Annotated in this window: 50 protein-coding genes and 1 pseudogene (2 of these 51 running past the window's edge); 28 read left to right on the forward strand and 23 right to left on the reverse strand. The window is 66.1% G+C overall.

The genetic code is table 11. The features are described from left to right. The 6 genes from AC1DW9_RS09200 to AC1DW9_RS09225 all read right to left on the reverse strand — a co-directional run. On the reverse strand, positions 1–722 hold the 5' portion of the coding sequence (locus tag AC1DW9_RS09200; RefSeq protein ID WP_441488577.1) for a branched-chain amino acid ABC transporter permease. The gene continues 244 nt to the left of window position 1, outside the view; the window shows 722 of its 966 coding nt (coding positions 1–722); its start codon is at positions 720–722; the stop codon falls past the left edge of the window. After that, positions 691–1,437, reverse strand: a complete 747-nt coding sequence (locus AC1DW9_RS09205) for an ABC transporter ATP-binding protein (RefSeq protein ID WP_441488576.1) — start codon at positions 1,435–1,437, stop codon at positions 691–693. Before AC1DW9_RS09205 ends, AC1DW9_RS09200 begins: the two co-directional genes overlap by 32 nt. Then, on the reverse strand, positions 1,434–2,573 hold the full coding sequence (locus AC1DW9_RS09210; protein WP_476775773.1) for an ABC transporter substrate-binding protein: 1,140 nt from the start codon (positions 2,571–2,573) through the stop codon (positions 1,434–1,436). The genes AC1DW9_RS09205 and AC1DW9_RS09210 overlap by 4 nt, the downstream gene beginning before the upstream one ends. A 107-nt stretch (positions 2,574–2,680) precedes the next feature. Then, positions 2,681–4,231: a hydantoinase B/oxoprolinase family protein gene (locus AC1DW9_RS09215; RefSeq protein ID WP_441488574.1), complete on the reverse strand. Its 1,551-nt coding sequence runs from the start codon at positions 4,229–4,231 to the stop codon at positions 2,681–2,683. A gap of 6 nt (positions 4,232–4,237) precedes the next feature. After that, a complete protein-coding gene (locus AC1DW9_RS09220) occupies positions 4,238–6,301 on the reverse strand; it encodes a hydantoinase/oxoprolinase family protein (RefSeq protein WP_476855075.1) in 2,064 nt (687 codons plus the stop codon). A 4-nt stretch (positions 6,302–6,305) separates the two neighbouring features. Continuing rightward, on the reverse strand, positions 6,306–7,100 hold the full coding sequence (locus AC1DW9_RS09225; RefSeq protein ID WP_441488572.1) for an IclR family transcriptional regulator: 795 nt from the start codon (positions 7,098–7,100) through the stop codon (positions 6,306–6,308). Between the two features lie 491 nt (positions 7,101–7,591). Here AC1DW9_RS09225 and AC1DW9_RS09230 point away from each other — a divergent pair, with 491 nt between their 5' ends. The 9 genes from AC1DW9_RS09230 (at position 7,592) to hpaR (ending at position 16,056) form a co-directional block, all read left to right on the forward strand. Continuing rightward, positions 7,592–8,461: a fumarylacetoacetate hydrolase family protein gene (locus tag AC1DW9_RS09230; protein WP_441504666.1), complete on the forward strand. Its 870-nt coding sequence runs from the start codon at positions 7,592–7,594 to the stop codon at positions 8,459–8,461. Positions 8,462–8,464: 3 nt separating this feature from the next. Further along, positions 8,465–9,268, forward strand: a complete 804-nt coding sequence (hpaH, locus tag AC1DW9_RS09235) for a 2-oxo-hept-4-ene-1,7-dioate hydratase (RefSeq protein ID WP_441488570.1) — start codon at positions 8,465–8,467, stop codon at positions 9,266–9,268. Positions 9,269–9,654: 386 nt separating this feature from the next. After that, positions 9,655–10,692 (forward strand): amino acid ABC transporter substrate-binding protein, encoded by a 1,038-nt coding sequence (locus AC1DW9_RS09240; protein ID WP_441488569.1) that lies wholly within the window; start codon positions 9,655–9,657, stop codon positions 10,690–10,692. Between the two features lie 65 nt (positions 10,693–10,757). Further along, complete coding sequence (locus tag AC1DW9_RS09245; RefSeq protein ID WP_441488568.1) at positions 10,758–11,942, forward strand: amino acid ABC transporter permease; 1,185 nt, start codon at positions 10,758–10,760, stop codon at positions 11,940–11,942. Then, positions 11,939–13,051: an amino acid ABC transporter permease gene (locus AC1DW9_RS09250; RefSeq protein WP_476775775.1), complete on the forward strand. Its 1,113-nt coding sequence runs from the start codon at positions 11,939–11,941 to the stop codon at positions 13,049–13,051. The genes AC1DW9_RS09245 and AC1DW9_RS09250 overlap by 4 nt, the downstream gene beginning before the upstream one ends. 20 nt (positions 13,052–13,071) lie before the next feature. Further along, positions 13,072–13,809 carry an amino acid ABC transporter ATP-binding protein gene (locus tag AC1DW9_RS09255; RefSeq protein ID WP_441488566.1) on the forward strand — a complete coding sequence of 246 codons (738 nt, stop codon included), beginning with the start codon at positions 13,072–13,074 and terminating at the stop codon, positions 13,807–13,809. A 48-nt stretch (positions 13,810–13,857) separates the two neighbouring features. Further along, positions 13,858–15,018, forward strand: a complete 1,161-nt coding sequence (locus AC1DW9_RS09260; protein WP_441488565.1) for a pyridoxal-phosphate-dependent aminotransferase family protein — start codon at positions 13,858–13,860, stop codon at positions 15,016–15,018. 20 nt (positions 15,019–15,038) lie between these two features. Then, the gene (locus AC1DW9_RS09265; RefSeq protein WP_441488564.1) at positions 15,039–15,452 is read left to right on the forward strand and encodes a 5-carboxymethyl-2-hydroxymuconate Delta-isomerase; all 414 of its coding nucleotides are present in this window, start codon (positions 15,039–15,041) and stop codon (positions 15,450–15,452) included. Positions 15,453–15,516: 64 nt separating this feature from the next. Further along, the gene (gene hpaR / locus AC1DW9_RS09270; protein ID WP_441488563.1) at positions 15,517–16,056 is read left to right on the forward strand and encodes a homoprotocatechuate degradation operon regulator HpaR; all 540 of its coding nucleotides are present in this window, start codon (positions 15,517–15,519) and stop codon (positions 16,054–16,056) included. A gap of 41 nt (positions 16,057–16,097) precedes the next feature. Here the strand turns inward: hpaR and AC1DW9_RS09275 are convergent, their stop codons facing one another. From AC1DW9_RS09275 to pdxR, 3 genes are all read right to left on the reverse strand, one after another. Then, positions 16,098–17,009 (reverse strand): aminoglycoside phosphotransferase family protein, encoded by a 912-nt coding sequence (locus AC1DW9_RS09275; protein ID WP_441504665.1) that lies wholly within the window; start codon positions 17,007–17,009, stop codon positions 16,098–16,100. A 90-nt stretch (positions 17,010–17,099) separates the two neighbouring features. Further along, the gene (locus AC1DW9_RS09280) at positions 17,100–17,894 is read right to left on the reverse strand and encodes a 2-keto-4-pentenoate hydratase (RefSeq protein WP_441504664.1); all 795 of its coding nucleotides are present in this window, start codon (positions 17,892–17,894) and stop codon (positions 17,100–17,102) included. A 70-nt stretch (positions 17,895–17,964) separates the two neighbouring features. Beyond that, a complete protein-coding gene (pdxR, locus tag AC1DW9_RS09285; protein ID WP_476775776.1) occupies positions 17,965–19,446 on the reverse strand; it encodes a MocR-like pyridoxine biosynthesis transcription factor PdxR in 1,482 nt (493 codons plus the stop codon). A 222-nt stretch (positions 19,447–19,668) separates the two neighbouring features. Between pdxR and AC1DW9_RS09290 the strand changes: the two genes are divergently transcribed. The 6 genes from AC1DW9_RS09290 (at position 19,669) to AC1DW9_RS09315 (ending at position 24,507) form a co-directional block, all read left to right on the forward strand. Beyond that, a complete protein-coding gene (locus tag AC1DW9_RS09290) occupies positions 19,669–20,445 on the forward strand; it encodes an ABC transporter ATP-binding protein (RefSeq protein ID WP_441504662.1) in 777 nt (258 codons plus the stop codon). An 11-nt stretch (positions 20,446–20,456) separates the two neighbouring features. Then, positions 20,457–21,254 (forward strand): transporter substrate-binding domain-containing protein, encoded by a 798-nt coding sequence (locus tag AC1DW9_RS09295; RefSeq protein WP_441504661.1) that lies wholly within the window; start codon positions 20,457–20,459, stop codon positions 21,252–21,254. A gap of 88 nt (positions 21,255–21,342) precedes the next feature. After that, positions 21,343–22,041 carry an ABC transporter permease gene (locus AC1DW9_RS09300; protein WP_441504660.1) on the forward strand — a complete coding sequence of 233 codons (699 nt, stop codon included), beginning with the start codon at positions 21,343–21,345 and terminating at the stop codon, positions 22,039–22,041. 2 nt (positions 22,042–22,043) lie between these two features. Then, on the forward strand, positions 22,044–22,772 hold the full coding sequence (locus tag AC1DW9_RS09305; protein WP_441504659.1) for an ABC transporter permease: 729 nt from the start codon (positions 22,044–22,046) through the stop codon (positions 22,770–22,772). Further along, positions 22,762–23,565 carry an inositol monophosphatase family protein gene (locus tag AC1DW9_RS09310; RefSeq protein WP_441504658.1) on the forward strand — a complete coding sequence of 268 codons (804 nt, stop codon included), beginning with the start codon at positions 22,762–22,764 and terminating at the stop codon, positions 23,563–23,565. The genes AC1DW9_RS09305 and AC1DW9_RS09310 overlap by 11 nt, the downstream gene beginning before the upstream one ends. A 96-nt stretch (positions 23,566–23,661) precedes the next feature. Then, positions 23,662–24,507 carry an inositol monophosphatase family protein gene (locus AC1DW9_RS09315; protein WP_441504657.1) on the forward strand — a complete coding sequence of 282 codons (846 nt, stop codon included), beginning with the start codon at positions 23,662–23,664 and terminating at the stop codon, positions 24,505–24,507. A 23-nt stretch (positions 24,508–24,530) separates the two neighbouring features. Here the strand turns inward: AC1DW9_RS09315 and AC1DW9_RS09320 are convergent, their stop codons facing one another. The 3 genes from AC1DW9_RS09320 to AC1DW9_RS09330 form a co-directional block, all read right to left on the reverse strand. After that, positions 24,531–25,319 carry a hypothetical protein gene (locus AC1DW9_RS09320; protein WP_476775778.1) on the reverse strand — a complete coding sequence of 263 codons (789 nt, stop codon included), beginning with the start codon at positions 25,317–25,319 and terminating at the stop codon, positions 24,531–24,533. Positions 25,320–25,486: 167 nt separating this feature from the next. Next, positions 25,487–26,617, reverse strand: coding sequence for a linear amide C-N hydrolase (locus AC1DW9_RS09325; RefSeq protein WP_476775779.1), 1,131 nt, complete (start codon positions 26,615–26,617; stop codon positions 25,487–25,489). Positions 26,618–26,655: 38 nt separating this feature from the next. Next, positions 26,656–29,385 (reverse strand): autotransporter family protein, encoded by a 2,730-nt coding sequence (locus AC1DW9_RS09330; RefSeq protein WP_476775780.1) that lies wholly within the window; start codon positions 29,383–29,385, stop codon positions 26,656–26,658. A gap of 373 nt (positions 29,386–29,758) precedes the next feature. Here AC1DW9_RS09330 and AC1DW9_RS09335 point away from each other — a divergent pair, with 373 nt between their 5' ends. Continuing rightward, entirely contained in the window at positions 29,759–30,799 is a 1,041-nt protein-coding gene (locus AC1DW9_RS09335; RefSeq protein WP_476775781.1) for a helix-turn-helix domain-containing protein, read from the forward strand. Between the two features lie 4 nt (positions 30,800–30,803). On the opposite strand, the gene AC1DW9_RS09340 is transcribed toward AC1DW9_RS09335, so the two are convergent. Next, positions 30,804–33,155, reverse strand: coding sequence for a xanthine dehydrogenase family protein molybdopterin-binding subunit (locus tag AC1DW9_RS09340; protein ID WP_476775782.1), 2,352 nt, complete (start codon positions 33,153–33,155; stop codon positions 30,804–30,806). A 318-nt stretch (positions 33,156–33,473) separates the two neighbouring features. Next, a pseudogene (locus tag AC1DW9_RS09345) lies at positions 33,474–35,060 on the reverse strand (ABC transporter substrate-binding protein). Between the two features lie 169 nt (positions 35,061–35,229). Between AC1DW9_RS09345 and AC1DW9_RS09350 the strand changes: the two are divergent. The 3 genes from AC1DW9_RS09350 to AC1DW9_RS09360 are packed head-to-tail and all read left to right on the forward strand — an operon-like array spanning position 35,230 to position 37,554. Then, positions 35,230–35,397, forward strand: coding sequence for a hypothetical protein (locus AC1DW9_RS09350; RefSeq protein WP_441504650.1), 168 nt, complete (start codon positions 35,230–35,232; stop codon positions 35,395–35,397). Beyond that, entirely contained in the window at positions 35,394–36,320 is a 927-nt protein-coding gene (locus AC1DW9_RS09355; RefSeq protein ID WP_476775783.1) for a DUF1989 domain-containing protein, read from the forward strand. The genes AC1DW9_RS09350 and AC1DW9_RS09355 overlap by 4 nt, the downstream gene beginning before the upstream one ends. 1 nt (position 36,321) lies before the next feature. Beyond that, on the forward strand, positions 36,322–37,554 hold the full coding sequence (locus tag AC1DW9_RS09360; protein WP_476775784.1) for an amidohydrolase family protein: 1,233 nt from the start codon (positions 36,322–36,324) through the stop codon (positions 37,552–37,554). An 89-nt stretch (positions 37,555–37,643) separates the two neighbouring features. Here the strand turns inward: AC1DW9_RS09360 and AC1DW9_RS09365 are convergent, their stop codons facing one another. The 7 genes from AC1DW9_RS09365 to AC1DW9_RS09395 are packed head-to-tail and all read right to left on the reverse strand — an operon-like array spanning position 37,644 to position 46,054. Continuing rightward, positions 37,644–39,209, reverse strand: coding sequence for an amidohydrolase family protein (locus AC1DW9_RS09365; protein ID WP_441504647.1), 1,566 nt, complete (start codon positions 39,207–39,209; stop codon positions 37,644–37,646). 5 nt (positions 39,210–39,214) lie between these two features. After that, a complete protein-coding gene (locus tag AC1DW9_RS09370; protein WP_441504646.1) occupies positions 39,215–40,330 on the reverse strand; it encodes an ABC transporter ATP-binding protein in 1,116 nt (371 codons plus the stop codon). Between the two features lie 3 nt (positions 40,331–40,333). Continuing rightward, positions 40,334–41,803, reverse strand: coding sequence for an amidohydrolase family protein (locus tag AC1DW9_RS09375; RefSeq protein WP_476775785.1), 1,470 nt, complete (start codon positions 41,801–41,803; stop codon positions 40,334–40,336). Further along, a complete protein-coding gene (locus tag AC1DW9_RS09380) occupies positions 41,803–42,636 on the reverse strand; it encodes an ABC transporter permease (protein WP_441504644.1) in 834 nt (277 codons plus the stop codon). Before AC1DW9_RS09380 ends, AC1DW9_RS09375 begins: the two co-directional genes overlap by 1 nt. Position 42,637: 1 nt before the next feature. Beyond that, positions 42,638–43,894 (reverse strand): ABC transporter permease, encoded by a 1,257-nt coding sequence (locus AC1DW9_RS09385; RefSeq protein ID WP_441504643.1) that lies wholly within the window; start codon positions 43,892–43,894, stop codon positions 42,638–42,640. A 5-nt stretch (positions 43,895–43,899) separates the two neighbouring features. Beyond that, complete coding sequence (locus AC1DW9_RS09390; protein WP_476775786.1) at positions 43,900–44,961, reverse strand: ABC transporter substrate-binding protein; 1,062 nt, start codon at positions 44,959–44,961, stop codon at positions 43,900–43,902. A gap of 31 nt (positions 44,962–44,992) precedes the next feature. Then, entirely contained in the window at positions 44,993–46,054 is a 1,062-nt protein-coding gene (locus AC1DW9_RS09395) for an ABC transporter substrate-binding protein (RefSeq protein ID WP_441504642.1), read from the reverse strand. 205 nt (positions 46,055–46,259) lie between these two features. Here AC1DW9_RS09395 and AC1DW9_RS09400 point away from each other — a divergent pair, with 205 nt between their 5' ends. After that, positions 46,260–46,952 (forward strand): FadR/GntR family transcriptional regulator, encoded by a 693-nt coding sequence (locus AC1DW9_RS09400; protein WP_441504641.1) that lies wholly within the window; start codon positions 46,260–46,262, stop codon positions 46,950–46,952. Positions 46,953–46,972: 20 nt separating this feature from the next. Continuing rightward, the gene (locus tag AC1DW9_RS09405; RefSeq protein WP_476775787.1) at positions 46,973–48,382 is read left to right on the forward strand and encodes an amidohydrolase family protein; all 1,410 of its coding nucleotides are present in this window, start codon (positions 46,973–46,975) and stop codon (positions 48,380–48,382) included. Positions 48,383–48,658: 276 nt separating this feature from the next. On the opposite strand, the gene AC1DW9_RS09410 is transcribed toward AC1DW9_RS09405, so the two are convergent. Beyond that, positions 48,659–48,847: a hypothetical protein gene (locus AC1DW9_RS09410; RefSeq protein ID WP_441504639.1), complete on the reverse strand. Its 189-nt coding sequence runs from the start codon at positions 48,845–48,847 to the stop codon at positions 48,659–48,661. Between the two features lie 126 nt (positions 48,848–48,973). Between AC1DW9_RS09410 and AC1DW9_RS09415 the strand changes: the two genes are divergently transcribed. From AC1DW9_RS09415 to AC1DW9_RS09440, 6 genes are all read left to right on the forward strand, one after another. Then, a complete protein-coding gene (locus AC1DW9_RS09415; RefSeq protein ID WP_441504638.1) occupies positions 48,974–49,315 on the forward strand; it encodes a hypothetical protein in 342 nt (113 codons plus the stop codon). 243 nt (positions 49,316–49,558) lie between these two features. Further along, positions 49,559–51,064 (forward strand): phosphorylase family protein, encoded by a 1,506-nt coding sequence (locus AC1DW9_RS09420; protein WP_441504637.1) that lies wholly within the window; start codon positions 49,559–49,561, stop codon positions 51,062–51,064. Positions 51,065–51,513: 449 nt separating this feature from the next. Continuing rightward, entirely contained in the window at positions 51,514–52,161 is a 648-nt protein-coding gene (locus tag AC1DW9_RS09425; protein WP_441504636.1) for a BON domain-containing protein, read from the forward strand. A gap of 444 nt (positions 52,162–52,605) precedes the next feature. Beyond that, the gene (locus tag AC1DW9_RS09430) at positions 52,606–53,142 is read left to right on the forward strand and encodes an Hsp20/alpha crystallin family protein (protein ID WP_476775788.1); all 537 of its coding nucleotides are present in this window, start codon (positions 52,606–52,608) and stop codon (positions 53,140–53,142) included. A 247-nt stretch (positions 53,143–53,389) separates the two neighbouring features. Further along, positions 53,390–53,827 carry a universal stress protein gene (locus AC1DW9_RS09435; RefSeq protein WP_476775789.1) on the forward strand — a complete coding sequence of 146 codons (438 nt, stop codon included), beginning with the start codon at positions 53,390–53,392 and terminating at the stop codon, positions 53,825–53,827. A 177-nt stretch (positions 53,828–54,004) separates the two neighbouring features. Next, positions 54,005–54,667 carry a phosphoribosyltransferase gene (locus tag AC1DW9_RS09440; RefSeq protein ID WP_476775790.1) on the forward strand — a complete coding sequence of 221 codons (663 nt, stop codon included), beginning with the start codon at positions 54,005–54,007 and terminating at the stop codon, positions 54,665–54,667. A 246-nt stretch (positions 54,668–54,913) separates the two neighbouring features. Here the strand turns inward: AC1DW9_RS09440 and AC1DW9_RS09445 are convergent, their stop codons facing one another. Beyond that, complete coding sequence (locus AC1DW9_RS09445) at positions 54,914–55,240, reverse strand: hypothetical protein (protein WP_441504632.1); 327 nt, start codon at positions 55,238–55,240, stop codon at positions 54,914–54,916. 168 nt (positions 55,241–55,408) lie between these two features. Here AC1DW9_RS09445 and AC1DW9_RS09450 point away from each other — a divergent pair, with 168 nt between their 5' ends. After that, positions 55,409–56,937 carry the 5' portion of a heavy metal translocating P-type ATPase gene (locus AC1DW9_RS09450; RefSeq protein ID WP_476775791.1) on the forward strand. It continues 487 nt past the right edge of the window, so only the first 1,529 of its 2,016 coding nucleotides appear in the window; it begins with the start codon at positions 55,409–55,411; its stop codon lies beyond the right edge, outside the window.

Below are 56,937 nucleotides of genomic sequence, written 5' to 3' on the forward strand. Positions count from 1 at the left end.
CCGACGACATGCACGAAGAGCGAGCCCGCGAGCGCGGCAAAACCGGCCGAGAGCAGGAAGGCCGCGAGTTTGTAGCGCGCGACGTCGATGCCGAGCGCCGTCGCCGCCTCCTCGCTGCCGGCGACAGCCGAGAGCGCTCGGCCGAAACGCGAGCGGCGGATGCGCGCTGCCGCAAAGGCGCAAGCCGCGACAACCAGCGAGAGCAGGATGAGCTGGCCGCGGTCGGAGGTGATCTCATAGGGACCGATCCCGAAGGGCGGGATGCCGGAGATGCCCATATAGCCCTGCGTCACTGACTGCCATTCGACGGTGATCTCGTAGGTGATCAGGCCGATGGCCAGCGTACCCATCGCGAGGTAATGGCCCTTCAGCCTGAGCGCGGGATAGCCGACGATCGCGGCGGCAATCACGGCCGCGACGATGCCGAGCACCATGGCGGGCAGGGGGCTCCAGCCATGGGTGGCGGTCAGCACGGCGGAGATATAGCCGCCGATCGCGGCGAAGGCGTTCTGCCCGAAGGAAACCTGCGCGGCGAAGCCCATGAACAGGTTCAGCCCGGTCACGAAGACCGCGTAGATCAGCGCAAAGGCGACGACCGTTGCGGCATAGCCGCCCACGATCATGGCATAGCCGACGACGAGCCCGGCGAAGAGCCAGGGCAGCAGGCCCACCAGCCTGAGCGGGCGCCGTTCAGGCGAAGTAATGCTGAGCGAGTTCGTCATGGGAGGTGATGTCACGCGGATCGAGTTCGGCGACGATGCGCCCGAGCGAAAGCAGGTAGACGCGGTTGGCAAGTTCGAGCGCGAGCGGCGCCTTCTGCTCGACCAGCACGATCGCCAGGCCTTCGCGGTTCAGGAGGCCGAGCGTCTCCAGGATTTCCTCGGTGACGCGCGGCGCGAGGCCGAGCGAGGGCTCGTCGAGCAGCAGCAGCTTCGGCCCGGCCATCAGCGCACGGCCAAGGGCGAGCATCTGCTGCTCGCCGCCGGACATGGAGCCTGCGGCCTGTCCGAGCCGTTCCTTCAGGCGCGGGAACAGGGTCAGCACGCGCTCGCGCCGGCGGTTGAATTCGGCCTTGTCCCGCAAGCGATAGGCGCCGAGTTCGAGATTGTCGGCAACGGACATCGGGGCGAAGAGACCGCGCCCCTCCGGCACCAGCACGATGCCGCGCGAAGCGACCGCGACTGCATCGTGCCGCGACAGCGCCTGGCCCCGGAAACGGACCTCGCCGCTATTGGCGGAGAGCCCCATGATCGCGCGCAGCAGCGTCGACTTGCCGGCCCCGTTGGGGCCGAGCACGGCGACGAGTTCGCCCTCGCCGATGTGCAGATCGACCCCGTGCAGCGCCTCGACATGGCCATAGCGCGCCGAGAGGCCGGTCGCGGCCAGGATCGGCGGAGCAGCGCTCGCTTCTATCTTGGTCGCGACCGCGAGGCTCATTGCACCACCTTGACCTTGCCGGCTTCGATGGTGGCCAGCACAAAGGGGTTCTCGGTGATGCCCTGATGCAGGTCCGGCCGGAAATTGTAGATGCCGGTCGTGCCCTGGAAGCCGGTCAACTCCTCATAGGCGGCGCGAACCTTCTCGCCCTCGAAGGACTTCGCCTTCTCGATCGCGGCGACCGTCAGCATGACGCCGTCCCAGCCGCGCGAGGCCCAGTTCGGGTCGCGATCCCTGTATTTTTCGCGCCAGGGCTCGAGGAAGGTCTTGATGCCGGTCTTGAGGGTGCCCTCGGGCAGCGCCTCATAGACCTGCGACGGCGAGGCGACGAAGAAGAACTTGTCGCCCAGCACCTCGGAGACCGGACCGAACACGGCCAGGTCCTCGAGGCTCGTCAGCAGCAGCATGTCGGCGCCGAGCTGCTTGATGTTCTTGGCCGCGGTCAGCGTCGTGCCGCCGAGCCCGATCTTCAGGATCGCGCCGGCGCCCGCCGAACGCGCCTTGCTGATCTGGACGCTGAGATCAGGGTCGTCCTGCTTGTACTGATCGACAGAGACGACCTCGAGGCCGTACTTGGCCGCGTTGCGCTCGGCCACGCCCTTCTGGAGATTGGCGTAGGGGGTCGGGTCATGCAGCACCGCGATCTTTCGGATCTGCGTCTTTTCCTTGAGGTATTCCAGGCGCTTGTCGACCTCGAAGCCGGCCGGCGGCAGGGTGGTGAAGGCCCAGGGCAGGTGCTCGGCCTGCTGCGGCAGGATCGAGCACAGCATCATCGGCACCTTGGCGCGCAAGAGCAGGCCGGCGGCGGCGAAATTGCCGGCCGAGACGCAGCCACTGACGAAGACGTCGACCTTGTCCGAGCTCAGCATCTTCCGATAGACGGTCACCGCCTCCTGCGGCTCGGATCGGTTGTCCTCGACGACAACCTGGATCTTGCGGCCCATGACGCCGCCCTTGGCGTTCACCGCCGCGACTGCCAGTTCGACGCCGTCGCGCCAGGCGCGATCGACCGTCGCAGCATAGCCGGTCAGACCTGCCGAGACGCCGATCTTGTAGGGCTCCTGCGCGCGGGCGGGCGCCGCGCCGACCATCGCGACGCTTGCGGCGATGCCGGCCGCAAATAGGGTCTGCTTCATCAACTGTCCTCCCGGTTTCCCTTGGCTTCGACTGGTCACCCCGGTGCGGGGCTCCGCCTTTTTCTTGGTCTTGTGCAACGATTTGGTCTTGCGCCCGATGGCAGTTCTCAGGCCGCCGGCTTGCCGTAGCCGCCGCCGCCGGGCGTCTCCAGCAGCACGACGTCGCCGGCCTTCATCGTCAGCTTCTTCGCCTCGCTGACGGATGTGCCGTTGACGAGGAAGCGCCCGGGCGCCCCCGGGAGGCCGCCATCGATCCCGTCAGGCCCGCGTTCGAGCCGGCTCGGCACCGCGTTGAGCAGCCAGGCATGGTCGGTACGCATGTGAAACTGGATGATCTGGCCGTCCCCGCCCTGCATCCGGCCCTTGCCGCCGGACCCCGGCCGCAGTTCCTTGCGGTCGAAGACGATCGGCATCGCTGCTTCCAGGATCTCGATCGGCACAGCCGCGACCCCTGTCGGATAGCAGGTGGCGCTCGGCCCCGGCTTGCCGGCGCGCGCGCCCATGCCGCCGGAATAGTTGAACATCGACGAGGTGAAGGGTTCGCCGCTCGGACGCCGGCCCTGGATCTGAATAGTCCAGACCGCGCCTGATCCTTCCGCCAGGACCCGTTCCGGCATGACCTGATGCAGCGCCTTCAGGATCGGCATCGGGACGTACATGCCGACCACATGGCGCGCATTCACCGGCGCCGGATAGGCGCAGTTGATGATCGAGCCCACGGGAGCGCGGACTTCGATCGGCGCGAGCGAGCCGGTGTTGTTCGGCAGGTCCGGATTGAGGCAGGAGCGGATCGCGAAGGTCGAATAGGCGTGGGTGTAGTTCAGCACCACGTTGATGCCGGTCGTCGTCTGCGGTGAGGAGCCGTCGAAGTCGACGATGATCGAACCACTTTCGGCATCGACGGTCACAGCCGTCTTCAGGGTGATGATTTCGCCGCCGGGAACGTCGAAGACGGCCTCGCCATGATAGGTGCCGGGCCTCAGCTTGCGGATGGCGTTGCGCGTCGCCTCCTCGGAGCGATCGATGATCTCGTCGGACAGGGCTTCGATGTCCTCGATGCCGTAGCGCTCGCACAGCGTGATCAGGTGCTCGGCGGCGGCCTCGCCGGAAGAGACCTGCGCCGACAGGTCGCCGAAGACGGCGTCGGGCGTGCGCACATTGCGGCGGATGATGTCGTGCAGCATCTCGCTCGGCTTGCCGCGCTCGTAGAGCTTGAGCGGCGGGATCCAGAGGCCTTCCTCATGCACGTCGCGGGCGCCGGCGCCGATGCCGTAGCCCCCGATATCGGTGTGGTGGATGGTCGAGCCGATATAGGCGAGCAGTTTCGTGCCGTTGAAGATCGGCGTCAGGATCGTGATGTCGAAGAAGTGCCCGGCCGAGAGCCAGGGGTCGTTGGTGATCAGCACGTCGCCGGGTTCGCAGCGCCCTTCGAACAGGCGCACGAGATGGGCTCCCGCGATGGCGAGCGAGTTGATATGGCCGGGCGTGCCGGTATTGGCCTGCGCCACCATGCGTCCGCGCTGGTCGAAGAGCGCGCAGGCGAGGTCGCCGGCTTCGCGCACGATCGGGCTGAAGGCGATGCGCTGCAGCGCCTTGGCGCGTTCGTTGACGATACCGATCAGGTTCGACCAGAGGATTTCGAGTTCGACTCCGTCCATCGGATTTCAGCCTTTCGTGGCGACGATGCAGCCGAGCGCGTCGATCGTCGCGCTCCAGCCGGGAGGCAGCGCGGTCGTGGTCTCGCGCTCCTCGATGATGGCGGGGCCGGCGATGGTCTGGCCGGTGGCGAGGGCGGAGCGCTCGTAGACCGGCACCGACTGACCGTCTTCCCAGGCATGGACCGGACGATGACGCTTGGGTGCACCGGCTGTGTTCTGGGGCCTGGCCTGGCCGTCGAAATGCGGCAGGGGACCGCGTGCCACGACGCGCCAGGTCACGAGTTCGATCGGGACATGCGAGGGGTTGACGCCGTAGAGGGTGCGATAGGCAGCCTCGAACTGTGCCGTCAGCGCTGCGCTGTCACGGCTCTTGCGCGGGTCGGTCTCGAAGATGATCGTGACCTCGTGCTGCTGGCCGACATAGCGCATGTCCGCGCCGATGAGGATCGTGACGTCGGACGCCGCGCAACCGGATACGCCGAGCGCCGTCAGCCCCTCGCTCTCGAGCTCGCCGAGCACACGGTCGACGCGGCCCCAGTCGAGATGATCGACCCGCGTCAGGTCGCTGCGCACCAGATCGAGCCGGACCGGCGTGACGAGCGTGCCGAAGGCCGACAGCACGCTCGACTGCGGCGGTACGATCACGCTGGTGCTCTGCAGCAGGTCCGCGACGCCGCAGGCGTGCAACGGACCGGCACCCCCGAAGGCGAAGAGCGGCAGGCCGCGATAATCGACGCCGCGATCGGTGGCGTGGGTCCGCGCCGCCGAGGCCATGGCCTCCGTGACGATGCGGTAGATGCCGCGCGCCGCCTGGACGGTGTTGAGGCCGAGCGCATCGCCGAGCCGCGCCATCGCGGCGTCGCAGGCTGCCTTGTCGAGCGACATGTCGCCGCCGAGGAAGTTCTCGGCATCGATAAGGCCGAGCACGAGATCTGCATCGGTGACGGTCGCGTTCTTGCCACCGCGGCCGTAGCAGGCAGGTCCCGGATTGGAGCCGGCGCTTTCGGGCCCGACCTTGAGCAGGCCGAGATCGTCGACATGGGCGATGCTGCCGCCGCCGGCCCCGATCTCGATCAAGTCGATCGAAGGCACCGTGACGGGCAGGCCACTGCCTTCCCGGAAGCGGTAGCGCCGGTCGACCTCGAACAGCCCGGTGATCAGCGGCGTGCGGTTCTCGATCAGGCAGGCCTTGGCCGTGGTGCCGCCCATATCGAAGGACATCAGTCGATCGATACCGAGCAGCTCCGCATAGTGGCAGGCAGCAAGGGCGCCGGCTGCCGGACCGCTCTCGATCATGCGCACGGGATTTTTGCCCGCCGTCTCGGCGCCGACGACGCCGCCCGAGGACAGCATGATCAGCGGCGTGTTGGCGAAGCCCTCGACGCGCAGCCGGTCGCTCAGCCGCTTGAGATAGGGCTGCGAGATCGGCATGGCGTAGGCATTCACCGTCGCCGTCGAGGCGCGCTGGTATTCGCGGATCTGCGGAGCGACCTCGGCCGAGGTGCAGATGAACACGTCATTGAGTTCGCGAGAGAGGGCAGCCGCGACCGCGACCTCGTTTCCAGGATTGGCGAAGCTGTTGAGGAAGCAGATCGCGATGGCGCGTGCACCGGAGGCGCGGATCTCGGCTGCGAGTTCGGCAATGTCCTCGGCTGTCGGAGCAAGTGCGAGGGTGCCGTCTGCCAGGACCCGCTCCTTGATGCCGAAGGTCAGTTCGCGCGTCACCAGCGGCTCGGGGAATTCGATCTGCGGATCGTACATGTCATAGCGGTGCTCGTTGCGGATCGAGAGCACGTCGCGGAAGCCCTCCGTTACGACGAGCGCCGTTGGCAGCCCCTTGCGCTCGATCAGCGCGTTGGTGACGACCGTTGTGGCGTGGACCACGACACCATCGATCGCGCCGGCCGCGATGCCGGCCTTGCCCAGCACGGAATCGACACCGCGGAAGAAGCCCTCCAGCAGGTCGTGGTGGGTGGTCAGTGTCTTGTCGACGCTGAGGCTGCCGCGGGAGTCGCGCAGGACGATGTCCGTGAAGGTGCCGCCGATATCGACGGCCAAGGAATAGGTCATGATCTCAGTCTTTCCAGGTCAATCCGCGCGAGATGCGTGCGGCTGCGCCGACGACTTCGCGGATCTGTTCGGGATCGGGTTCTGGCGCGATGAATTGCGTGGAGCCGACGATGGCGATCGAGCCGACCAGCGCCTTGCGGTGGTCGAAGACCGGGGCGGCCAGCGTGTTGACGCCGGTGATCACCTGGTCGGGCGCAGTGGCCCAGCCGCACTCGCGGACGCGTGCGATTTCCGCCAGAAGCGCCTCTCCGGAGACGATCGTGCTCGGCGTCCACGCCTTCAACTCGCCGGCTGCAACGGTGCGACTGCGTTCCGGCGAGCCGAAGGCGAGCCAGATCTTGCCATGCGCGCTGGCGTGGAAGGCGAGCCGCGTGCCCGGCCGCATCGCGAATTCGATCATCGTGCGGCCCTGGATCAGCTCGAGGACGATCAATTCCTCATCGATCACGTCGCAAAGCGTCACAGCCTGGCCGGAGCGGTCGCGGAGCGTCATCAACTCCTCGCGCGCTGCCGAGACGATATCGAAGCGCTGTCGCAGCGCCTCGCCGAGGACCATCAGCTTGATGCCGGCATCGTAGCGGCCGGTATTCGGATCCTGACGGACGAAGCCGTGGCGCTGAAGCGTCACCAGATGCCGGTAGATGGTGGCCTTGGAGGAGGAGAGCGCCTCGGCAATCTGCGCCAGCGCGACGGGGCGGCTCTGCCGGACCAGATACTCGACTGCCTGCAGGGCGAGGTCGAGCGTGCTTGTGCCGGCAGGCACAGCTTTGGCGGAGGCTTTGTCGGTATCGAGCGTCAAGGAGCGTCCCTCTGTGTCTCATTTCATATAATGAAACATCATTTTGTTATTTGATATGCTATGGTTTGATCGAGCGGGCTGTCAAGCGTCAGTCGGGCGTCGAGATGGCTGGAATGCTGACGGGACGTCGGCATGGGCGCCAACGGTCAGGGCGGCCTTCCCCAGATGTGAAGGCGGGCGCCGGTGGCCCCACTGCTCGTCTATCGATCACGTAGCGATGGCGCGCCGATGCGGAACCGCAGGTTTCGCTGCGCGGTTTCCCGACATGTCCGCCGCGACCTCAGGACGTCAGGGCAGGGTAGGGGATAAGGCCGGATCGCCTCTTGATCGGGTCATGCTATCTAATTAACATGATAATCATAAATCCTGCGTGGCGGTGTGGTCCTGCGCCGTTGCTGAAGCCAGCCCGCCGCGTCGCCATCCCCCTGGCAATCAACTCTCGAAGACGTCGATCTCGGCCAAAGGCACGAGGCGACAGAAGGACCGGATTCATGCTTGCCCCCAGATTCGTCAGCTTCTCCGCTGAAAACCGCGCCGGATACGGCCTGGCCGTGGAAGGGGGCGTCATTGACCTGTCCAGCCGCTTCTCGGCTCGGTGGCCGAGCCTGAAGGAGGTGGTAGCCGAGGGCGCCTTTGCGAAGCTTGCCGACGCGGCGGCGGGGCTGTCTCCGGATCTGCCGTTCCAGGCGATCCGCTACGAGCTTCCGATTGCCGCGCCCGAAAAGATCATCTGCGTGGGCGTCAATTTTCCCGACCGCAACGCCGAATACAAGGATGGCCAGGCCGCCCCGGCCAATCCCTCCCTGTTCCCGCGCTTTCCCCGCTCCTTCACCGGTCATGACCAGCCGCTGATCCGCCCGCCCGAGAGCGTGCAGCTCGATTATGAGGGCGAGATCGTCATCGTCATCGGCAAAGCGGGGCGCCGCATCGCCGAGCGCGACGCGCTGAACCATGTCGCGGCCCTGTCGCTTTGCAATGAGGGGACGATCCGGGACTGGGTTCGGCACGCCAAGTTCAACGTCACGCAGGGCAAGAATTTCGACCGCTCGGGCTCCATCGGGCCATGGCTCGTTCCCTTCAGCGATGAGGCGCAGATCGCCGATATCGCGCTGACGACCCGCGTCAACGGCGAGCTGCGCCAGGAGGACCGGACCAGCCGGATGGTCTTCTCCTTCCGCCGGATCATCAGCTACATCTCGACCTTCACCACGCTCGTGCCGGGCGACATCCTCGTCACCGGCACGCCGACCGGGGCAGGGGCTCGCCTGGAGCCGCCGGTCTGGCTGAAGCCCGGTGACGTCGTCGAGGTCGAGGCCGAGGGGATCGGCCTTCTCCGCAACACCATTGCCGACGAGGCCTGATCGATGCTGAACGCCAATGAAATCGCCGCCGCGGCGCTGAGCCTCGACGAGGCCGAACGGACGCGCCGCCAGACGGGGCTGATGTCGCTCAGGCATCCTCAGATGACGATGGATGACGCTTATTCCATCCAGGGCGCCTGGGTGAAGCACAAGATCGCCGCCGGTCGAAAGGTGATCGGCTGGAAGATCGGCCTGACCTCCAAGGCGATGCAATACGCGCTGAATATCGACATCCCGGATTCAGGCGTGCTGTTCGACGACATGATGTTCGCCGATGGCGACAGCGTGCCGAAGGACCGCTTCATCCAGCCGCGGATCGAGGCCGAGATCGCCTTCGTGATGAAGGCGCCGCTGAAGGGCCCCAATATCGGGATCTTCGACGTGCTCAATGCCACCGACTACATCACTCCGGCGCTCGAGATCCTCGATACCCGCATTCTGCGCGTCGATCCGCAGAGCGGGAAGGCCCGCACTATCGTCGACACGATCGCCGACAATGCCGCCAATGCCGGCATCGTCGTCGGGGGCCGTGCCATGCGGCCGGACCAAGTCGATCTTCGCTGGGTCGGCGCCATCGTCTCGCGCAACGGCCAGGTCGAGGAGACAGGGCTCGGAGCTGGCGTGCTGAACCATCCCGCCCGTGGCGTCGCCTGGCTTGCGAACCGGCTCGCCGCCTATGGCGACCATATCGAGGCCGGCCAGATCGTCCTGGCGGGCTCCTTCATTCGCCCGGTGGAAGCGCGGCATGGCGACACCATCACCGGCGATTACGGCCCGCTGGGCAGCGTCAGCTGCTTCTTCGAATAGGCAGACGCCTGTCGCTCCCTCTGCCCTAAGGGCAAGGGGCGGCGTCCCCGGAGGGCGGCCACGGCCCCCGCGGCGCCGTGTCGCGCCGGCGCCGGCTTGCGGCGTTCGGCTCCAGTGGTGGAGTGCTGGCGGGGGCGCCGCACCGCATGCGTTCGGCAGGGGAGCCGTCGGCTCTCCATGCAGCCCCGGTCATGGCGACGGCAGCCCCGGCGCGTAGTCAAGCATCTGACAAACCAGATCAAATCGGAATGGGAATGCAATCTCTTCGGCTCCCTGCTCCGATATAATTAACTTGATAATTAACTTGTTATGTGAGATCGGGGTCCGGTTTTCGGAGCGGCCCCGATCGCGATGACCGCTCCGTAGGAATTGCTGGGAGAATTGGAATGCTCGGATATCTGCGCAACAAATGGACCCTCGCTGCCGGCTGCATGCTGGCTGCCGTGACAGTGGCTTCGGCCCAGAGCGGCGACACGCAGAAGACGATCAAGGCGCGCGGGCTGCTCAATTGCGGCGTGTCCAGCGGCGTGCAGACCGGCATGAGCACGCTCGACAGCGCAGCGAAATGGAATGGCTTCGAGGTCGATTTCTGCCGTGCCGTCGCCGCCGCCGTGCTGGGCGATGCCGAGAAGATCAAGTTCGTGCCGCTCGAGATCAAGACGGCGTTCGCCACGCTCCAGTCGGGCGGCATCGATCTGCTGGCGCGCACCGCCACGCATACCTTTGTTCGCGATATCGAGCTGAACGTCGCCTGGCCCGGCGCCTATCTCTATGACAGCCAGGGCTTCCTGGCGAAGAAGTCGCTCGGCGTCAAAAGCGCCAAGGAGCTCGATGGCGCGTCGATCTGCGTCTCCGCTGGTTCCAATTACGAGCTGAACCTCGCCGACTATTTCCGCAAGAACGGCCTGAAGTTCACCCCGGTCGCCGCCAATTCGCGCGACCAGAACGAGAAGAACCTCGAAACCGGGCGTTGCGACGTCTATGCGAATGTTCTGAGCGCCCTGGCCGGAGCCGTGTCGAAGCTCGGCAAGCCGGATGACTGGGTCGTGCTGCCCGAGTTGATCTCGATGGAGCCGATCGGCCCGGTCGTGCGCAAGGACGATAGCCGCTTCCGGGATATCGTCGGCTGGACGCTCAATGCGCTGATCGCCGCCGAGGAGCTGGAGATCACCCAGGCCAATGTCGAGAAGCTGAAGGCGAGTTCGACCTCGCCGGAGGTCCAGCGCCTGCTCGGCGTGACCGGTGATTTCGGCGTCAAGCTCGGGCTCGGCAATGACTGGGCGCTCAACGCGATCAAGGCCGTCGGCAATTACGGCGAGATGTTCGAGCGCAATCTCGGCAACAAGAGCCCGATCAAGCTCGAGCGCGGCCTCAACAACCTTTGGAACAACAAGGGCCTGATGTCGTCGCCGCTGCTCCGCTGAGCGAAAGGCGCGAGGCCGGCGCCAGCCGCCGGCCTCGATCTCCCCACACGCAGACAAGCCGGACAATGACCACCACACCTGCCGTTCGATCATCTCAGCGTACTGCGCTGCCGGGACGCCGCCGCGTCATGGGCTGGGTCTTCCAGGCGCTGCTCGTGGTCGCGCTGGCCTGGGTGGCCCATGTCGCCATCGGCAACCTCTACGACAATCTCGCGGCCCGCGGCCTCAAGCTCGGGTTCGACTTCCTGTGGCAGGAGGCGGGCTTCGAGATCGCGTTCCACCTGATCCCGTATACGTCGAGCGACAATTACTGGCGGGTCTTCCTCGTTGGCATCACCAACACGCTGCTGGTGACGGCGATCGCCATCGTGCTCTCGACGATCCTGGGCTTCGCCATCGGCATCGCGCAGCTCTCCGGCAACTGGGCCGTGTCGCGCGCCGCTCGCATCTATGTCGAGCTCGTCCGCAACCTGCCGCAGCTCCTCCATATCCTGATCTGGTACAATGTCGCGCTCCGGGCCTTCCCCGCTCCGCGCGTCGCCGTCGGTATCGGCGACATGGTCTATCTCTCGAACCGCGGCGTCTTCCTGCCGGCGCTGACAAGCGATCGCCCGGGGCTCCTGGTCATCGCCATCCTCATTGCAGTCGTTGCGGCGCTCGCCCTGTTCCGCAGCCTGACCTCCTATGCCGAGCGCACGGGGCGTTCGGTGAACGCCTGGTTGCCGTCGCTGGCGGTGCTCGTGCTCCTGCCGGTCCTCACTGTCGCGCTGACAGGCACGCAGGTCTCGGTCTCCGTGCCGCAGCTCAAAGGGTTCAATTTCATCGGCGGCTGGGCCCTGGTGCCGGAGCTGACGGCACTCGTCTTCGCCATGGCGATCTACAACGCTGCCTTCATCGGCGAGCTGGTACGCGCCAGCATCGAGTCCGTGAGCAAGGGCCAGCGCGAAGCCGCGGCCGCGCTCGGCTTCGGCTGGTGGTGGACCTTGCGCTTCATCGTGATCCCGCAGGCGGTGCGCGTCCTGCTGCCGCCCCTGTCGAACCAGTATCTCAATATCCTCAAGGGCTCCTCGCTCGCGGTGGCGATCGGCTATCCCGATCTCGTCGGCGTCTTCACCGGCATCAGCATCAACCAGACCGGCCGCGCCATCGAGATCGTCGGCATGACCATGGCCGTCTATCTCGCGATCAGCCTGCTGATCGGCGCGCTGATCAACCTGTTCAACCACATGACCAGGATCGTCGAACGGTGACCGAAGCCGCCCTCATCTCCGATACGCCGCGCCGCCCGGCCGCCCATGCCGGTGCGCCGGCCCGGATCGCGCTCTGGCTGCGCCGGCGCATCTTCGCCTCCTGGCGCGACGCGTTGCTGTCGCTCGCGGTCGCCCTCATCCTCGGGGCGATCGCCTGGACCATCCTGCCCTGGGCGCTGTTCAAGGCGACCTGGACCGCTGCAAGCCGGGCCGATTGCGTGCCGGGCGGTGCCTGCTGGGGCTTCGTTGCAGCCAAGGCCTCGCAGTTCATCTACGGCTTCTACCCTCCGCTGGAACGTTGGCGCCCGGATACCGTCTTTGCCCTGCTGATCGCCGGGCTGACCTGGCTGATGGTGCCCCGCATTCCGGGGAAGGGCTATGCCGGCCTGTTCATGATGGTGGTCCTGCCGGTCGTCACCTTCGTCCTGCTGCATGGCGGGGTCGCCGGGTTGCCGGTGGTGCCCAGCGACAAATGGGGCGGGCTCCTGCTCACGCTGATCCTTGCCGTCTCCGGCATCAGCTTCTCCTTGCCCTTCGGCGCGCTCTTCGCGCTCGGGCGGCGCAGCCAGATGCCGCTGGTCCGCTGGTTCTGCATCGGCTTCATCGAATTCTGCCGCGGCGTGCCCTTCATCACGGTGCTGTTCATGGCCATCGTGATGCTGCCCTTCTTCCTGCCTTCCGGCATGAAGCCTGATCCGCTCGCGCTCGCCGTGGTCGGCATCATCTTCTACGAGGCTGCCTACATGGCCGAGGTGGTGCGCGGAGGCCTGCAGGCGCTGCCGAAGGGGCAGTACGAGGCGGCCATGGCGCTCGGCTTCGGCTACTGGCGCACGATGCTCTACATCATCCTGCCCCAGGCGATCCGGAAGGTCGTGCCCGGCATCGTCAACACCACCATCTCGCTGCTCAAGAACACGACGCTGGTGATGGTCGTCGGATTGTTCGACCTGCTCAACATCGTCTCCGCCGGCGTCGCGGACCCGCTCTGGGTCGGCTCGCAGGCCGAGGGTTACTTCGTCGTCGGGCTGGTCTTCTGGCTCATGAGCTTTGGGCTGTCCTGCTACAGCCGCGCCATCGAGGGCGGCTTCGCACGGGCCGACCGGACCTGACCGCATCGGGTATTGCAATCATGGAAAATCCCATCATCCGGCTCGAGAACGTCGATAAATGGTTCTCGCAGTTCCACGTCCTGCGCGGCATCGACCTTGCGGTGAAGCAGGGCGAACGCATCGTGGTCTGCGGCCCGTCGGGCTCGGGCAAGTCGACGATGATCCGCTGCATCAACGGCCTCGAGCACTATGAGGGTGGCAGGATCACGGTCGGCGGCGAGACCGTGTCTCAGGGCGACGACAATATCGAGAAGATCCGGCAGCGCGTCGGCATGGTCTTCCAGTCGTTCAACCTGTTCCCGCATCTGTCGATCCTCGACAACCTGACGCTCGGCCCGATCAAGCTCAGGCGCCTGCCGCGCGCCGCGGCGGAAGCCCAGGCCATGGAGCTGCTCGAACGCGTCCATATCGGCCAGCAGGCCCGCAAGTTCCCGAACCAGCTCTCGGGCGGCCAGCAGCAGCGCGTCGCTATCGCCCGGGCGCTCGCCATGGAACCGGACGTCATGCTCTTCGACGAGCCGACCTCGGCGCTCGATCCCGAGATGGTCAAGGAGGTCCTGGACGTGATGATCGAGCTCGCCGGCACCGGCATGACGATGATCTGCGTCACCCATGAAATGGGTTTTGCGCGCGCCGTGGCTGACCGGGTCGTCTTCATGGATAACGGCGCCATCGCCGAAGTCGGGACGCCGGACGCCTTCTTCTCTGCGCCGCGAACAGAGCGCGCCCGCCAGTTCATCCAGCAGGTCATTCACTAACCGGCCGGCCCAGCCGCAGCCATCATTCCAGTCCGGAGCCTGAACCCCGTGAGCACGACGCCTTCCGCCGCTTATCCCTATCGCCTGCGCATCCCCGGGCCGATCTCGATCCCCGAGCGCGTGCGCAGTGCCACCGCGCTGCCGATCGTCAACCATCGCGGCGCGCAGATGCGTGTCGTGCTGGGCGAGATCCAGCGCCTGATCAAGCCGCTCTTCGGCACGCAGGCGCCGGTGCTGGTCTTCGGCAGCTCCGGAACCGGCGTGATGGAGGCGAGCCTCGTCAATATTCTCGCTCCCGGCGAGAAAGTGCTGGCGCTGGTCCACGGCCAGTTCAGCGAGCGCTATGCCCAGATCGCGCGGGCACTGGGCGCGCAGGTCGACGTCATCGAGAGCGAATGGGGGCATGCGCCGACCCCGGCGCGGGTCGCCGCCGAGCTCGACAAGGCCGAGTACCGCGCCGTGATCGCTGTCCATAACGAGAGCTCGACCGGTGCGGTGACCGATCTTGCCGGCATCGGCGCGCTCCTGCGCGAGCGCGAGACGCTGTTCCTCGTCGACTCGATCAGCGGGCTCGGCGGCATGGAGCTGCGCCAGGACGAGTGGGGCGTCGACATCGTCGTCACCGGCTCGCAGAAGGCGCTGATGTGCCCGCCCGGCCTCGGCCTCGCCAGCGTCAGCGACAAGGCCCGCAAGGTCATCGAGCGCACCGACCGCTGCCCGCGCTTCTACTGGGACATGCGCAAGGCGCTGGCCGTCGTCGACAACCAGGAGACCGCCTTCACCTGCCCGGTCTCGTTGCTCTTTGGCCTGCACGAGGCGCTGAAGATGATTCACGAGGAGGGGCTGCCGCAGGTCTTCGCGCGGCACGAGCGGCTCTCGGGCGCGCTCCGCGCCGGCTGTGTCGCGCTTGGCCTGCCGGCTTTCGGTGATCCTGCCGTGGCCTCCCAGACCGTTGTCGTCGCGTCGGTGCCCGAGCCCCTGACGGGCGGGGCGATCGTCAAGCACCTCAACGAGACCTACAACACGATGATCGCCGGTGCGCGCAACCGGCTGAGCGGCAGGGTCATCCGCATCGGCACGATGGGCCAGATCAGCGAAGCCGATATCCTGACCGACCTGCATTTTCTCGAACGCACGCTTGTTGCGCTCGGTCACCCCGTCCCCTCAGTCGGTGCCGGCATCACTGCCGCCGCTGCCGCCCTCCGCTAATCCAGCAACGGATCGTATCCATGCCTCATATCTGGGTCGAGTATTCGACCAATCTCGAAGCCAGCGTCGACGTGCCCGCGCTGCTGAAGACCGTGCAGGATGCCCTGATCGGCGACGGCAGCATCTTCCCCTTCGCCGGGGCGCGCACGCGCGGCGTGCCCGTCGCGAACTATCTCATCGTCGACGGTCACCCCGATAACGCGTTCGTGCATGTCCTGCTGCGGATCGCGGCCGGGCGCTCCGAGGCCGACCGCAAGACGGCGGGCAGCCGGGTGTTCGAGGCGGTGAAGGCGCTGCTCGCCCCGGTCAGCGCGTCGCGGCCCCTCGGCATTTCCGTGCAGATGGAAGAGGCCGATGAGACGGTCAATTTCAAGACGAGCAATTACCGCGAGTATTTGAAGCAGCGCGGTATTCCAGAGAAGATGTCGGCCTGAAAAGGGCGACTCGGCAGGCCGGAAAATGGGGCTGGCCAGGCCATTCCTGGCAGCGGGGGGATTGATGAGCGACCGGACGCCAGCCGAGGGCCTGGACCTGCCTGCCGAAACCGGGCAGCCGGCAGCGCGCGTGCGCCTGCGCCATTTCTCCAAATCCCTGCCGATGTCCCTGCTGCGGGCCCGGGAAGCGGTGATGCGCCATTTCCGTGCCAGCCTTCGGCATTTCGGCATGACGGAGCAGCAGTGGCGCGTTCTGCGCGCCCTGACGGCCGTGAACACGATCGAGGTGACGGCGCTGGCGGAGGACACGTTCCTGCTCGCGCCCAGTCTTTCGCGCATCCTGAAGGACCTCGACGAACGCGGCCTCATCCTGCGGCGCACCTCGCAGGCCGATCTGCGCCGGGGGCTCGTCTCGATCTCGCCGCTGGGTCTTGAGCTGATCGAGCGGGCCGGCGTCGAGTCCGAGGCGATCTATCGCGAGATCACGGGACGTTACGGCAGCGAGCGTCTTGCCGAATTGCAAAGCCTGCTTCGGCAGCTCGAAGATTGCCTGGATGGCCTGGACAGCGGCGGATCCCATGGATCAAACCGCCGGCCGGGATAAGCCCGGAGAGGCGCGCTCCCGGCGGGGATGTTCGGGTTCACCTATTTGCCGTCGAACTGCCGGTGGTCCGCCAATACGCGCTCGATCACCTGCCATGATTTGTCCGCATCGCGCTGGTTGCGATCGTGGCCGGCAACCGTGATCAGCGCCTTCCACAGGGCCCAGCCGCGGGCGCGGGCCCAGGTGTCGTCGTCGAGGGAAAGCGCGGCACGGAACATGTCGCGGCTCGCTCCGGTAAACTCCGTCCACGCGATCGCGAGGTCGCAGGCAGGGTCGCCGACCCCCGAACTCCCGAAGTCGATCACGGCAAAGAGCTTGCCATTCCTGATGAGCAGGTTGCCAAGGGCAATATCGCCATGGACCCAGACAGGCGGGCCGCGCCACTGCGAACCGAGCGCGGCGGCCCATACGCTCTCGGCCGCAGCGATGTCGGTGCGGCACCCAAGCGCTGCAAGCGCAGCCCGGGCTTCTGCATCATAGACCGCCAGCCTGCCACCCCGATGAAAATTATGTTGCCCCGCCGCCGGCCCGCCAGTCGCGTCGATGCGCTGAAGGGCGCCGAGAAACCCGGCAAGCGAGCGGGCGAACTGCGTGAGATCGGCAATCGGGTTGGTCGCGGCTGGCTCGCCGTCAAGCCAGCGATAGACGGACCATGGCCACGGGTAGGCCTCCGCTGGAGCGCCCAGGGCAAGTGGCGCGGGGATCGGCAATGGGAGGTGAGGCGCCAGCTTTGGCAGCCAGCGGCGCTCCTTTTCGACCTGAGGCGCATAGGCAGCCGCACTCGGCAGGCGGACCGACATCTGATCGCCCAGACGAAAGGTACGATTGTCCCAGCCGCCCGGCTCGATTGGCTCGATGGGCAGGTCAGCCCATGCGGGGAATTGTGCGGCGATCAATCGTCGAACAAGTCCGGCATCGATCGGGACACAGAGATCATGGTCCTGCTGCGCCATGGCTCTTGCTTACAGTCTGCACCGGGGGCTTTCCAGTCAGCCACGACGGTACAAACGCCTGCAAGGAGAGGGGGCGGGAGCAAACCTGTTTCAGCCAGGTTTGCCGGCTTCGACAGTGAGTTCGACGGCTCCGATGCCGTCCAACGCGAAAGTGTAGGTTTCCGTCTCGGTCGGAAAGCGGGTGGTGACCAGGCTGCCGGTCATGACCACATCGCCGGCACGTAGCGTCCGGCCCTTGGCCGCCAGCGCATTCGCCAGCCAGGCCAGGGGCGAGAAGGGGTGGCCGAGCACGTCCCGTCCGTGGCCGCGGTCGATCTCGACGCCATTGCGGTGGACCACGCCGGTGACCGCATCCAGCGCGGGCCATGCGCTGCGGAATTCGGAGAGGACGATGCCGCCGTTCCAGGAATTGTCGGCGACGAGCGAGAGCACGTCGAGCTCGGCATAGTCGGCGGCGCGGTCGTCGACGATCTCGATTGCGGCGCAGACGCCGCCGACATGGGCAGCAACAGTCTCGGGCGTGAAGGCGGGGCCGCCGACGGGAAGATCGTTCGCTAGGCGCACGGCGATCTCGAATTCAAGACCGATCCGCCCATAGCCGGAGATTGCGACCTTCGCGCCGGAATGGTGCAGCCGGTCGGCGAGGACGACCCCGGCGATCGGCTGGTCGATGCCGCACATCGTCTGCATGCGCTGCGAGGTCAGGCCGATCTTGTAGCCGATCCCGTCACCGAACCGGGTTTGCAGCAGCGAGACATAGCGGTCCTGCACCCTGTAGGCGTCCTCGAGCGAAGCGATGCCGCTCGCCGCCGCGAACGGGCGGAAGCGCACCTGTTCCTCGTGCTCGCGCATCAAGCGCTGCGCCAATCCATTCTCATCGATCATCTCGTTCTCCCCCAGGCCGGTGCTTCTTCGAGCCCCGGCGTCAAATTTCAAATTCTTCGCCACGGCCACGCTAGGTCGCCGCCACGATCTTGGCAAAGCGCCGCACCGCCGGCGGAATGCGCTCGGGCGCGGTATTGCCGAAGCCGAAGATGAACCCCGTCGCCTCCTGGCTCTGCAACCGGTAGCGGGACAGGGCCGGCACATCGATGCCGCGCTGCCGGGCGGCATCGGTGACCGCGCGGTCGTCGAGCGGGCCGCGCGCATGGGCGGTCAGATGCAACCCCGCCGTCACCTCGGGAATGACCAGCCGATCACTGAGCGCCTCACGCAGGGCTCCGACGAGGATGGCCGCCCGCTCGCGATACAGAAGCCGCATCCGCCTGACATGCCGGGCCAGCACGCCCCGGCCCATGATATCGGCCACCATCTGCTGCAGCGGCGGCGGCAGATAGCAGGAGAAGACCAGCTTGGCCCGGTAGAACAGCTCGACCAGATCGGGGGGCAGGACCAGATAGGTCAGGCCGAGCGACGGGGAGAAGATCCGGTTGATGTTGCCGATGAAGATGACGCGCTGGTCGGTATCGAGCGACAGCAGGGAAGCCAGGGGCTGGCGGTTGATGCCGATCGGGCTGCTGTAATCATACTCGATCACCCAGGCGTCCCGTGCGCGGGCCCAGGCCAGCAGCGAAAGCCGGCGCGCCATCGGCATCGTCGAGCCGTAGGGAAACTGATTGGTCGGCGAGGCGATCACCATCCGGGCGGTCTCAGTCTCCGCGCTGAAGCGATCGACGCAGAGCCCGTCATGATCGACCGCATGCGGCAGGACGCGGGCACCATTCGCCACGAGCGCGGCGACCCGGGTCGGATAGCCCGGATCCTCGACGATGACGCCGTCGCCTGGGTCGAGCAGCAGCTGGGCGAGAAGGATGAAGGCCTGTGTCGTGCTGGCGACGACCGCGATCTGCTCGGCCGCGCAGGGCACGCCCTCGTATTCGCCGAGATATTTGGCGATCTGCTGGCGCAGGGCCGGGAGCCCGAGGCGCTCGCTGAAGCTGAACTGGGGCCAGGGCTCAGAGCCCCAGTATTCGGCGGTGCTGCGGCGGATGTCGCTGAACGGCAATTCGTCGAGCGCCGGGAGCAGGGGGCTGAGATCGTAGCCGAGCTCACGCTCGCTCGGGAGCGGCAGGCCCATCAGCGCGCTGCCACGCCTTGCCAGGATGCGCGGCTGCCGCGGCGGCCCGGCTGGGGCCGGGGCGTCCAGGCGGCGGTGCAGATCCTCCGGCAGGTCGGTCTCGATATAGGTCCCAGCGCCGGTGCGGCCATGCGCATAGCCCTCGTTCTTCAGGCGGGCATAGGCGAGCACGATCGTCGAGCGGGAGACATCGAGTTCGTCCGAGAGCTTTCGCTGCGGTGGCAGCCGTGCTCCGCGGGGGATGGCGCCGGCCACGACCATCGCACGGAGCTGCCCCGCGATCTGGTCGTAGAGCGGTTCCGGCCCGTCCCGCTCCAGCGCCAGCGCATTCCAGAACGGATAGTTGAAGGCCGAATTCATGTCCTGTTGCACCCTTCGCGAGGCCGAAAGCGTGCGCGTCGCCACCTCACCCTTCACCGGGTCGGATTGAGCCGCCCGCAGGCGGCAGGGTCAAGCGGCTCGGCGCAATTGGTCTGTACCATTTGGAAAAATTGGTACTTGAGGCGGCCAGGAGCCGCCGATACCGTCCCTGCCAATCGAGGTCGGACAGAGCCGATCCAGCAATGCAAAGGGGAGGATCACGTGTCTCGACCGGAGGCGAAGACCGTCCTCACCGCGGACGTCATCCACAAGAGCTATGGCGACTTTCCCGTTCTCAAGGGTGTCAGCCTCGCGGCCCGCGAACGGGACGTGATCTGCATGATCGGCGCCAGCGGTTCGGGCAAAAGCACCTTCCTGCGCTGCATCAATCTGCTGGAGACCCCGGAATCCGGCACGATCTCCTTCGAGGGCGAGGAGATCAAGCTCCAGCGCAGCGGAGACCGCCCGCCGGTGCTGAACGCCAGGCAGATCAGCCGAATCCGCAGCCGGATGGGCATGGTGTTCCAGAGCTTCAACCTGTGGAGCCACCTGACCGTGCTCGAGAACGTTACGATCGCGCCGATCAAGGTGCTGGGCGTTGCGAAGGCCGAGGCGATCGAACGTGCCGAGGCGCTGCTGGCGAAGGTCGGGCTGTTCGACAAGCGCTATCATTACCCCGCTCATATTTCCGGCGGCCAGCAGCAGCGCTGCGCCATCGCCCGCGCCCTGGCGATGGAGCCCAAGCTGCTGCTCTTCGACGAGCCGACCTCGGCGCTCGACCCCGAGCTCGTCGGCGAGGTGCTGCGCGTCATGCGCGTTCTCGCGGAGGAGGGGCGGACCATGATCGTCGTGACCCATGAAATGGCGTTCGCCCGCGAGGTCTCGAACGAGGTGCTCTTCCTTCACGAGGGCAAGATCGAGGAGCGCAACAGCCCCGATCAGATCTTCGGCAACCCGATGTCGGAACGGTGCAGGCGCTTTCTGCAGCGCGTTCTTTGAGGAGAAGAACCATGAGAAAGACCGCTCTCGCCCTCCTGTCGGGCGCAGCGCTGCTGCTGGCCGGCACCGCCTTCGCCCGCGAGGTGAAGATCGGCACCGACTGCACCAATCCACCCTTCAACTACCGCACCGCCAGCGGCGAACTGGCGGGTTTTGACGTCGATATCGCCCGTGAGATCGGCAAGCGTGAAGGGTTCGACCTCAAATTCGTCTGCCAGTCGCTCGATGGTGCGCTCCCGGCCCTGACGGCGCGCAAATTCGATCTCATCCTCGCGAGCCTTTCGATCACCGAAGCGCGCCAGAAGAGCATCGATTTCAGCATCCCCTACCGCTCGTCGACCGGCCGGTTCGTTGGCCCGAAATCGTCCACGCTCGCGCCCGTCACCGCCGAGGGGCAGCCCAATCCCAAGGCCCTCGACGGCAAGGTCGTCGGGCTGATCCGCTCCAGCACCTATGACCGCTATTTCACCGAACTGTTCCCCGGCGTGCAGATCTCGCGCTACGAGAACTACGAGACCCTGCTCCTCGACCTCGTCTCCGGCCGCGTCGACCTGATCATGGCCGGGCCGATCAAGATGGAGGGCTTCTTCGAGGACGCCCAGGGCAAGAACTTCAAGTATATCGGCCCTGAACTCGAGAACATCAAATATTTCGGCCCCGGCGTCGGCGTCGGACTGCGCAAAAACGAGCCTGAACTGCTCGACAAGGTCAACAATGCGCTGAAGGGCATGTTCGCCGACGGGACCTTCAAGGCGATCAACCAGAAGTACTGGAAGTTCACGGTGCTCCCCAGCGTCTGGACTCAGTGACGCTCTCCGGGCGGCGCTAGCCGCCGCCCGGCATCGCCCGCGCGGCTGACAAGGCCCAGCGCGACCTCCGCCCCGACAGGACCGATTCATGACGGCAGACCTCTTCCAGGGCTGGGGAACGCAGCTCTTCTGGGGCACGATGGTCACGCTCCAGGTCGCGTTCCTGTCGCTGCTGGCGGGCCTCGCGATCGGCTTGGCGGTTGCGCTCGCCAAGCTCTCCTCGTCGCGGTTCCTGCGCGCGGCGGGTGATTTCTACACGACCTGCGTCCGCGGGACGCCCGAACTGCTCATCATCCTGCTGGTCTATTTCGGCAGCACGGTTGCGCTCTCGGCGATGCTGCGCTGGATCGCGGGACCGGAGGTCTATGTCGAGATCCCGGCGATGGCGGCCGGCGTGTTCGCGCTCAGCCTCGTCTTCGGCGCCTATGCGGCCGAAATCTTCCGGGGCGCTTTTCTCGCCATCCCGCCGGGTCAGATCGAGGCGGCGAAGGCCTTCGGCATGTCGCCGCTGACGCTGTTCATCCATATCCGCATGCCGCTGATGTGGCGCTACGCCCTGCCGAGCCTCGGCAATATCTGGATCTCGCTGATCAAGAACACCTCGCTGATCTCGGTCGTCGGCCTCGAGGAGTTGATGCGCGTCAGCTATCTCGCCACCTCGGTGACGCGCAGCCCGTTCCATTTCTACCTGCTCGCGGCGGTCATCTATCTCACGCTGACCATCATCAATTCCCTCATCATCGAATGTCTCGAGACCCGCGCGAACCGCGGCGTGCGGAGGGTCTGATCATGGACATCTCGCTCATGATCGAGAGCATCCCGCGCCTGCTCGAAGGCGCGGTCGTCACCCTGCAGCTTCTGCTGCTGACCGAGATCATCGGCTTCGTGCTCGCTCTGCCGCTCGGCATTCTCTACGCGAATGGCAGCAGGGGGGTACGGGCGCCGATCTATTGCTTCGTCTATTTCTTTCGCGGCACGCCGCTGCTCGTCCAGATCTTCATCGTCTATTACGGGCTCGCGCAGTTCGAGTTCGTGCGCGAAAGCTTTCTCTGGCCGTATCTGCGCAAGCCCTTCATCTGCGCCCTGCTGGCCTGTGCCCTGCATTCCGCCGCCTATACCGCGAATATCCTGCGCGGCGCGATCCAGGCCGTGCCGGCCGGCGAGATCGAGGCGGCGCGCGCCTGCGGCATGTCGGCCTTCCAGGTCCAGCGGCTGATCGTGCTGCCGATCGCGCTGCGGCTGATGCTGCCGGCCTATAGCAACCAGGCTATCGGCATGTTGAAGGGCACCTCGCTTGCCAGCACGATCACGCTGATGGAGCTGACCGGCGTGGCCAATACCATCGTGGCCGATACGTTCTCGCCCTATGAGATCTTCATCATGGCTGCGCTGATCTATCTCTCGATCACGCTCGTCATCACGCGTTGCTTCAAATTCGCCGAATACAGCCTCAGCAAGCACCAGCGCCCGCTCAAGAGCCGCGCAGCGATCCCCGGACAGGTCAGACATGCCGACTAGCGACATCAGGAATTTCATTGCCTTCGCCCAGGAGCTGGTCGAGGCGAGCGGCGAGATCATCCGCGAGGCGGCAAGGCACAACAACGCCTTCATCCCCAAGGGCGACGACAGCCCCGTCACCGAGATCGACCGGCGCGCCGAGACCGAGATCCGCCGCCGCATCGAAGCGGCCTATCCCGGCCATGGCATCCTCGGCGAGGAGTTCGGTTCGCAGGGAATGGACGAGGATTTTGTCTGGGTCATCGACCCGATCGACGGAACCAAGGCCTTCGTCGCCGGCATCCCGGTCTTCGGCACGCTCGTCGCTCTGACCCATCGTGGCGTCCCGATCCTCGGTGTCATCGACCAGCCGATGACACGGGAACGCTGGGTCGGCGCGGAGGGCTTTCCGACGACGCTGAACGGCGCGCGCGTCACGACCTCGGGCCGGCGCCTCCTGTCGGAAGCGGTGATGTCGACGAGCAATATCGAACTCTATGACGAGGACAGCCTGCCGACCTTCAAGGCCCTGCGCTCCTCCGTCCATTGGTGCGTCTATGGCGGCAGTTGCTATTCCTATGGACGGCTGGCCTCCGGGGCGATCGACATCGCCATCGACCGCTTCGAGAATCCGCATGACTACCTCGCCCATGTCGCCGTGATCACCCATGCCGGCGGCGTCATGACGGATTGGGACGGCGCGCCGCTGACGATCCGCTCGGGCGGGCATTGTCTGGCCGCGGCAAACTCCGCCCTGCACGCAGCCGCGTTGGGCCGGATCGCACCCTCGCACCGAACCCTGCCGGCCGCCTGACACAGCGAGCGATGCCGCATTCCAAACCTGTGTTCGGCCAGGGCTCACGCAGCCGCACCGGGCGCAGCACTCACAATCCCCAGTCGAGACTTCGCCATGCATGACCGCACGCGTTCCAGGAGCCATATCGTCGAGTGCATGAAGGAGGCTGCCCGGATCGGCGGCGCATCGCTCGCCGGGAATTTCGCCCGCCTCGCCGCCCTGCCGATCCTGGAGAAGGGGCCGTCGGATTTCGTCTCTGCCGCGGATATCGAATCCGAACGGCTGATCATCGCGCATCTCGGGGACACGCTGCCCGATATCGCGGTGCTCGGCGAAGAGAGCGGCGCATCCCCAGGCGCCAGTGACGGTCGCAGGATCGTCATCGATCCCCTCGACGGCACCAACAACTTCCTGCACGGCATCCCGCAGTTTTCCGTGTCGCTCGCCCTGATGGAGGGCGACGAGGTGACAGCGGGCGTCACCTATCATCCGCTCAGCCACGACATGTTCTGGGCCGCGAAAGGAGAGGGCGCCTTTCTCGGCGACCAGCGCCTCACGGGCTCGAAGCGCAACTCGCTCGCCCATGCCGTCGTCGGCACCTGTTTCCCCTATCATGGCAAGGGCGACACGGAAAAAGCCGCGCGTGAAATGGCAGCCATCATGCCGCAGGTTTCAGGGATCAGGAGTCCGGGCTCCGCCGCCCTCGAGATCGCCTACGTCGCAGAAGGGCGCTTCGACGGGTTCTGGACCTCGGGCGCCAAGCTCGATCTCTGGGACCTCGCTGCGGGCGTGATCATCGCCCGCGAAGCCGGCTGCATCGCGACGGAAATCGATGGCGAGGGCGACCCGCTGCACTGCCGCAGCCTTGTCGTCGCCCCGCGCCAGTTTCACAGCCTCTTCATCGACATCTTCCGGACCGCCTCTGCCACGAACGCTATTTGCGAGGCCCGCCCGCGATAGCGTGCTTGGCGGTCCTTGGGGCCTCAGAACTCGATCGACGCACCGATGATCGGCCCGTGCTGAGTGACCTTCCACTGGAAGCCGCCATCCCGGTAGTCCTGGTGCAGGACGCGGTAGCCGGTGCGAACCATGGTCTTGTAGCCCGCCAGCGTGGTGCGGTAGCCGAGAAGCGCCTGTCCGTTGAGGCTCAGCCGCGAGCCGACGCCGAAGCCGCCGGCATCGCCTTCCATGAAGAGGTTCCAGCGGTCGGTCAGGTCGAGATTCAGCCTCGCCCCCACGAAGGGGTCGAGCCAGCTCTCGCTGTCGGAAACATGCAGCCCGGCGACCCGGATGCGGCCCGTCAGGCGCGTCCAGCGGGCGCCCGCCGTCGGTTCCAGTGCAAAGACGCGGGGTGCGCCGAACACGGTATTGCCGCCGAGTTCGGACTGATAGACGCGGTAGAACACGCCGGCGCTGACCAGATAGGACTTCATGCCGGTGCCGATGTTGAGGGAGGCAATCTTTTCGTCGCTGGAGACATCGACATACTCGCCATTGACATAGGCGCCGAAGGCGCCGCGGCGGATCTCGAGATTGCCCATCAGCCCGAGGTCGAGATTCTTCAGGGTGTCGCGGAACGGGACGTCGACATGCCGGTGTATCCCGAGCACGGCCGCATCCCCGTTGAGCGAGGCCGCCCAGAGATAGGGGCTGAGGGTGACCGACCAGTCGCTCTGGGCGAGGGGGGCGCCTGCCTGCGCGGTGCGGACAGGGGTGAGATCGGCTGCCGCAGCAGGCGCCGCCGCCGCAAGCAGGGCGGCCGCGCCGATCATGGCTCTGGTCCGGCGGGAGCGATGCCGCTTGCCGGATGTCGCTGACGTCATGGTGCTGTGGCCCCCCGGCCCTGGCGATATCGATGAGATGCGGATGAAGGCTGTGCGCCGCGGCAAGGCGGCCGGACGGCCATGGCCGCCGGCGTCTGGCTGGACGCGATCACTGATCAGGGTTTGGCGAAAGGCAGGGCGGGAGGCGTCATCGCCGGCACCAGCGCCGCGCTGACGATCGTCTTGGCGTCGAGGTCGAAGCTCTTCAGGTCGATGCCGCGCAGGACCGGATCCTCATAGGTCTTGACGTAGTAGACCCGGTTCACGAGGTCGGCCACCGTCGACCATTGCGTGTATTCCAGCGGCTCCCTGGGCTTGTCTCCCTGGCCCTTGTCTTGCAGCCTGATCCAGCCCTTCGGAATATCGAAATTATTGACGATATGCTCTGCCAGCCGGACGCTTTCCGGGCCGCTCGGCTTGCGTTCGACGGACATCGTATAGCCGAGCGCCCGCAGGAAACGCGATGGCGGCGTCGGATCTCCGGGAATGCCGAGCATGCCCGAGCCCTGGCCGAGCGGCGCGAAGGACTGCTCGCCGACCTTCAGCGGCGGCGCGTTGACGGGCGACAGCTTCACATAATTCCTGAGATTGGTGAGGTGCCAGTCGAAGGATGGCGCGTTGGTCATCACGCCGAGCGGGTTGTCATAGACCTTGAGCTTGCCATCGACCGGCTCGATCACCAGCGAGGCCCCGGAGGCATCGTGCAAGGTGTAATGCACTGGCGGCGCGATCTTCATCGCCTCCTGCACGACATGGATGACGGCGACGTCGCCGATCGCCGCCTTGACCTCTGCGACCGTCGCGAAACTGGTCAGAGCCCAGGTGAGCAGGTCCCATGGCGCGAGGGATTTGGCCGGGTCGGTCTTCGCCGGGTCGGCGTAGCCGGCATAATCCAGGAAATAGAGAATGCCGCCGGAGAGGCCCTTCTCGTTCATGCCGTCGACCAGGGCGGAGACGCCGAGCGCATTGAGCCCGACGGCCGCATATTTGCCGGTCCAGCTCATCGCCGGTTTTCCGCCCGGCCCGGTCGAAGCCAGCTTGTAGTTGCGCGGGATCACCATCGCGCGCGACTCGAGCTCGAACCCGAACTCCATGGTGCGGCCATAGACGGCGCCGTCATCGGTCGTCCGGATCAGGAAGCTCGTGCAGGCGAGCACGGACTGGGGTGTCGCCAGCATCGCCGCGACCAGTGTGGCGGCTGCGGCGCGCTTGGCGTGGTGCCATGGGGACGATGCACGAAGACGCATGGGTCCTCCTCTCGGGTTCGTTTGGTTCAGGGGAGGGCTCACCAGCTCATGCGGAAGCCGGCGCGTCCGCTGAGTTCGTGGCTGTCGGCGAACTGGGCGAGGCTCGTCCTGACGGAGGCTTCGCCATAGAGCGAGTAGCGGCCCCAATCATATTTCGCGCCGAGGCCGACCCCGCCCCAGAGCCGCTCCTCGGCGCTGCTGAAGCGCGTGCCGGCGACGCTGGCCGTGGTGTCGTCGAGGAACTCGTAGGAGAGGTTGGCGATGCCGTAGAGCGTGGTGCTGACGAGCTGTCCGGCGCTGTCGCGCCAGATGCTGCGATAGTCCGCCGCGAGCCCGAGGCGGCCCTTCAGGCTGTCGCCATCCCCGAGCGAGACGCGGGCGCCGAACGGATCGGTAAAGCTGTCGGCAGTGACCCTGGAATAGATCAGTTGCGCCTGCGGCGTCAGCGACCAGGCGCCGTTCAGCGCGATCCGCTGGCCGAGCTCCAGGCCGAAGGCATAGCCGAACCCGCCCGTGCCGTCGGCGAGCCGGCGCCCGAGCGTGGTCGAGCTGAGATCGCTGTCGAACCAGCTCGCCTGGGCCTGGGCATCGGCATAGAGCCCGCTCTCGCCATACCAGGTCAGCGTGCCGCCAAAGCCGGTGCCGCTGGTCGCAATCTTGCCGCGGCCGAAGACCGAGGCGATATCGGCCGTGGCCCCGCCGTGATGCGCGGTCAGGCCGCCGACCAGCGTGCCGGCGCCGTTCGCCAGAAGCTGTCCCTCGAGCCCGGCCTGGAGCCGCCAGCTGTCGATCTCGTAGGAGGTGCCGCTGGTCGAGAGCCTGGGCGTGATCCGGCTATGGGCGCCCTCGATCCGGGCCCAGATCGCCTGGCTCTCGGGCGTACCCGCCGGGGCCGTGCCGTCGCCATGCATGCGGTCGCCGACGCGCTGGCGCAGCGTCGGCAGGCCGTTCAGGCTTTGCAGCACCTGGCCATAGGCCTCGTAGACCGGCACGCCGGGCTGCAGGATCGGCACGGTGCGCGCCGGGCTGCCGACTGGCGCCGCCGCGGCTGCCGGCGGGACATAGGCCGAGCGCAGATACCAATCGCCGTCGTTGGGCGTGCTGACGCCGTTGTGCTGCAGCGTATAGGCGTAGGCGCCTGCAATCAGGGCGGGCTGCCCCTGGAAGGCATAGTCGCCATTGGCGAGGGTGAAGCTGCCATTCGAGGCGCCGCCGACATCGACGATCTTGATGCCCTCGACGGTCGGTGCGCCAGTCCCGCCCTGGTTCAGCACGTTGACCAGCGTCGATCCGGCGCTGCTGCCGGTGATGACCAGCCGGTCGGAAGGCGAGGCATCGCCGCCGAGCACCGTCTCGATCTCGAGCCTGCCGCCATTGCCGCGATAATTGCCATTGATGGTCAGCGTGCCGATCGAGTTACCGGGCGCGATCGTGCCGCCGGCTGCGTTCATCGTGGTGCCGACCGTGCCGATGCCCTGCAGCCGGCCGCCCTGCACCGCCAGCGTGCCGCCGAGGATGCCATTCACCGAGAGCGCGCCTGCCTGGATCGTGGTGGCGCCGCCGAAGCCCGAGCTGTCGCCCGTGAGGTTTGCGTGGCCAGCGGCGAGAACCAGCGCTCCCGTTCCCTCGAAGCGGCCGGCGAACGTGTCGGCGGCGGCGGTCAGGGTCAGAGTCTGCGCCCCGGTCGCGACCACGCCGCTGCCCGAAAGCGTCCTGATCGAGGCGCCGGCCGCGGTTCCGGAGATGTCGAACACGCCGTTGTTGCGCACGCCGCTGGACGCGGCGATGCTGCCCGCACCGGTGAGGGCGAGCCTGCCCGACTGGATCGTCGTCGCGCCCGTAAAGCTGTTGGCTCCGGTCAGCGTCAGCGAGCCGGCCCCGAGCTTGGTGAGTGGCCCGCCACCGAGCGCCTGGCCGACGGCAAAATTGTTGCTGGCATCGGCGATGTCGAAGCCGCCGCCATTGGCGCCCCAGTTGATGGTGCGCCCGGTGCTGTTGAAGCCGGTGCCGGTGATCTGCAGCACGCCACCATTGATGGACAGTGCTCCCGCGACACTGCCGAGATTGGCGTCCGAGGACATCGACAGCGTGCCGCCGTTGAGGACCGTCCCGCCAGAATAGGTGTTGGCTGCGATGAGATAGACCGTGCCGGCGCCGGTCACGACGAGGCCGCCCGTGCCGGAGATCGGGTTGTTCAGGTAGAAGGCATTGCCGCTCTGCACCGGGTTCAGCGTCAGGGTCTGCGCGCCGAGATTGAGGGCGGCCGCCCCGGATTTGGAAAGCTGGCTGATGCTGCCGCTCTGGCTGTCGATCCGCCATTCCTGGCTGCCTGTCAGCGTAATCCTCTCGCTGAGCGTGATCGCCTGATTGACCTGGCTGACCACGCCCAGCCCGTCGATACCGCCGATACTGACGAGACCGTTCGTCGACACTGGGGTATTGACGAAGCCAAACCCGGTATAGGGAGCCAGGAACACGATCTGTCCGACACTGCGTGCGCTGCCCCAGGTGTAGGTGGATCCGGTTCCCGCCAGGTCGAAGATCGCCCGGTCGTTGGGGCCTGGTATGCCGACGCCCCACTGGGTGCCTCCAAACTGACCCCACAGGGCGTCGCTGGACGCAACGTAGTGATAATCCGCTGCCGAAGCCGCCGAGGCCGCCGTCAGCGCGAGAATGATCGCCGTTGCGCTGGCACTCCGCTTGAGCCCCGGCAATGCGGAATGTCCAGACATGATTCCCGATGGCTGGATGGTCAATTCGATAGGCATAGGCCACTCCGAAGCCGGGGGCCTCATCCCCCGGAGCGCTGTGATGTCGGGGGCGTTGCTGTCAGGTGCCGAAGGCGGCGCACGCAGCCGCAAGGCTGCGCAACATGCCCCCCAGCAGTGCCGCCGCGCTGCCAGGATCGCATATTCGCGAGCGCCCGCCTGTAGCGCTGCGTCTCATTTGTGATGACGCTGCGTCTCAATCGTCCGGACGTCGTCTCGTCCTGGGGCGGCCTATGCCCCTGCGTCGGCGGCATTGGTTCCACCAGGCAAATCACCCTAGGAGTGATCGGGCAGGTTCCGAACGTGCGGGGCAAGTTCCGATCTTGGCGGGGGAGAGCGAGCGATTCGGCAGGCCCGGGGGGCGACTGCTCCGGTGGCGGCGGAAGAGCTCGTCCTGTCGACCGACATGGTCGAGCCTGACCTGCGCAGCGATCTCTGGCGCGAGATCTCCCGCCCGTTCTTCGAGACGACGGCGCATCCCGACGATCGCGGAGCTGTGCTTGAGGGCTCGATCCGCTCGCGGGCGCTGGGCGCACTGCTGATCGGTCCGACCAGCTTCAACCAGCAGCAATACAGCCGGGACCGGCGCACCATCCTGCAGGGCGGGCTGGATCAGTACTTCGTCCAGCTCTTCGTCGCCGGCACACTCGAGGCCGATTGCGAGGGGGAGGCGATATCGGTCGGCCCTGGCGATATCTGCGTCTTCGACCTCGCCCGGACCTTCAGGAGCAGGGTCCGGACCGGCTCCACGCTGTCGCTGGTCCTGCCGCGGGAGCGGGTCGACCGGGTGGCGGGGGGGCGCAACCTGCATGGCCTGGTGCTCAGGACCGGAGATCCGATCACGCGCCTCCTGAGCGACTTCATCGTCAGCCTGTCCCATGTCTCGCCCGTGATGAGCGACGACGACCTGCGGGCGATCGAGGAATCGGCGATCTTCCTCATCGCCTCGGGCCTCGCTCGTCACGCGCCGGGGATCGCTCTTCAGGACCCCGTGCTGGGAAACGTCCTGCGTCAGCGCATCCTGGCGTTCATCGAGGCCAATCTGTCGGATCCCGGCCTCAACCCGGCCGTGCTGACTTCCCGCTTCCGGGTCTCGCGCGCGCATCTCTACCGGATGTTTGCCGGCGATGGCGGTGTCGCCACGATCATCCGCGAGAAGCGGCTCGACGCCTCGTTCCGCGAGTTGGCCAGTCCCGCCGCGCCATCACGCTCGATCACGCAGATCGCGCATGAACAGGGCTTCTCCAACAGCGCCCAGTTTCACCGCGCCTTCCGCGCGCGCTTCGGAATGGCCCCGGGTGAAGCCCGTGACGCGGCAGCCGCACGCCCCTTCGCCGATCAGCGCCTCCAGCATGTGCAGGTTCATTTCGACCAATATGCGCAGCAGCTCGGGGCGGGCGCCCTGCCGAAATGATCTCTCACTTCCCCCCGTGAATCATCCGCCAGATCGCCTGTGGCGTCGCCGGCATGTCGACATGCCGCACGCCATAGGGCGAGAGCGCATCGACGAGCGCGTTCATCACCGAGGGCAGCGAGCCCGCGCAGCCGGCCTCGCCGCAGCCTTTCGCGCCGACGGGATTGGTCGCGGTCGGGCTGCCCTGACTGGCGAATGAGAAGAAGGGCAGGTCGGCAGCGCGCGGCATCGCGTAGTCCATATAGGACCCCGTCATGAGCTGGCCGGCCTCGTCATAGGCGGTCATCTCGTAGAGCGCCTGGCCGATGCCCTGCGCGACGCCGCCATGCAGCTGCCCCGCGACGATCAACGGGTTCACGATCGTGCCGAAATCATTGACCATGACATAGCTGACCACCGCGACCTCCCCGGTCTCAGGATCGATCTCGACCTCGGCGACATGACAGCCATTGGGATAGGCCGATGGCGCCGACTTGAAGACATGATCGACATCCAGGCTCCGGGGCAGCTCCTTGGGCAGGTCGGGGGTCATGCGCACCCGTTCCGCGAGCTCCATGATACCGATCGCGCGGTCGGTCCCGGCGATCGTGAACCGGCCACGGCCAAACTCGAGATCGGCGACGCCGGCTTCCAGAAAATGGGCGGCCAGGAGCTTGCCCTTCTCGATGACGCGATCGCCCGCTTCCATGATGGCCGACCCGCTCGCCATGATCGATTTGGAGCCGCCGGTGCCGCCGCCCGCGATCAGCCGGTCGCTGTCGCCCTGGACGAGTCGGATCTTGTCGAAGGGCACGCCGAGCTTGCTCGTCAGCACCTGGGCGAAGGGCGTCCAGTGGCCCTGTCCGTAATCGAGCGTGCCGGTGACGATGGTCACGCTGCCATCGGCTTCGAAATGGAGGCCGGCCATTTCATTGCTTGGCGGCGCGGTGACCTCGAGATAGCAGCCGATGCCGCGGCCGCGGAGCTTGCCGGCCTTCCGGCTCTGGCGCTGCCGCGCCCCGTAGCCCTTCCAGTCGGCCGCCTTGAGCGCTTCTGCGAACAGGGCCGGGAAATCGCCGCTGTCATACAGCGTCCCGACCGGCGTCGCCCAGGGCAGTTGCTGCGGAGCGACGAGGTTGCGCCGCCGCAGGACGGTCTTGTCGATCCCCATTTCCACGGCGGCCGCATCGATCAGCCGCTCCATGAAGTAATTGCCTTCGGGGCGCCCGGCGCCGCGATAGGCGCCGATCGGTGCCGTGTTGGTGACGACGCATTTGGTCTGCACCTCGACGAGCGGCGTGCGGTACATGCCGATGCTGTTCTTGCCGATATTCGTCGTCGCCATCATCGGCCCGACAGGCGAGAGATAGCCGCCCATATTGCCGATGCCGCTGAAGCGCGTCGCCAGGAACCGGCCGCGCGCGTCGAGCGCCAGCTCGGCCTCGAAGACCATGTCGCGGCCATGATAGTCCGAGACAAAACTCTCGGAGCGCTGATCGGTCCATTTCACCGGCTTCTTCAGCAGGCGGGCCGCGTGCAGCAGCACGACATATTCGGGGAAGACCGAGGATTTCATCCCGAAGGAGCCGCCGACATGGCCGGTGAGCAGCCGCATCCGTTCCGCCGGCACGCCCATTGCTGCGGCCAGGTTGTTGCGCATCCCGAACGCGCCCTGGCTCGGCGCATGCAGCGTGTAGCGGCCGGTCTTGCGGTCATAGGTTCCGACCGCCGCACGCGGCTCGATCGGGTTCACCACGATGCGGCTGTTGACGATGCGCAGCTTCGTGACATGGGCGGCGCTGGCAAAAGCGGCCGCGACCTTGCTGGCATCGCCGAAATGATAGTCGAGGACCACATTGCCGGGGACGTGGTCATAGAGTTGCGGCGCGTCCGGCTTGAGGGCATCCTCGCTGGCCGTGACCGCGGGCAGGATCTCGATATCGAGCAGCACGGCCTCGGCCGCATCGCGCGCCTGGACGGCCGTGCGAGCCACGACCATCGCGATGGGATCGCCGACAAAGCGGACCTTGTCGGTCGCCAGGGCGTTGCGGGCGGGCTTCCTGATCGGGCTGCCGTCCCGATTGGGATGCTCGACAACGCATTTCAGCAAGCCGTAGCCTTGGCCCGCGAGATCCTCCCCCCGATAGATCGCGACGACGCCCTTCATGGCTTCGGCCTGCGAGATATCGATGCCGCGCAGGACGCCATGCGCGTGCGGGCTGCGGACGAAGGCCGCGTAGAGCTGCCCCTCCAGCGAGACGTCATCGGTATAGCGGCCCTCGCCGCGCACGAGCACGGGGTCCTCGTTGCGCGGGACGGGCTGGCCGACCTCGAATGGCATCGTCGAAAGCTCCGCTGAGGGCGTGTGCTTATTCATCAGGAGGCACCGTGAGTAACGTGCGAGCCGACCGGCAGGCAACGTCGCTAGACTGACCCAAAATGGCGGCGCCTGTCCTGCAGATGTCGCATAGGCGCTATCCGCAGGCGGCGCATTCCGAAAAGTCAGCCGCCCGGAGGGAGGTTCTGGTTCTGGGCGCCATCCGAAGGGGTGGCGCTGAACCCTGGGAGGGGCACGGCCGCTCTATCTGGCTCGGCGTAGGCCTGGAACAAGAGATGCGCCGCGATCGGGATCGCGGCGCATCATGGCGAAGCAGCGTGCGGGCGGATAGGCCACGGGGCTGACCGGGGCCGGGTTCTACTTCACGACGGTGAGCCACATCCGCGGCTTGTTGTCCGAGTTCTGCACCAGGGACGTGATCCGCGACCGGGCGGCCCAGGCCATGGGTTGCTGATGCATTGGCAGGAACATGTGCTGATCCTTGGCGATTTTCATCGCCGCGGTCAGCATGGCGGTGCGCTTGGCGGCGTCGTTCTCGACAGCGGCCTGGGCGTTCAGGGCGTCGATCCTGTCATCGCCCCATTCGCCCCAGTTGAAGACGCCGGCCGCGGCGTCCTTCTTGTGGATCACCTGTGTCAACAGCGAGGACGAATCCAGGGTGGGCTCATTGGCCCAGCCGAAGGCGACGACGTCGAACTCGCCGCGAACCCGCTTCGACGTCTGCTGGCTGCGCGGGGCGATGCTGAGATTGGGCCGCAGGCCGATGCGGGACCACATCGAGGCGACGGCCTGGCAGAATTCCTCCTCGTTGATGAGTGCGTCACTGGCGCAGTTCATCAGAAAGGAGAAGCCGTTGGGATACCCGGCCTCGGTCAGAAGCCGGCGTGCTTCGGCGGCGTCGAAGGGCAGGCGCTGGTCGAGCTCGGGCGTGAAGCCCGGGATCGATGGCGCGACAAGGGCGCCGGTGGTGCGAGACAGGCCACGCATGGCGCGCTACTGGATCGCGGCGACGTCGATGCCGCGATACATGGCTTCGCGGACGCGGATGTCGCGCAGCGGATTCTTGTCCTGCACATCGCTTTCCACGAGCCGCTGTCGCCAGTTGAACCCGAAGAATGTCGAGCGCACCTCGTTCGCCTGCAGGACCTTGATATCCGGCGAGGCCGCGAGACGGCTCAGGTCCTGGAGCGGAGCGGAGTTTGTGAAATCGATCTCGCCCGACAGCATGGCCGCGACGCGGGTCGCCGCCGACGTAATCGGCACGAATTCGATGCGCTCCAGATTATGGACGGGCTTGTCCCACCAGCCAGTGTTCCTGACGAAGACTGTCTGGGTGTCCCGTCGCCGCGAGACGACCTTGAACGGGCCGGTGCCGTTCGTGTTGTTTGTGGCGAAACCCTCGACGCCCTTGCCGGCATCGGTGGGCAGAAGGCTGTTATTCGCGACCAGCCACGCCTTGTTGAAGATGTGGACATTGGTCAGGTCGTTCAGAAGCAGCGGATTGGGGCTGTCGAGCTCGATCTCGATGACGGAGTCGTTGACCTTTCGGGCGCTCTTGTAGCCGTGCAGCTCTCCCCGCATGGGCGAGGTCGGATGCGTGATCCGCTCCAGCGATGCGATAACGTCGTCAGCGCTGAAGGGGGCGCCGTCGTGGAAGGTGACGCCGGGGCGCAAAGTGAAGCGCCAGAGCGTCGGCGAGGCGACGGTCCAGGCGGTGGCGAGGGCGGGTTCGATTTCCTGCTTGCCGCTGTAGCGAACCAGCCCCTCATAGACATGGTTTAGCACCGACAGGGCGTAAGTATCTCCGTAGGAGTAGGGGTCCAGCGAGCCGATCTCGCGGGGCGACCCCCATTTGAGAGTCTGCGCTTCGGCGCCTCCCATTCCGGCATGTCCGACGCCCGCCGCGAAAGCGGCTGCCATCACCATCGAAAGCAAACGGCCCATCCATCCCTCCACCATTGTCGTGCGGGATCGCACTGTCGACAATAAATGCATACGATATTGTTCTGTTTTTGCATGCAATAGCCTTTATGGATTGTGGCGTGTTTTTAGGGGTGACTGTATGCAATCCTGTGCTAGCGTCACGGTGGCGAGGCAAAAACGGTAGGCACAAATGACAACCCGTCGCGTGGTTCTTCAGCTCAATCAGCAGCAGATCGAGTTACTCGGGCGCGCGATCGCAGCGACCGGGGAGCGCGATGTGCAGGCGCTCGTACAACTCGCGCTGCGCGAGGCTGCGGCGAAGCAGGCGACGACGAATGGCGGGAGCGCACGGCAATGAGGACGGAAGTCGCCAGGATCCGGCTCGAGCCCGGTACCGGGAAGGCCATCGAAGTCAGGGCGGGCCAGATTCTGCGTATCCAGCAGATCGAGGGGCAGCAATGCGTCGACTTCAACTGCTTCAATCTTCATGATTACAAGGAATTCATGCATTGCGGGCGCACGCGCACGGTGCACGGCTTCAATCCCAGCAAGGGCACGTTCCTCTGGTCGGCGCCGCCGCGCGAGCGGGCGATGCTCTATATTCTTGAAGATACCTACGGCCGGAACGATGTGCTCTTCCCGCGTTGCAGCGCCTATCTCTATGAGAGCGCCTATGGCTTCGCACGGCACACCAACTGCCACGACATCCAGGCCGAAGCGCAACGCGAATACGGGCTGACGCCGGACGACGTGCATGACAGCTTCAACCTGTTCATGTGCACGGAGATCACCGAAAACGGATCGGCAACGATCACGCGACAGGCTTCGCGGGCCGGCGACTATGTCGATCTCCTGGCTCTGATGGATGTTCTGGCTGTGCCGAATGTCTGCGGCGCCGATATCATGCGCACGAGCAATTTCGCGCTGAAGCCGGTCGAGGTGATCATTCTCGAATCGACGGAGGAGGATCTCGCGCGGGTTCCGCGCACGCCGATCCTGTCCAGCCAGCGCACGCCGCGCGACTTCAGGAATCCGACGATCAAGGCCGACCGGGAACTGAGCCGCGATCCGGCCTACAAGCCGGAATTCACCAATGTCCCGTTGCAGCAGGTCCGGATCGAGATCGATCTGACGGAGGAGGATGTCGCACGCCTCGAAGTACTGCGCCATGCTGTGCACGGCGACGACGACGGGGCGGCGCTGCGCGACATCGTCTTCTCCTGGTGGGAGGCGCGCTTCCTGGCTGCGAAGAGCGGCGCTCCTGCTGTCGACGGAGCATAGGATGCAGGTCGCACCAACGGGTTCTCTGCTCATCAGGCAGGTCCGCCTCTGGCGAGGCCGGGGCCTCCCTCTCTCGCCGCCCGAGGATATCCTGATCCGGAACGGCACGATTGCTGCGACGGGCGACGAACTTGCAGCGCCCGAAGGGAGCGCCGTGGAGGATGGCTGCGGCAGGATCGTCATCCCCGGACTCGTCGAAGCCCACACGCATCTGGGCTATTCCTTGCTTGGGCTGCCCTGGTTCCGAAACGAGGTCGGCCCGGCCCTGGCCGACAAGATCCAGGCGGAGAAGGATGAACTGCGCCGGCGAGGGATCGACCCGGAATTGCAGTCGACGCGCCAGCTTGTCCGGTCGGCGGAATTGGGGTCGACCCTGCTTCGCGGCCATGTCGCGATCGACACCGATGTCGGCCTGTCGCCGCTGGAGGGCGTGCTCAGATCACGGGACGCATGCCGCGGGACGATCGAGGTGCAGACCGTTGCCTTTCCGCAGGCGGGCCTGCTCTCGCGGCCCGGCACCCTCGAGCTGATGGAGGAGGCCCTCCGCATCGGCGCGGATATCGTCGGCGGCCTCGACCCCAGCCAGATCGACCGTGATCCGCGCGGCAGCCTGGACATGACATTCGGCCTTGCCGAGCGTTCAGCCAAGCCGATCGATATCCATCTGCACGAACCTGGAGAGCTCGGAGCCTTCAGTGTCGAACTGATCCTCGAGCGCACGCGGGCGCTCGGCCTTCAGGGGCGCGTGATGATCAGCCACGCCTTCTGCCTGGGCGATATCGGACCGGCTCATGCCGGTCGTCTCGGCGAGATGCTGGCGCGCGAGCAGGTCGCGATCATGACGACGGCGCCCCTTGCCAGGGCGTGCCCGAGCCTTGCTCTGCTGGCTTCGCTCGGCGTCATCGTCTGTTCCGGTTCGGACGGCGTCCGCGACACATGGGGCCCCTTCAATAATGCCGACATGCTGGAACGCGCGATGCTGGTCGCTCAGCGCAACGGCTTTCGCCGCGACGACGATCTCGAGCTGGCGCTTGACAGCTGCACCTTCGGCGGGGCGCTGGCCCTGGGCGTCGCAGATTACGGACTGCATGACGGAGCACGGGCCGATCTCGTTCTCCTGACGGGCGAGACGCTCGCCGACGCAATCGTCTCGCGCGCGCCGAACCGGACGGTTGTCAGGCAGGGCAGGGTGATCGCGCGCCACAGCGAGATCACGGCCGCTGCTGCTGCGTAGAGCGGTTTCGGCCTCGTCACGAGCGCGGCGGCGCATCTCCCTGCTGGCGCCGCCGTCCTCGGCGAGCGCCTGCCCGGAGATCGCGGATACTAGCGCCGCGCGTTGAAGCTGCGGTAGGCATCTGCCGCGGATGGAAGCGGCCAGTCGGCGTAGAAGGCGCGCAGATGCGGGTCGAGCGCCTTGACGAAGGCGCGCCGTGCCGTCTCGGCCTCGCTCGGGGGGCGCTGCATGGCCGCTTCGATCTCGCTGAGCAGCTTTTCCTTGTCGATCGTGGCGATGCGCCCGTCGCGCAGCACGTGGCGCCCGTCGATCAGCACATCGCGGATCATCCCCGTTCTGGCGCGCTGCACCAGCGCCGAGACGATCTCGGCGTCGGGATCGAGATAGGGCTGCGCCAGCTGTTCCCAGTCGATCACGACGATATCGGCCGCACGCCCGGGCTCGAGCCGGCCGACCAGGCCGGCAAAGCCCGTCGTCGCCGCGCCGTGCTCGCTGGCCATCCGGAAGATGCGCGCCTCGGAAAGCGGTTCGTAGGCATGGCCTGGCGTGCGCTGCAGGTTCCAGGCGAGGCGCATCTCCTGCAGCATGTCGCGGTCGTCATTGATGCCGGCCTGGTCGATGCCGAGCGCGACCGGAATGCCGGCCCGGTCGAACTCCTTGACGGGCGCGATGCCGCTGCGCAGCCGCAGCCCGGAGCTTGCATTGTGGCAGACGCAGGTGCCGCTCTCGGCGAGCAGCGCGATATCGGCGTCGCTGCACCAGATGCCGTGGCCGATCGTCATGCGCGGGCCCAGCAGCCCGAGATCGGCGAGGTGGCGGACGGCGGAGCCGTCGGTGTCCATCTCGGCGAACCGGCGCTGATACGGCGTCTCCAGCAGATGCATATGCAGCCCCACATCATGGCGCTGGGCGAGGTCGCGCTGCGCGATCAGGCTCTCGCGCGTGCACCATTGCAGGTTGGACGGCGCCAGCTGGACCCGGCTCATGCCATCGGCGGGTTGGCCCCAGCGTTCCGCCAGGGCTTCGAAATGCTCCGTCAATGTCTCGACCAAGGTCTGGGCCGTTGCCAGGATCGCCGCGAGCTGTTCGCGGAGCGGCGACGGCAGGCTTGCGAGAAAAGTCTCGTCGGCCCCGTAGACGATCCTGTTCCGGTCGCGCCACATGAAGGAGAAGGACGCCCGCATCCCGATCTCGGCATAGGCCCGCATGATCGCGTCCGGCGCATCGAGCCAGCGCGCGCGCGGGCCGACCGGTCCGCCATGCAGATGCTGGACGGTGGTCACGCCCGACTCGATCATCTCGATCGCGGAGTAGAGCGTGTCGAGATAGGGGTCGAGCCCGCGCCAGCCGAGAAAGCGCGGCAGCCAGAGTTCCAGCGGCAGGAACGGCGTGCCGTGCTGGAGCGGCGTCAGCCCGGTATGGTGATGGGCGTTGACCAGCCCGGGCATGACGAGATCGGTCGGCCGTCCGATGCATGCGGCGCCGGGATGGCGGGCGATCAGCTCAGAGGCCGGCCCGATCTCGGCGATGCGGCCAGCTTCGATGAGCAGGGCGCCGTCGGTGATGATCCGGGCGCGGTCGTCGCCGTCGACGCCGCACAGGACATGGCGGCCCCGTACGATCGTGCTCTGCGTGCTCGCAGGGTTCTCGTTCAAGCGGTTCAGCCCTTGCGAAAGGCGCGGCACTCGTCCGCTCGCCAGCCGATTTCGATCCGGGCGCCGCGCGCGAGCTCCTGGGGCAAGCGCATCGGATCGGCCTTCGCGATCAGCTCCTGCCCGCCGAGCTGGAAGACGACGCGGGTCGCCTCGCCGAGATAGACCAGCCGTTCGACCTCGAGCACATATTTGTTCTCGGTCTCTCCCGGCGTCAGGGCGATCCGTTCCGGGCGCAGGCACAGCACCGCCTCGTCCCCGATCGCGAGCGCATCGATGGACTGCGCCACCACCTCGACCCCGTCGGCGAGGCGCACGGTGACCGTCGCATCGCTGCGGCCCACGACGACGCCGTCGAGACTGTTGTTCTCGCCGACGAAGCCCGCGACGAAGGCATTGGCCGGGCTCTCGTAGAGTTCCTCCGGCGTCGCGAGCTGCTGGATCCTGCCCTGGTCGAACACGGCGATCCGGTCCGACATGGTCAGGGCCTCTTCCTGATCATGCGTCACATAGACCATGGTGACGCCGAGCCGTTCGTGGATCTGCTTCAGTTCGTACTGCATGCGCTCGCGCAACTGCTTGTCGAGCGCGCCCAGCGGTTCGTCGAGCAGGATCAGCTCGGGCTCGAAGACGAGCGCGCGGGCCAGCGCGACACGCTGCTGCTGGCCGCCGGAAAGCTGCGCCGGCATGCGCTTGCCGAACGCCCCGAGCTTGACCATGTCGAGCGCAGTCGCCACCCGCCGCGCGATTTCCGGTTCGGATAGCTTTCGCGCCCGCAGGGGGTAGGCGACATTGTCGGCCACCGTCATGTGCGGAAACAGCGCATAGTTCTGGAAGACCATGCCGATCCCGCGCTTGTAGGGCGGCAGTGCGGTGATGTCGCGGCCCTGCAAGGTGATGCTGCCATTGGTCGGCGTCTCGAAGCCGGCCAGCATCATCAGGCTCGTCGTCTTGCCCGAGCCTGAGGGGCCGAGCAGCGTGAGGAATTCGCCCCGGGCAATGTCGAGGGACAGGTCCTTCACGACGAGGACCTGGCCGTCATAGCTCTTCTGGACATGCGAGAAGCTGACGAGCGGCGCGCTGGGGACAGGCGCGTCGCGATGTGCGGTTGCGGTGAGGGTCATGGCCTACTCCGTCCAGGCGCGCAGGGAGGGCGGGAAGCGCTCAGCCGCGCTGCGGCCGAGGATGTCATGTGCGGCGTGACCGTCCCAGACGGCCCGGCTCGAACGGGCGGCCGCGTCGATGATCTCGTCCTCGTCGGCGACCAGCAGCCGCTTGCCCTCGACGAGCAGGCGGCCAGCAACGATCACGCTGTCGATCATCTCCGGGGTCGCCAGATGCACGATCGCCCTGACCGGGTCGGGATTGGGGCCGAAGGTGAGCGAGCGCGGGTCGATGACGACGAGATCGGCCTTGGCGCCGGGCGCGATCCGCCCGAGATCGGGGCGTCCCAGCGCCTGCGCGCCGGCAAGGTTGCTCGCGGAGAAGACGCTTTCTGCCGGCGCCTCCTCATGATTGTTGTCGGCGAATTTGTTCATCAGCGACGCCATCCGCATCTCCGAGAACATGTCGAGCGGATAAGTATCGGTGCCGAGCGCGACATTGATGCCGGCCCGGCGATAGCGGGAGAAACTCTCGAGAGCGAGCCCGCGCCGGGAAAAGGCGACCGGGGAATGCGCGACATTGACCTTGGCCGCGCCGAGGATCGCGATGTCGTCCTCGAGCGGATAGCCGACCGCACGGTGCGAGGCGATATAGACGCAATGCGCCAGGATGGTTGCTTCGTCGAGCAGGCCTTCCTCGGCCAGGCACTGGACCGGGGTCTTGCCCGTCGCACCCATCGTCTCGAAGAACTCGCGGTGCTGCTCGACGAAATGCAGGGTGAAGGGCACGCCGAGCCCGCGCGCCACCTGCTTCGCCTCGCGCCTCAGCGCCGGAGTCGAGACATAATATTCGTCGAGCGCGATCACGCCGGACAGCCGGCCGTCGAGAGCGCCGCGATGCGTCTCGATGAAACGGGCGCTGGCTTCCAGCGATTTCAGGCCTGCGGCATCATCGAGTTCGCGCACGACCCGTCCGTCATCCTCGAGCCAGTAGCGACCACCGGCGACGATCGGTGCCCAGACGAGCCTGATGCCGAATTCCTGCGCCACCTCCAGCATCAGCTCGCCGTCGCGCCGCCCGGCCGGGGCAAAGGCGAGGACGGTGGTGACGCCCTGCCGAAGCAGCGTGGCGAAGCCATAGCGCAGCGAGGCGCGCGCATCCTGCGGAGCGAGGAAGCCGGGGCGGCCGGAGCGGCTCGCCGGCAGGAAATGCAGGAAGCTCGAGCGGATGAAGTCGCGCCGGCCGCTGTCGATCAGCTGTCGCGGGCCTTCATGCGCGCCGATATGGGCATGCGTGCTGATCTGGCCAGGAATGACGATCCTCCCGCGCGCATCGATGCGCCGCTTCGCCTCTCCGGCAAAGCCCGGTCCGACGGCGACGATCTCGTCTCCGGAGATGGCGATGGTGCCGCCCTCGAGATAGCGGTGCTCCTGTCCGTCGAAGGCGATGACGGTTCCACCTTCGATCAGCAGGTCTACGGTAGCGGCGGGCATCAGGCGGTCTCCAAGGGGTTTCGCAAGCGTTGCGAGCGGGCGCGCAGCCACTCCATGACCAGCATCAGCAGCACCGAGACGACGAGGAGCACCACGGCCGCTGCCGTGATCGTCGGCGAGATATTCTCGCTGACGCCGCTGAAGATCTGGCGCGGCAGGGTCCGCTGCTGCGGGCTGGTGAGGAACAGGGCGATCACGAGCTCGTCGAATGAGGTGACGAAGGCGAAGACGGCGCCCGAGGCGACGCCCGGCGCGATGATCGGCAGCGTCACGGTGCGCAAGGTCCGCAGCGGCGAGGCGCCCAGGCTGGCCGCGGCTCGCGGCAGATTGGGGTCGAAGCTCTGCAGCGTCGCCGACACGGTGATCACGACAAAGGGCAGCGCCAGCGCGATATGGGCCAGGATGAGCCCGAGATAGGTGCCGACGAGATTGATCGACGCGAAGAAATAGAAGGCCGAGACCGCGATGATCACCACCGGAACTGCGATCGGCGTCACCAGCAGGGCGACCAGGATCGGCTTGAACCGGAAGCGGGCGCCGTGCAGGCCGAGCGCCGCCGTGGTTCCCAGCGTCGTCGCCGCGACCGTGGTGACGAGGGCGACGAAGACGCTGTTGGCGAGCGCGCCGGTCCAGAGCGGGTTGGTGAAGAACTCGCGATACCATTGCAGGGAAAGCCCCGGCAGCGGGAAGACGAGCAATTGTCCCGCGGTCAGCGACAGCGGCACGACGACGAAGATCGGCGCGATCAGGAAGACGAAGACCAGGGTCGTGAAGATCCGGGACCCGATCAGGACGGCCCGCTCGGTGGCGGGGATGTGAGTTGCAGCGGCCATGTCAGCGCACCCTGAGCCGGTCGAAGCCGACGAGCTTGCCGAGCGCGAGATAGATCGCCGCGACGACGAGCAGGAGGAGGGCGCCCAACGCCGAGGCCAGGCCCCAGTTGACCGCCGAATTGGTGAAATAGGCGATGAAATAGCCGATCATCTGGTCGCCAGGCCCACCGACGAGCGCCGGGGTGACGTAGAAGCCGACGGAGAGCACGAAGACGAGCGTTCCGCCCGCTGCCAGTCCAGGCAGCGTCAGGGGCAGGTAGACCGTGCGGAAGACCCGCAGCGGCGGCGCGCCGAGAGAAGCGGCTGCACGCAGGTGATTGCCGGAAATACCCTTCATCACGCTGTAGATCGGCAGGATCGCATAGGGCAGCAGCACATGGACCATGGCGATGAAGACGCCGGCCCGGTTGAAGATCAGCGCCAGCGGCTGGTCGATCAGGCCGAGCGCGATCAGGCTCTTGTTCACCAGCCCCTCGTTCTGCAGCAGGATGACCCAGGCGGTGCTGCGGACCAGCAGCGAGGTCCAGAACGGCACGAGCACCAGCATCAGCATCCAGCTTGCGGCGCGTGGGCCGGCCCTGCTCATCACGGCGGCGACGGGATAGCCGATCAGCAGGCACAGCGCCGTGACGCCGAGGCTGACCGTCAGCGTGCGGCCGTAGAGATCGATGAAGATGCGCTGCTCCGGCGCGACGCGGCGGATCTCGCCGTCCGGCGCCTTTTCGAGGTCGAGCGCGGTCAGCAGGTAGAAGCTCGTCAGGCGGCCCGATTGCTGGTGCAGCACGCCCCAGATCGCCGGATCCCGCCACTTCTCGTCGATGGCGAGGAAGGCTGCCTTCGTCGCGGTGTCATCCACGGCCGGCAGGCGCCGCGCCGTGCGGGTCAGCAGACCCCGGAAGCCGGGCAGCGCGTAATTCAGCCGGCGGCCGATCAGCCCGAGCGCCGGGGTGTCGCGGATTGCCCGCAGGTCCGCGGCCAGCGCCGCGAAGGCCGCTTCGTCCGGCTCGCCCTGGCCCGACCAGGCCTGCATCACCGCCGCGGTCTGCGGCAGGTAGCCGGGCACCTCGGGATTGTCGACGCTGCGGAACATGAACAGCGCCAGCGGCACCACGAAGAAAAAGGCGGTGAACAGCACGCTCGGCGCGAGCAGCGCCAGCATCCGCCAGAGATGGCGTCGCTCCGCCGCGCCGACCTGGGCGGCGAGACTGGCCGTCCGTGGCGTCGGCGCTGCTGCCAACTCATGAGATGTCGCGGCCATGCTCATCACTGGGCCACGAAGGTTGCGAAGCGCTGGCGGATGGCGTCGCCATTGTCGAGCCAGAAATTGATATAGGTCGGGCCCGCCTGCATCATGCCGTTGCGCGCCTTGGGATCGGGCAGGGCGGCGCGCCTGGCCTCGCTGAGCAGCGCATTCGCGTCGGAATTGGCCGGCGGGTTGCCGAGTTGCTCCATGTAGCGGGCCTGGGCGGGCGACGACAGCTGATAGGCGATCAGCCTGGCCGCCGCATCCTTGCGAGGCGAGCCCTTCAGGACGCCGAAATAGATCAGCGCGTTGGTGTAGCCGGCATCCCAGACGATGCGCAGCTTGCGGTTGTTCGAGGCATTGGCGGCGTTGACACGGCCGAGCCAGCCATAGCCCATGCTGACCTCGCCGGTGAGCAGGAGCTGCATCGACTCGTCGCCGCTCTTCCACCATTTCACATGCGGCTTGATCTCGGCCAGCTTGCGGAAGGCCCGGTCGAGGCCCCCCGGCCCGGTCAACACCTTGACCACGTCGGAGGGCGCGACGCCGTCAGCCATCAGCGCGATTTCGACGGTCTGGTCGGGCTGATACATCAGCGCGCGCTTGCCGGGAAATTTCGCGACGTTCCAGAAATCGGCCCAGCTACGGGGCGCCGCATCGTCGCTGAGCTTGTCGGAATCGTAGACCAGCGTGCCGGGGGAGGCGAGATAGGGGGCACCGCAGGCACCGAAGCCGCCGACCGCTTCGAAGGCCTTCGCATCGACATAGTTCGACCAGTCGATCTTCTCCAGCAGCCCCTCTTCGCAGCCGGCCGCTTCGTTGATCGGGTTCAGGCTGATGGCATCCCAGACGAGGTTGCCGGTCTCGACCTGCGTCCTGATGCGGGCAAGTTCCTGGTTGAACGTGTCGATATTGATCTTGATGCCCGTCTCGGCGGTGAAGGGCTCGAACACGGTCTTGCGCTGGAGCTCGCCGGGCTGGCCGCCCTGGTTCGCGACCGTAAGCGACTGGGCCGTGGCGGGCTGGACGGCAAGTCCGGCAAACGCCAGCCCGATGGCGAGAATGGCCTTCGAGGTCTTCATGTCACGGCTCCCTGTGCCGGGGACGGCTGGATTACTGGGCGGCGAAGGTGATGAAGCGCTGCAGCAGCGCGTCGCCATTGTTGAGCCAGAAGTCGAGATAGAGCTGGCCGCTTTGCAGCGAGGCGAGGTGCAGGTGATTGGCCGGCAGCGTGGCGCGCTCGGCCTCGCTCATGAAGGCATAGGCTTTCGCATTGGCCGGCGCGTAGTCGATGGTCCGTGCGAAGGCCGCCTGCGGTTCTGGCGAGGAGGCGAGAGCCAGGAAATCCAGCGCGATGTCCTTTTTCCTGGTGCCCTTCATGATCGCGATCATCTGGCTGCCTGAGACATGGCCGGCGCCGAATTCGATTTTGAGCGCGCGATTGTTGGTGCGGTTGGCGATCGCGACCCGCCCGTTCCAGGCGAAGGTCATGACGACCTCGCCGGTAAGGATGTTCTGCATCGACTCGTCGCCGCTCTTCCACCATTTGATATGGGGCTTGAGCTCGGCAAGCTTCCTGAAGGCGCGGTCGACGCCGCCCGGCGCCGCGAGCACCGTCATGACCTCGGCCGGTGGCACGCCATCGGCCATCAGCGCGACCTCGAGCGTTTGCTCGGCGCGGTAGAGCAGGCCGCGCTTGCCGGGGAATTTCTTGACGTCCCAGAAATCCGCCCAGGTCCTGGGGGCCTCCCCGCCTTCATAGCGCTTGGTGTCGTAGACCAGGGAGCCGGACACGAAATTGTTCGGTAATCCGCATTGGCCGAAGCCGCCGACTGCGGCGAAGTCCTTGGGATCGACATAGCGCGCCCAGTCGATGCGCTCGATCAGGCCTTCTTCGCAGGCTGTCGCCTCGTTGATCGCGGTCAGGCTGACCACATCCCAGACAAGATTGCCCGTTTCGACCTGCGAACGGAGCTTGGCGAGTTCCTGGTTGAAGGAATCGTCGACGACGACGTGACCGGTCTTCGCCGTGAAGGGCTTGTAATAGGCGTCGCGATAACCCGCGCCGGCAGCACCGCCATTATTCGCCACCGTGATTGAACCCGCGGCCGCCGCCATGGGCAGAAGGCATGCGAAGAGCGCCAGCCCGGCAGCCAGTCCGTTCCGTACCGCCATGTCGAAGATCTCCATCCCGATCGATTGGTTGCTATATTGGTTGCGATTTTTATCGCATTGTGTCCCGTCTGGTTGATAATCCACACGTCACGATAGGCGCTGTCAACGGGGTATGTGCTCGTTATTTCTTGACATGTGGCGCAAAGCTTAGGCATCTGCTTTTCAACCAGACAAATTATTGGTTGCAATTATGACTCGCCAGCGGATGACCGATGAGATTAGATCGACGCTCGAGGAGAGCATCGAGTTGATTTTCGAGGGGACCATTCAGGACAGCGACCGCCGCCTGCCGACCGAGCGTGAACTTGCGGCGCGTCTTGGCGTGACCCGGCATGCCGTCCGGCACGCGCTGGAGCGTCTCGAGGCCCGCGGCTCACTTTGGCGCCATGTCGGCCGGGGCACCTTTCGCGGCCGGCGCACCGAGATCGAGGCGGCGACGGAAGGCACTGTGGCCAATTGCAGTCCGCGCAATATCCACGACGCGCGCAGGATGCTCGAGCCGTCGCTCGCCTCGCTCGCTGCCGTGAACGCTTCAGCCGCTCAGATCGCCGAGATCGAGGCCGCCTGCCGCCGCTGTGCGGCTGCGCGCAACATGGATGCCTACGAGGTCTTCGACGAGGGGTTTCACCGCGCGATCGCCGCTGCCTGCGGCAATCCGCTGGCGATCGAGCTGTTCGAGACCGTCAACCGGGCTCGCAAGGAGATCGTCTGGGGCGCCATGCGCCGCGCGGTGCTGCGGCCGGAGCGGCGCGCCCATTTCAGCGCCGAACACCGGCGGATCGCGGAGGCTATCGCCCGGCGCGATGCCCACGAGGCCTGGCAGGCCGTGATGACGCATATGGACACGATTTCCCAAGCCTATGACGCACTGCGCCCGGGCGAGCCTTTCATCCTCTGAACCCGATACAGGAGCCGTCAGTGCAGCAGGAAAGCGTCGACCTCGGAGTCCGCGGTCGCATTGTCACCATGGACAGGAACCGGGCCGTCATCGAGGACGGCATGGTCGTCTCGCGCGGCGGGCGTATTCTGGCAGTCGGCCCGCGCCAGGAGATCGCCTCGCGCTACCGTTGCGAGCAGGTTCTCGGCGACGAGCACGCCATCATCATGCCGGGCTTCATCGACGCCCACACCCATTGCACGCAATGTTTCGTGCGCTCGCTGACCAGCGGCGAATTGCCGATGATTCCGCGTCTTTACAGCCCGGCGCAGCGCTCGCTGAACGCCGAACAGGCCGGTACGACCGTGCGCCTGCTCGCAGCGCAGCTCCTGCGTTCCGGCATCACCACGATGTGCGAGGGCACGCTGAACCCCGCCCACGAGCCGGCAATCGTCGCCGCGATCGAGGAGACCGGCATACGCTGCGTCATGGCGCGCGGTGCCGCCGACCAGGACTTCCACCATGCCGCGCTCTACAGCCAGATCGCCGACCGCTCCTGGTACAAGGCCCGGGAGGGAGAGGCCGAGCGCGAGCTCGCCGCCACCGAGGAGTTCCTGAGACGCCATCCGCCGCGCGGCGACGGCCTGATCCGCGGCTCCGTCAACGTGTCGGCCCTGATGAATTTCTCCGAGGCCTATTTCCGCGGCGGGGCGGAGCTGGCGCGGCGGCACGATACGACGATCCAGGTCCATATCGGGCGCGACCGCGAGGAGGTCGAGTTCTGCCTGTCGGTCTTCGGCCGCAGACCCGTCGAGCGCCTGGCGGATCTCGGTGTCATCGACGAGCATCTCGTTGCCGTCCATGCGGTGCTTGCCAGCGAAAAGGAGATCGAGCTGCTGGCGCGCGGCCATGCCGGCCTGGCGCATTCCCCGGTCGAATGCGTCGCCAATCTCAACGCGATCCCGAACCTGCCGCGCTTCCGTGCGGCCGGCATCCGGGTCGCTCTCGGCTGCGACAACCAGGCCAACGACATCTTCGTCAACATGCGCGCTGCCTGGCTCATCCATGGCGCGAAATGGGGCATCGCCGGCTATGACGCGGATTTTCTCGCCGCCGGCGACATCATCGACATGGCGACGATCGAGGCCGCCTCGGTGCTCAGAATCGACGACATTGCCGGATCGCTCGAGCCCGGCAAGGCCGCCGACATCGTCGTACTGGATGGAAGCGGTCCGCATCTGATGTCGATGCAGCATCTCTCGAGCGAATTGCTGCGCTATGCCAGCCGGGCCGAGGTCACGAGCACGATCGTTGCGGGCAAGGTGCTCTATTCCAACGGTGCTTTCACGACGATCGATATCGACAGGCTTCGCGGCGAGGCACTGGCCGGCCGCGACCATGTCCGCGAGATCGTTGCCGGTCGTCGCTACAAGCCATTGCCGCAATGGTAGCTGCTGGCCGCAAAGTCAGACCCTGAAGCGGACCGGCGGGGGAGGTTGCAATCGCCGCCGCCGGCATCGGGGCGCCTGCTCGCCTTGAAGTCCTTCAGCCAGAGCATCGCGAAGCGAGCGGCGGGTTTATGACGCCAGCTGCTCGTCGCATGGATTTCCGGCGCCAGGTGATCTGCGTGCCGCATTGGGAGAAGCAGCCCCTGGCCGTGGCTGAAAATGCACTGGGAGCGGCGTGGCAACGAACCGCCCTTCAGCACAAGCCCTTGGAACGCCGTCCTATCCCATCGCCTCGCGCTGCTTCAGCAATGTGTTGAGCCGGTCCTGTTGTTCCTCGATCCGGTTCGCGATGGCCTCTTCCGCGCCCGATCCCGAGGTCGCGGTGGCTTGCTCCATCAGATCGGCGATATTCCGTCGGGCGATCGCAATCTGATCGTCGAGATCCTGCTTGGACGCGTTCTCAGGCATTGGCTGAACCTCCGGCCCTCTGCATGCCTCGATGTCAGGTTCCGGGCCGCTGGAACCCTGCTCGCGGCGCTGACGTTAGCTGATTGTGGTCCTCCGTGTGAGGCGAAATCGCGCTGGAGGAATCCGATGAGTTCAAACCCCATGCGAGCGTTCCTCTTCGGGACGGCACTGACTGCCTTGCTGTGCGCGGCTCATGCACAGGCCCAGCCGGCACCATCCCCCTCGATGGCCGGGCCGGAACACAAGGAGGGCACCGGGACTGGCTCGGGATCGTCGGGAATGGCGCCGCAGCAGGGCACTGGCAGCGGCGCGACACAGTATGCGCCGGGCGCCAATCGCCCCGAGCCGAACAGGCCGCCCTCTGCTGCCGACAGCCAGCAGAACCGCGACTACGGCCGGGACATGAGCCCTGACGGGCAGCCTATGCACCAAAGCAACCCTGTCGGGGGCGCCACGAAGCCCAATTGATTGCCGCGCCAGCGCAACGCGTCGACTCTCGGGCGGTCCGGGACGCTGGCCTGAAGGAGGGGCATCCTCGTGCCGTCCGGTCGGCAGGGCTTGTGGTTCGTCCCTTGCAGGTGGGGAATGCGCCCGATGGGCGGCGACCCTGTTCCTGCCGGTCGGGCGCGTCGATGCCGCGCGGAGAGCGACTTGAGGCGTCCTTCCCGGATCGCGTAGAGTTGGCATGTCCGTTGCTGCTCGCGGTGGTGAATGTCGAACCCGGTCAATCTCCTGAGTGCGAAGGCCGCCCTCGACGACAATTATGTACTGGTCCTGACGACGAACTCCGTCGAGCGAACGGCGGTCGAGCGACTGTTCCAGGAACGCACGGTCGCCAGAGTTGAACATCCCCATAACGGAGCGACGCTCGGCCGGATCGGAAATCGTTTCTGTCTTCACCTGACCGGCGAAGCTGGTGCCCAGGGGGACAAATCGATCGGGCGCCTGGCGCGGTACGTCACAGGCTCGTTCCTTCCGAAGCCGGTTCTCGTGGTGATCGTCGGTTTTGCCTGGGGAAACCCGGCGAAGGTGGCCCCTGGCGAGGTCGTCATCTCCAGGGAAGTCTGGGCGATCAATCGCGTGAGAATGACGGAGCAGGGCGAGGAAAGGCTTCGCACGCCCCGCGAAAGTCCGCTCGGCGACCTGAGTGATCACGTCGAGCGGCTCCTGGAGAGGGGGCTGACCGGGGTTCGAGCGGGGATTCTCGCCTCCTGCGAAACCTATTTTAGCCAGGATGAAGCCCGGGACCGGGTCCTCGCGCAGTATCCGGAGGTGTTGGGCGGCGAGATGGAAGCCTATGACTTCGTCGCCGACCTCGGAGTGCCCTGGTTCCTCATCAAGGGGATTTCCGATGATGCCGGCAACGGGGTCAAGCGAGACCGGCAGCGCTCCGCAGCTGCGGCTGCGGCCGGCCTCCTGCTTCCTCTGATCGTTGATCTTGAGGCGCAGGGAGCCATCCCGCCGCCTGCCGAGAGCCGGGACGCAGAGCGCCTGACCGATGCGGTGATCGGTCAAGCCATACGAATTTCCCCGCCCAGCCAGGACCGCGACGCGATTACCGATCACATCAACGACACCATCGGCCCCCGAATTGTCAGGAGGCTGTCGCGCTATACCTCCGATGCGGACGCCGATGGCGGCCTTCCGGAATGCCTGGGAGTGCTCATCATGGAAATTGCGCAGAACGCGATTGTCCATGGCGGAGCCTCCCATGTGACCTGCGCCTTCACCGAAACATCCGTAACGGTGAGCGACGATGGGCGGGCGTTCGACCTGACGATGCTGGCGGGCAAGCGCGGGGGAGCCATTGCGTGGGAACACTACCGGAAGCGCTATCCCGGCAGCGACCTGATCGATTTCAGTCAGAAATTCGGTGGGCGCAGAGGTAACAATTACAGATTCGAAATGAAGAAGCTTTCCAAGGCGATACGCTATGCTCGTGAAAACTGCATGTTGGTTCGTTCCGGGAGCTACGGAAACCATCTGGGCAGTCGATTTGCGTTCAATGCCGATTGTGAATGGCTCTATTATGATGCGACTGAGCTCTATATGCGGTCCAAGAGCATAGTTGTTACGCAGGAGCTGTGTGATCTGCTCGAGGAGGGCAGGGGGCTGTTCATTGCCTGCCGCAATCAGGATCAGGTTCAGGATTTCGAGGGGGAGCTGAGCCAGTACGCTGGTCCAAATCTCAGGGTCTTTGTCTCGAGCCGCGTCTGAGCCGGGCCCCGTTCATCGGCGCACGACGCCTTGTCCCGGTGCTTATCGAAGAGCCGCTCCGCGCCGAGGGCTCGTTCCTGGTTCCTCTCCGATGCGCGGAGGTCGGTTTTCGGTCAGCGCGGTCTCGCACCGCGACGCGGTCGGGCCAAACCAGAGGCTCTCTGCGTGGCCTTCCGCTTAGGCAGCCGTTGGGATTTGCAAGGCCCGCGCGATCGATCGCGGCGAGGACACTGCCCCCGGGGGCATGTTGATCTGAGGCATCAGGCCTGACCGGCGCGCGCGGGGGACGTCTCTGAAGGCGCCCGACGAACGCAGCGGGCATGGAGGAACGATGGGCGCTGCGAGCCCGTGGCTGGCCTCTTGATCCAGGTCAATGTTGCCCTTCGAGAACTGGCCAGAATGGGGTCAGCCTCGGACGACACGCATTTCTAAACAATCAGGAGGTGGCGATGAATGATCTGTTGCTTCGTGAATATGTGCTCAACGAGCTCGAATTCGAGCCGAGCGTGAGCGCGGCCCATATCGGTGTCGCGGTCGAGAACGGCACGGTCACTCTCTCGGGACATGTTGGCAGCTATGCCGAAAAGCTGGCGGCTGAGCATATCGTGCAGAGGGTGAAGGGTGTGCGCGCGATCGCTCAGGAAATCGAGGTAAGGCTCCCAAGCGACAAGAAGACCAACGATGACGAGATCGCGCAGCGCGCGGTCGACCTCATCAGTTGGGACACGACAATCCCGGACGAGAAGGTCAAGATCAAGGTCCAGGATGGCTGGATCACGCTGACGGGCAGTGTCGACTGGTATTTCCAGCGCGATGCCGCAGAGGCCGCCTTGCGCAAGCTCTCCGGCGTCGCAGGCGTCATCAATCTGATCGCCGTCAAGCCACGTGTGGAAGCCAGCGACGTCAAGAACAGGATCGAGAGCGCGCTGAAGCGCAGCGCGGAGCTCGAGGCGGGGCAGATCCGCGTCATGGTATCGGGCGGGCGGGTAACGCTGGAAGGAAAGGTCAAGGCCTGGCACGAGCGAGGCGTCGCTGAGCGGGCGGCCTGGGCTGCACCCGGCGTCACGGCGGTCGAGGATCACCTGGCCATTGCGTGACCTGATGTCGAGCGGCGTCGCATCGATCTGAACGGCCGACATCTATGATCAGGCGACCTTCAGTGTTGCGCTGCAGTCCCATGCAGGCAGCGGCCGAGCTGACGGGGGGCGATGGGAGAGGCCGGGCAACGTGCTGGCACCCGCGCGTCGTGCTGGACTAAACCTGCCCATCGGGGCCGCCATGGCGGTATTTTTTGGACAGGCGTGCTGCCCTTTCCGCTGCGTCAAGGATATCGCGGGCGCCTCGCGCTTTCATACAGTGCCTGCCTCGCTCGGACGGACCGGCGCAGGGCTAGGACCGTCCAAGCGGTCCGTCGCGGAGAAGCAAGCGGTCCTGGGGGATGCGACGGGTGGTGCCGCTGCCTGGCCCGTCTGGCAAGACTGCTTGGCTGAGCACATGGCGGCGGTATCTGCGATCCACCGAACGTTCCAAAGGAGATCGTCATGGCTGATCCCGCAACCAAATTGCCGATCAAGGGCGACAAAGCCACCATGCCCGCGCAGCAGACCGGCTGGACGCCGTTCGAGAATCTCAGGCGCGAAATCGATCGACTGTTCGACGACTTCCACCCGTTCGGCTGGCGCCTTCCGGTGACGCGTTCGCCCTTCGACCTCGCGTTTCACCGCCTGTCGGGTGCCGGCTGGCCCGTCGCGCCGGCCATCGACCTCGCCGAGAAGGAGAAACAGTACGAGATCACGGCCGAGTTGCCCGGCCTTGACGAGAAGGATGTCGAAATCGGCCTCTCCGGCCGTACCCTGACGATCAAAGGGGAAAAGAAGGAGGAGAAGGAGGAAAGGCAGAAGGACTATTATATGTCCGAGCGCCGCTACGGCTCCTTCCAACGCGCTTTCCAGCTGCCTGAAGGCGTCGATGCCGACAAGATCGATGCGACGTTCAGCAAGGGCATCCTGACGGTCAGGCTGCCGAAGACGGTCGGAGCGCAGAGGGCCGAAAAGAAGATCTCGATCAAGGCGGCCTGATACCCGGCGTCGCCGTGGTTGCCCTGTCAGTGGACATCGCCATACGGCCGGGGCGGTCGAGGTCGTGTACCGATCGGGTCCTCGGCCTCGACGCGCAGACACTGCGGCGCGCTAAGCTTCGCACGTCCGGAACGGCCGCGCTTGCGCTGGCGGGCGTCTCCCTGTCGAGCGCGAAGTCTCGCGGCGATGCGTTCCTGGCGTCGGGCATGATCCTGGCGCAGCTGATCCAAGAACATTGGGAGGAACCATGTACAGCCATCTTCTGGTCCCGATCGACGGCTCTGCGCTCTCTCGGACTGCCATGCTGAGCGCCATGGAGTTTGCCCGCGACGCGAGCGCGAAGGTCACCGTGCTCACCGTCGTAGAGCCATTTCACATCTTCACGGTGTCGAGCGAGCAACTCGAGACGACACGCGAGGGGTACAGGCAGCATGCCAAGGCTGAGGCAGCCGCCGTTCTGGCGGTTGCAGAGAGCGAGGCGAAGCATTTCGGTATACCCTGCGATGTGGTCCAGATCGAGAGTGACGATCCCTATCGCGAGATCATCAGGACGGCCGCACAGCGTGGCTGCGATCTGATCGCAATGGCATCTCACGGACGGCGCGGCGTCGCCGCCCTTGTTCTCGGAAGCGTGACGACGAAGGTGCTGACCCATTCGAAGATCCCGGTTCTGGTCTTCAGGTGAGGCATCTCCCGGTCGGTGGCTGTTGCGGCCAATGTCCGGTGTGGCGCGATGCACCGGCATGGGGTGCGGGCTTCTGTACCTCGGGCGAGAAGGCAGCCGGGCGCACCGACGATGACATACGGATTGGCCTCCCAGACCGAATGGTGCGTGACGCGTTCGATTGAAGGGTGAGATCCGATGCGCTTCTCGAGCCGAACGGATGCCGGGCGCAGGCTCGCTTCGCCGCTCCTGCATTATCGCGGGCAGCATCCTGTCGTGCTGGCGCTGCCGCGCGGGGGCGTGCCGGTCGCAGCCGAGATCGCGCAGGCCCTGGCCGCGCCGCTCGACCTCGTTCTCGTTCGCAAGATCGGCCTTCCCTGGCAGCCGGAACTCGCCGTTGGTGCCGTAGTGGATGGCGGGGAGCCGATCATGGTGCGCAACGAGGCGATCATCAGGCGTGCGGCCATCGGGGAGGACGAGTTCCAGCGCATCTACGCTCGCGAACTCGCCGAGATCGACCGCAGGAGGGCTCGCTATCTCGGCGCGCGCGCCCGTGCGCTGCTCACCGGCCGGACCGTGATCGTCGTCGACGACGGCATTGCGACCGGAGCAACAATGAGGGCCGCGCTGAGGGCCATACGCCAGCGCAGGCCTGGAAGGCTTGTTCTGGCCGTCCCCCTCGCCCCTGCGGAGGTCGTCGCGGAGCTGCGCCCCGAGGTCGATGACCTCGTTTGTCTCGACAGTCCGGAGCCCTTCGTCGCAATCAGCAGTTTCTACGGGGAGTTCGGGCAAGTCTCCGATGAAGAAGTCGTTTCGATCCTGGCGCGCTTTCCGGCCGGCGAACGGCAGGCGGGCCGCTGATCCGCCATCTCGGTCCGTTTGCCTGATCAAGGCTGCGTGCTGCTGGTTGATCCAGCGATGAACCCGCAGCAGGTGTTTTAAAGCATCGGCCCGAAAAGTGGATTGCGGTTTTCGGGAGAGCCGATGCAAACACAAAGGGTTAGATCATCGGACCGGATAGGGTTTCCGGTCCGATGATCTGATGAACTGATCCTTCAAACCGGCGTCGTCCCGATCGACCGGCCGCGCCATCACGGCCACCTTGGGTCAGCTGATGCCTGCCGGACAGCGGCGCCATATCTCGGCGCCGGCAGAACCGATCGTCACCCGCACCTGGGTCTCGCCTTGAAGCACCATATCGACGGGCGCGCCGGCATCCGCCTCTCCGGGAGGCAAGGTGAAGCTGAACCTGTGCCGCGTGTAGGTCCCCGACAGCGTCAGGCCCTTGGTGGTGGTGACCGAGGGGCCCTCGATGGCGAAGCGCTGCCCATGTCCGGAACACCAGGCGCCGTCGATCGCATCGGCGCGGGCTGGGTTCACCGCCCCGACCGTTACGGCTGCGGCGGCCGCCAGAGCCAAGCAACCCCTATGCATCGGCGCTACCTCCGTGATGACTCGGTGGTGAAGAGGGGCGTTGCATCCCAGCCGTCCGCCACCATGAGGGAAGGCCATGCCAAAGTGAAGCTTGGATTGTAATTGGAATAATTCTAAACTAGATGGATGGCGCAATCCTCACATCGACCCGATCGGGATGATTCCACCATGACGACCATCACCGGTTCCGCGCCGCTTTGTCCTGCCAGCGCGCAGCCTTGCACCTGCTTTCGCCCGTTCGAGCGCTCCTGCTCGGCTAGCGCGGCCGAGCAGGCCAGGCGCGCTCCAGGCTGGTTTGGCGGCCGCGTGCCGCGCGCGCTGATGCTGTTCGGTCACGACCTCGAGACCATCGAGGTTCTGCGGATCGCGGTTGTCGCCGTCTCGGCCGTGCTGATCTGGTTTCAGGTCGTCCGACCCGTGGCAGGCTGGGATCTCGTTGGCGTCGGCGGCTTGCTGTTCGGAGCCTGGCCGATCGTCCGCGAGGCGATCGAGAACATCAAAGAGCGGCGAATGACCATGGAGCTCTCCATGTCGATCGCCATTGTGGCGGCCGCCGCGATCTCTGAATTCTTCACCGCGCTGGTCGTCACCTTCTTCGTGCTCGTGGCCGAGGAGCTGGAGCATCTGACGGTGGACCGTGGGCGGGCCGCGATCGCCGACCTGATCGACGTGATGCCGCATGAGGCGACCGTGCGCCGCGACGGCGTCATCTCGGTCATTCCCATCGACAGTATCGTGGTTGGCGACCGCGTCCTGGTCGCTCCCGGCGAGAATATTCCTGTCGACGGGCTCGTCCGGTCGGGCCTGTCCTATGTCGATCAGGCGCGGATCACCGGCGAGTCGATGCCGATCAAGCGCAGCGAAGGCGATGCCGTCTTCGCGGGCTCGATCAACCAGTCGGGTGCGCTCGATATCCAGGTCAACCGCGTCGGACGCGACACCAGCTTCGGGCGTATCATTGACGCGATCGAGAACGCGGAACAGTCCCGCGCGCCGGTCCAGCGCCTCGCCGACCAGCTCGCCGGCTATCTCGTCTACTTCTCCTTCGCCGCGGCGATCGTCACCTACCTGCTCACCGGAAACATCCGCGACACGATCTCGGTCATCATCGTCGCCGGCGCCTGCGGCGTCGCAGCCGGCACGCCCCTGGCGGTACTGGGTGGCATCGGCCGTGCCGCGCGCAACGGCGCGATCATCAAGGGTGGCGTGCACCTTGAGATGCTCGGCCGCATCGACACGATCGTGCTCGACAAGACGGGGACGCTGACCTTCGGCGAGCCGCGGGTTCTCGAGATCCATCCGGCGCCCGGCCGTAGCGAAGGGGAGTTGCTGAGGCTGGCGGCTTCGGCCGAACTGCGCTCCGAACATCCGCTGGCCAAGGCGATCGTCGCGGAAGCGCGGGCGCGCGAGATTGCGGTGCCGGAGCCCGATCGCTTCGACTACACGCTCGGTCGCGGCGTCTCGGCGCAGATTGGCGAGGATCGTATCCTGATCGGCAGCGTCAAGCTGCTGCAGGCCGATGGGATCGAGGCTCCCGCGGGTCGGGCCGGCAACGCCGTCTCGTCCGAGATCTGCGTCGCGATCAACGGCCTCTATGCGGGCTCCTTCGCAGTGGCCGACGAAGTCAGGCCGGAGGCGGCCTCTGCCATTCGCGCCCTGCATGCCTTGAATATCCGCACCATTCTGCTGACCGGTGA

The sequence above is a fragment of the Allobosea sp. P4_E12 genome (assembly GCF_056401655.1).

Bases quoted from the DNA above. Each gene is read 5' to 3' on its own strand.
- AC1DW9_RS09325 (WP_476775779.1), bottom strand. From the start codon at position 26,617: ATGCGTCTTCGTGCATCGTCCCCATGGCACCACGCCAAGCGCGCCGCA.
- AC1DW9_RS09430 (WP_476775788.1), top strand. From the start codon at position 52,606: ATGGCTGATCCCGCAACCAAATTGCCGATCAAGGGCGACAAAGCCACC.
- AC1DW9_RS09375 (WP_476775785.1), bottom strand. From the start codon at position 41,803: ATGCCCGCCGCTACCGTAGACCTGCTGATCGAAGGTGGAACCGTCATC.
- AC1DW9_RS09310 (WP_441504658.1), top strand. From the start codon at position 22,762: ATGCCGACTAGCGACATCAGGAATTTCATTGCCTTCGCCCAGGAGCTG.
- AC1DW9_RS09370 (WP_441504646.1), bottom strand. From the start codon at position 40,330: ATGACCCTCACCGCAACCGCACATCGCGACGCGCCTGTCCCCAGCGCG.
- AC1DW9_RS09425 (WP_441504636.1), top strand. From the start codon at position 51,514: ATGAATGATCTGTTGCTTCGTGAATATGTGCTCAACGAGCTCGAATTC.
- AC1DW9_RS09410 (WP_441504639.1), bottom strand. From the start codon at position 48,847: ATGCCTGAGAACGCGTCCAAGCAGGATCTCGACGATCAGATTGCGATC.
- AC1DW9_RS09435 (WP_476775789.1), top strand. From the start codon at position 53,390: ATGTACAGCCATCTTCTGGTCCCGATCGACGGCTCTGCGCTCTCTCGG.
- AC1DW9_RS09420 (WP_441504637.1), top strand. From the start codon at position 49,559: ATGTCGAACCCGGTCAATCTCCTGAGTGCGAAGGCCGCCCTCGACGAC.
- AC1DW9_RS09240 (WP_441488569.1), top strand. From the start codon at position 9,655: ATGCTCGGATATCTGCGCAACAAATGGACCCTCGCTGCCGGCTGCATG.
- AC1DW9_RS09415 (WP_441504638.1), top strand. From the start codon at position 48,974: ATGAGTTCAAACCCCATGCGAGCGTTCCTCTTCGGGACGGCACTGACT.
- AC1DW9_RS09205 (WP_441488576.1), bottom strand. From the start codon at position 1,437: ATGAGCCTCGCGGTCGCGACCAAGATAGAAGCGAGCGCTGCTCCGCCG.
- AC1DW9_RS09320 (WP_476775778.1), bottom strand. From the start codon at position 25,319: ATGATCGGCGCGGCCGCCCTGCTTGCGGCGGCGGCGCCTGCTGCGGCA.
- AC1DW9_RS09230 (WP_441504666.1), top strand. From the start codon at position 7,592: ATGCTTGCCCCCAGATTCGTCAGCTTCTCCGCTGAAAACCGCGCCGGA.
- AC1DW9_RS09380 (WP_441504644.1), bottom strand. From the start codon at position 42,636: ATGGCCGCTGCAACTCACATCCCCGCCACCGAGCGGGCCGTCCTGATC.
- AC1DW9_RS09305 (WP_441504659.1), top strand. From the start codon at position 22,044: ATGGACATCTCGCTCATGATCGAGAGCATCCCGCGCCTGCTCGAAGGC.
- AC1DW9_RS09315 (WP_441504657.1), top strand. From the start codon at position 23,662: ATGCATGACCGCACGCGTTCCAGGAGCCATATCGTCGAGTGCATGAAG.
- hpaH (WP_441488570.1), top strand. From the start codon at position 8,465: ATGCTGAACGCCAATGAAATCGCCGCCGCGGCGCTGAGCCTCGACGAG.
- hpaR (WP_441488563.1), top strand. From the start codon at position 15,517: ATGAGCGACCGGACGCCAGCCGAGGGCCTGGACCTGCCTGCCGAAACC.
- AC1DW9_RS09445 (WP_441504632.1), bottom strand. From the start codon at position 55,240: ATGCATAGGGGTTGCTTGGCTCTGGCGGCCGCCGCAGCCGTAACGGTC.
- AC1DW9_RS09280 (WP_441504664.1), bottom strand. From the start codon at position 17,894: ATGATCGATGAGAATGGATTGGCGCAGCGCTTGATGCGCGAGCACGAG.
- AC1DW9_RS09350 (WP_441504650.1), top strand. From the start codon at position 35,230: ATGACAACCCGTCGCGTGGTTCTTCAGCTCAATCAGCAGCAGATCGAG.
- AC1DW9_RS09295 (WP_441504661.1), top strand. From the start codon at position 20,457: ATGAGAAAGACCGCTCTCGCCCTCCTGTCGGGCGCAGCGCTGCTGCTG.
- pdxR (WP_476775776.1), bottom strand. From the start codon at position 19,446: ATGAATTCGGCCTTCAACTATCCGTTCTGGAATGCGCTGGCGCTGGAG.
- AC1DW9_RS09440 (WP_476775790.1), top strand. From the start codon at position 54,005: ATGCGCTTCTCGAGCCGAACGGATGCCGGGCGCAGGCTCGCTTCGCCG.
- AC1DW9_RS09245 (WP_441488568.1), top strand. From the start codon at position 10,758: ATGACCACCACACCTGCCGTTCGATCATCTCAGCGTACTGCGCTGCCG.
- AC1DW9_RS09210 (WP_476775773.1), bottom strand. From the start codon at position 2,573: ATGAAGCAGACCCTATTTGCGGCCGGCATCGCCGCAAGCGTCGCGATG.
- AC1DW9_RS09390 (WP_476775786.1), bottom strand. From the start codon at position 44,961: ATGAAGACCTCGAAGGCCATTCTCGCCATCGGGCTGGCGTTTGCCGGA.
- AC1DW9_RS09265 (WP_441488564.1), top strand. From the start codon at position 15,039: ATGCCTCATATCTGGGTCGAGTATTCGACCAATCTCGAAGCCAGCGTC.
- AC1DW9_RS09300 (WP_441504660.1), top strand. From the start codon at position 21,343: ATGACGGCAGACCTCTTCCAGGGCTGGGGAACGCAGCTCTTCTGGGGC.
- AC1DW9_RS09395 (WP_441504642.1), bottom strand. From the start codon at position 46,054: ATGGCGGTACGGAACGGACTGGCTGCCGGGCTGGCGCTCTTCGCATGC.
- AC1DW9_RS09385 (WP_441504643.1), bottom strand. From the start codon at position 43,894: ATGGCCGCGACATCTCATGAGTTGGCAGCAGCGCCGACGCCACGGACG.
- AC1DW9_RS09220 (WP_476855075.1), bottom strand. From the start codon at position 6,301: ATGACCTATTCCTTGGCCGTCGATATCGGCGGCACCTTCACGGACATC.
- AC1DW9_RS09275 (WP_441504665.1), bottom strand. From the start codon at position 17,009: ATGGCGCAGCAGGACCATGATCTCTGTGTCCCGATCGATGCCGGACTT.
- AC1DW9_RS09330 (WP_476775780.1), bottom strand. From the start codon at position 29,385: ATGCCTATCGAATTGACCATCCAGCCATCGGGAATCATGTCTGGACAT.
- AC1DW9_RS09360 (WP_476775784.1), top strand. From the start codon at position 36,322: ATGCAGGTCGCACCAACGGGTTCTCTGCTCATCAGGCAGGTCCGCCTC.
- AC1DW9_RS09400 (WP_441504641.1), top strand. From the start codon at position 46,260: ATGACCGATGAGATTAGATCGACGCTCGAGGAGAGCATCGAGTTGATT.
- AC1DW9_RS09340 (WP_476775782.1), bottom strand. From the start codon at position 33,155: ATGAATAAGCACACGCCCTCAGCGGAGCTTTCGACGATGCCATTCGAG.
- AC1DW9_RS09215 (WP_441488574.1), bottom strand. From the start codon at position 4,231: ATGGACGGAGTCGAACTCGAAATCCTCTGGTCGAACCTGATCGGTATC.
- AC1DW9_RS09355 (WP_476775783.1), top strand. From the start codon at position 35,394: ATGAGGACGGAAGTCGCCAGGATCCGGCTCGAGCCCGGTACCGGGAAG.
- AC1DW9_RS09255 (WP_441488566.1), top strand. From the start codon at position 13,072: ATGGAAAATCCCATCATCCGGCTCGAGAACGTCGATAAATGGTTCTCG.